This is a genomic window from Lentibacillus sp. JNUCC-1, assembly GCF_009741735.1.
Classification (GTDB): domain Bacteria; phylum Bacillota; class Bacilli; order Bacillales; family Amphibacillaceae; genus Lentibacillus_B.
Genome location: NZ_WHOH01000001.1, coordinates 692,058 through 749,728, shown reverse-complemented (window position 1 = coordinate 749,728; position 57,671 = coordinate 692,058). Strand labels below are relative to the sequence as shown.

At 45.0% G+C, this 57,671-nt stretch carries 50 protein-coding genes, 2 tRNA genes and 2 pseudogenes (1 of these 54 only partly in view); 44 read left to right on the top strand and 10 right to left on the bottom strand.

Features of this window, described 5'->3' with window-relative positions; genetic code table 11:
- The 4 genes from JNUCC1_RS03515 to JNUCC1_RS03500 all read right to left on the bottom strand — a co-directional run.
- Positions 1-311: the 5' portion of a DUF6241 domain-containing protein gene (locus JNUCC1_RS03515; RefSeq protein ID WP_156644117.1), read on the bottom strand. Its footprint begins 259 nt before the window's first position; the window shows 311 of its 570 coding nt (coding positions 1-311); it begins with the start codon at positions 309-311; the stop codon falls past the left edge of the window.
- A 329-nt stretch (positions 312-640) separates the two neighbouring features.
- Positions 641-2,095, bottom strand: a complete 1,455-nt coding sequence (locus tag JNUCC1_RS03510) for a nicotinate phosphoribosyltransferase (RefSeq protein ID WP_156644115.1) — start codon at positions 2,093-2,095, stop codon at positions 641-643.
- 212 nt (positions 2,096-2,307) lie between these two features.
- Positions 2,308-2,381 (bottom strand) — tRNA-Pro (locus tag JNUCC1_RS03505).
- A gap of 4 nt (positions 2,382-2,385) precedes the next feature.
- Positions 2,386-2,457: transfer RNA gene (locus JNUCC1_RS03500), tRNA-Gly, on the bottom strand.
- A 384-nt stretch (positions 2,458-2,841) separates the two neighbouring features.
- Here JNUCC1_RS03500 and JNUCC1_RS03495 point away from each other — a divergent pair.
- Positions 2,842-3,507 carry an SDR family oxidoreductase gene (locus JNUCC1_RS03495; protein ID WP_331713589.1) on the top strand — a complete coding sequence of 222 codons (666 nt, stop codon included), beginning with the start codon at positions 2,842-2,844 and terminating at the stop codon, positions 3,505-3,507.
- A gap of 249 nt (positions 3,508-3,756) precedes the next feature.
- Positions 3,757-5,136 (top strand): MDR family MFS transporter, encoded by a 1,380-nt coding sequence (locus JNUCC1_RS03490; RefSeq protein ID WP_197431618.1) that lies wholly within the window; start codon positions 3,757-3,759, stop codon positions 5,134-5,136.
- Between the two features lie 66 nt (positions 5,137-5,202).
- Here the strand turns inward: JNUCC1_RS03490 and JNUCC1_RS03485 are convergent, their stop codons facing one another.
- On the bottom strand, positions 5,203-6,687 hold the full coding sequence (locus JNUCC1_RS03485; protein ID WP_331713588.1) for an MDR family MFS transporter: 1,485 nt from the start codon (positions 6,685-6,687) through the stop codon (positions 5,203-5,205).
- Between the two features lie 220 nt (positions 6,688-6,907).
- Between JNUCC1_RS03485 and JNUCC1_RS03480 the strand changes: the two genes are divergently transcribed.
- From JNUCC1_RS03480 to JNUCC1_RS03450, 7 genes are all read left to right on the top strand, one after another.
- On the top strand, positions 6,908-7,372 hold the full coding sequence (locus tag JNUCC1_RS03480) for a MarR family winged helix-turn-helix transcriptional regulator (RefSeq protein ID WP_156644111.1): 465 nt from the start codon (positions 6,908-6,910) through the stop codon (positions 7,370-7,372).
- Positions 7,369-9,102 carry an ABC transporter ATP-binding protein gene (locus JNUCC1_RS03475; RefSeq protein WP_156644109.1) on the top strand — a complete coding sequence of 578 codons (1,734 nt, stop codon included), beginning with the start codon at positions 7,369-7,371 and terminating at the stop codon, positions 9,100-9,102. Before JNUCC1_RS03480 ends, JNUCC1_RS03475 begins: the two co-directional genes overlap by 4 nt.
- Positions 9,099-10,892 (top strand): ABC transporter ATP-binding protein, encoded by a 1,794-nt coding sequence (locus JNUCC1_RS03470; RefSeq protein ID WP_156644107.1) that lies wholly within the window; start codon positions 9,099-9,101, stop codon positions 10,890-10,892. Before JNUCC1_RS03475 ends, JNUCC1_RS03470 begins: the two co-directional genes overlap by 4 nt.
- Positions 10,893-11,340: 448 nt before the next feature.
- Positions 11,341-11,553: a hypothetical protein gene (locus JNUCC1_RS03465; RefSeq protein ID WP_156644105.1), complete on the top strand. Its 213-nt coding sequence runs from the start codon at positions 11,341-11,343 to the stop codon at positions 11,551-11,553.
- 248 nt (positions 11,554-11,801) lie between these two features.
- A complete protein-coding gene (locus tag JNUCC1_RS03460; protein WP_442915446.1) occupies positions 11,802-12,419 on the top strand; it encodes a DUF47 domain-containing protein in 618 nt (205 codons plus the stop codon).
- A gap of 18 nt (positions 12,420-12,437) precedes the next feature.
- Positions 12,438-13,442 (top strand): inorganic phosphate transporter, encoded by a 1,005-nt coding sequence (locus JNUCC1_RS03455; RefSeq protein ID WP_156644104.1) that lies wholly within the window; start codon positions 12,438-12,440, stop codon positions 13,440-13,442.
- Between the two features lie 579 nt (positions 13,443-14,021).
- Positions 14,022-14,306, top strand: coding sequence for a hypothetical protein (locus JNUCC1_RS03450; RefSeq protein WP_231746963.1), 285 nt, complete (start codon positions 14,022-14,024; stop codon positions 14,304-14,306).
- Between the two features lie 89 nt (positions 14,307-14,395).
- Here the strand turns inward: JNUCC1_RS03450 and JNUCC1_RS03445 are convergent, their stop codons facing one another.
- Positions 14,396-15,175 (bottom strand): CAP domain-containing protein, encoded by a 780-nt coding sequence (locus JNUCC1_RS03445; protein WP_156644102.1) that lies wholly within the window; start codon positions 15,173-15,175, stop codon positions 14,396-14,398.
- A gap of 338 nt (positions 15,176-15,513) precedes the next feature.
- On the opposite strand from JNUCC1_RS03445, the gene JNUCC1_RS03440 reads away from it, so the two are divergent.
- A complete protein-coding gene (locus JNUCC1_RS03440) occupies positions 15,514-16,653 on the top strand; it encodes a hypothetical protein (RefSeq protein ID WP_156644100.1) in 1,140 nt (379 codons plus the stop codon).
- Entirely contained in the window at positions 16,602-17,687 is a 1,086-nt protein-coding gene (locus JNUCC1_RS03435) for a hypothetical protein (protein WP_156644098.1), read from the top strand. Before JNUCC1_RS03440 ends, JNUCC1_RS03435 begins: the two co-directional genes overlap by 52 nt.
- 519 nt (positions 17,688-18,206) lie before the next feature.
- Here the strand turns inward: JNUCC1_RS03435 and JNUCC1_RS03430 are convergent.
- From JNUCC1_RS03430 to JNUCC1_RS03415, 4 genes are all read right to left on the bottom strand, one after another.
- Complete coding sequence (locus tag JNUCC1_RS03430; RefSeq protein WP_231746962.1) at positions 18,207-19,403, bottom strand: phosphoenolpyruvate hydrolase family protein; 1,197 nt, start codon at positions 19,401-19,403, stop codon at positions 18,207-18,209.
- Between the two features lie 73 nt (positions 19,404-19,476).
- Positions 19,477-20,301, bottom strand: a complete 825-nt coding sequence (locus JNUCC1_RS03425) for a phosphoenolpyruvate hydrolase family protein (protein ID WP_156644096.1) — start codon at positions 20,299-20,301, stop codon at positions 19,477-19,479.
- A gap of 2 nt (positions 20,302-20,303) precedes the next feature.
- Positions 20,304-21,530 (bottom strand): Tm-1-like ATP-binding domain-containing protein, encoded by a 1,227-nt coding sequence (locus JNUCC1_RS03420; protein ID WP_156644094.1) that lies wholly within the window; start codon positions 21,528-21,530, stop codon positions 20,304-20,306.
- Positions 21,531-21,661: 131 nt separating this feature from the next.
- Positions 21,662-22,966: a DUF2254 domain-containing protein gene (locus JNUCC1_RS03415; protein WP_156644092.1), complete on the bottom strand. Its 1,305-nt coding sequence runs from the start codon at positions 22,964-22,966 to the stop codon at positions 21,662-21,664.
- 202 nt (positions 22,967-23,168) lie between these two features.
- Here JNUCC1_RS03415 and galU point away from each other — a divergent pair.
- From galU to JNUCC1_RS03255, 33 genes and pseudogenes are all read left to right on the top strand, one after another.
- Positions 23,169-24,046 (top strand): annotated as a pseudogene (galU, locus tag JNUCC1_RS03410) (UTP--glucose-1-phosphate uridylyltransferase GalU).
- A gap of 24 nt (positions 24,047-24,070) precedes the next feature.
- Positions 24,071-25,132, top strand: a complete 1,062-nt coding sequence (gene rfbB / locus JNUCC1_RS03405) for a dTDP-glucose 4,6-dehydratase (protein ID WP_156644090.1) — start codon at positions 24,071-24,073, stop codon at positions 25,130-25,132.
- Positions 25,133-25,298: 166 nt separating this feature from the next.
- On the top strand, positions 25,299-26,687 hold the full coding sequence (locus JNUCC1_RS03400) for a polysaccharide biosynthesis tyrosine autokinase (protein ID WP_156644088.1): 1,389 nt from the start codon (positions 25,299-25,301) through the stop codon (positions 26,685-26,687).
- A gap of 592 nt (positions 26,688-27,279) precedes the next feature.
- On the top strand, positions 27,280-29,106 hold the full coding sequence (locus tag JNUCC1_RS03395; protein WP_331713587.1) for a polysaccharide biosynthesis protein: 1,827 nt from the start codon (positions 27,280-27,282) through the stop codon (positions 29,104-29,106).
- The gene (locus JNUCC1_RS03390) at positions 29,078-30,292 is read left to right on the top strand and encodes a glycosyltransferase family 4 protein (RefSeq protein WP_156644086.1); all 1,215 of its coding nucleotides are present in this window, start codon (positions 29,078-29,080) and stop codon (positions 30,290-30,292) included. The genes JNUCC1_RS03395 and JNUCC1_RS03390 overlap by 29 nt, the downstream gene beginning before the upstream one ends.
- A gap of 5 nt (positions 30,293-30,297) precedes the next feature.
- Entirely contained in the window at positions 30,298-31,443 is a 1,146-nt protein-coding gene (locus JNUCC1_RS03385) for a glycosyltransferase family 1 protein (protein WP_331713585.1), read from the top strand.
- Positions 31,409-32,293, top strand: a complete 885-nt coding sequence (locus tag JNUCC1_RS03380) for a glycosyltransferase family 2 protein (RefSeq protein WP_156644084.1) — start codon at positions 31,409-31,411, stop codon at positions 32,291-32,293. Before JNUCC1_RS03385 ends, JNUCC1_RS03380 begins: the two co-directional genes overlap by 35 nt.
- Before the next feature lie 30 nt (positions 32,294-32,323).
- Positions 32,324-33,397, top strand: coding sequence for an EpsG family protein (locus tag JNUCC1_RS03375; protein WP_156644082.1), 1,074 nt, complete (start codon positions 32,324-32,326; stop codon positions 33,395-33,397).
- A 409-nt stretch (positions 33,398-33,806) separates the two neighbouring features.
- Positions 33,807-35,090, top strand: coding sequence for an IS110 family transposase (locus JNUCC1_RS03370; protein WP_156643628.1), 1,284 nt, complete (start codon positions 33,807-33,809; stop codon positions 35,088-35,090).
- A 1,104-nt stretch (positions 35,091-36,194) separates the two neighbouring features.
- Positions 36,195-37,277, top strand: coding sequence for a UDP-glucose 4-epimerase GalE (gene galE / locus JNUCC1_RS03365; protein WP_331713584.1), 1,083 nt, complete (start codon positions 36,195-36,197; stop codon positions 37,275-37,277).
- 30 nt (positions 37,278-37,307) lie between these two features.
- A complete protein-coding gene (locus tag JNUCC1_RS03360; protein ID WP_156644080.1) occupies positions 37,308-37,904 on the top strand; it encodes a sugar transferase in 597 nt (198 codons plus the stop codon).
- 1 nt (position 37,905) lies between these two features.
- Positions 37,906-38,535 (top strand): acetyltransferase, encoded by a 630-nt coding sequence (locus JNUCC1_RS03355; RefSeq protein WP_156644079.1) that lies wholly within the window; start codon positions 37,906-37,908, stop codon positions 38,533-38,535.
- 63 nt (positions 38,536-38,598) lie between these two features.
- Positions 38,599-39,749, top strand: a pseudogene (locus JNUCC1_RS03350) (aminotransferase class I/II-fold pyridoxal phosphate-dependent enzyme).
- Positions 39,750-39,752: 3 nt separating this feature from the next.
- Positions 39,753-40,124, top strand: coding sequence for a helix-turn-helix domain-containing protein (locus tag JNUCC1_RS03345; protein WP_156644077.1), 372 nt, complete (start codon positions 39,753-39,755; stop codon positions 40,122-40,124).
- Positions 40,099-41,253: a glycosyltransferase family 1 protein gene (locus JNUCC1_RS03340; protein WP_156644075.1), complete on the top strand. Its 1,155-nt coding sequence runs from the start codon at positions 40,099-40,101 to the stop codon at positions 41,251-41,253. Before JNUCC1_RS03345 ends, JNUCC1_RS03340 begins: the two co-directional genes overlap by 26 nt.
- On the top strand, positions 41,225-42,460 hold the full coding sequence (locus JNUCC1_RS03335) for a glycosyltransferase (RefSeq protein WP_156644073.1): 1,236 nt from the start codon (positions 41,225-41,227) through the stop codon (positions 42,458-42,460). The genes JNUCC1_RS03340 and JNUCC1_RS03335 overlap by 29 nt, the downstream gene beginning before the upstream one ends.
- On the top strand, positions 42,417-43,106 hold the full coding sequence (locus tag JNUCC1_RS18155) for a glycosyltransferase family 2 protein (RefSeq protein ID WP_197431617.1): 690 nt from the start codon (positions 42,417-42,419) through the stop codon (positions 43,104-43,106). Before JNUCC1_RS03335 ends, JNUCC1_RS18155 begins: the two co-directional genes overlap by 44 nt.
- Positions 43,100-43,480, top strand: coding sequence for a hypothetical protein (locus JNUCC1_RS18150; protein ID WP_197431616.1), 381 nt, complete (start codon positions 43,100-43,102; stop codon positions 43,478-43,480). Before JNUCC1_RS18155 ends, JNUCC1_RS18150 begins: the two co-directional genes overlap by 7 nt.
- A complete protein-coding gene (locus JNUCC1_RS03325; protein ID WP_156644071.1) occupies positions 43,477-44,658 on the top strand; it encodes a CDP-glycerol glycerophosphotransferase family protein in 1,182 nt (393 codons plus the stop codon). The genes JNUCC1_RS18150 and JNUCC1_RS03325 overlap by 4 nt, the downstream gene beginning before the upstream one ends.
- Positions 44,645-45,061, top strand: coding sequence for an adenylyltransferase/cytidyltransferase family protein (locus JNUCC1_RS03320; RefSeq protein ID WP_156644069.1), 417 nt, complete (start codon positions 44,645-44,647; stop codon positions 45,059-45,061). The genes JNUCC1_RS03325 and JNUCC1_RS03320 overlap by 14 nt, the downstream gene beginning before the upstream one ends.
- 13 nt (positions 45,062-45,074) lie before the next feature.
- On the top strand, positions 45,075-45,989 hold the full coding sequence (locus tag JNUCC1_RS03315; RefSeq protein WP_156644067.1) for a glycosyltransferase family 2 protein: 915 nt from the start codon (positions 45,075-45,077) through the stop codon (positions 45,987-45,989).
- Between the two features lie 101 nt (positions 45,990-46,090).
- Entirely contained in the window at positions 46,091-47,287 is a 1,197-nt protein-coding gene (locus JNUCC1_RS03310; protein WP_156644065.1) for a glycosyltransferase, read from the top strand.
- Positions 47,284-47,523, top strand: coding sequence for a hypothetical protein (locus JNUCC1_RS03305; protein WP_156644063.1), 240 nt, complete (start codon positions 47,284-47,286; stop codon positions 47,521-47,523). The genes JNUCC1_RS03310 and JNUCC1_RS03305 overlap by 4 nt, the downstream gene beginning before the upstream one ends.
- Positions 47,524-47,564: 41 nt before the next feature.
- Complete coding sequence (locus JNUCC1_RS03300; RefSeq protein ID WP_156644061.1) at positions 47,565-48,467, top strand: glycosyltransferase; 903 nt, start codon at positions 47,565-47,567, stop codon at positions 48,465-48,467.
- A gap of 39 nt (positions 48,468-48,506) precedes the next feature.
- Positions 48,507-48,755: an acyltransferase family protein gene (locus JNUCC1_RS03295; RefSeq protein ID WP_197431615.1), complete on the top strand. Its 249-nt coding sequence runs from the start codon at positions 48,507-48,509 to the stop codon at positions 48,753-48,755.
- Positions 48,752-49,594, top strand: a complete 843-nt coding sequence (locus tag JNUCC1_RS03290) for an acyltransferase family protein (protein ID WP_156644059.1) — start codon at positions 48,752-48,754, stop codon at positions 49,592-49,594. Before JNUCC1_RS03295 ends, JNUCC1_RS03290 begins: the two co-directional genes overlap by 4 nt.
- The gene (locus tag JNUCC1_RS03285) at positions 49,591-50,793 is read left to right on the top strand and encodes a glycosyltransferase (protein ID WP_156644058.1); all 1,203 of its coding nucleotides are present in this window, start codon (positions 49,591-49,593) and stop codon (positions 50,791-50,793) included. The genes JNUCC1_RS03290 and JNUCC1_RS03285 overlap by 4 nt, the downstream gene beginning before the upstream one ends.
- An 18-nt stretch (positions 50,794-50,811) precedes the next feature.
- Positions 50,812-52,581 (top strand): ABC transporter ATP-binding protein, encoded by a 1,770-nt coding sequence (locus JNUCC1_RS03280; RefSeq protein WP_156644057.1) that lies wholly within the window; start codon positions 50,812-50,814, stop codon positions 52,579-52,581.
- Positions 52,582-52,704: 123 nt separating this feature from the next.
- Positions 52,705-53,682: a glycosyltransferase family 2 protein gene (locus JNUCC1_RS03275; RefSeq protein ID WP_197431614.1), complete on the top strand. Its 978-nt coding sequence runs from the start codon at positions 52,705-52,707 to the stop codon at positions 53,680-53,682.
- Positions 53,683-53,736: 54 nt separating this feature from the next.
- The gene (rfbA, locus tag JNUCC1_RS03270; protein WP_156644055.1) at positions 53,737-54,639 is read left to right on the top strand and encodes a glucose-1-phosphate thymidylyltransferase RfbA; all 903 of its coding nucleotides are present in this window, start codon (positions 53,737-53,739) and stop codon (positions 54,637-54,639) included.
- 21 nt (positions 54,640-54,660) lie between these two features.
- The gene (gene rfbC / locus JNUCC1_RS03265) at positions 54,661-55,245 is read left to right on the top strand and encodes a dTDP-4-dehydrorhamnose 3,5-epimerase (protein ID WP_156644053.1); all 585 of its coding nucleotides are present in this window, start codon (positions 54,661-54,663) and stop codon (positions 55,243-55,245) included.
- Entirely contained in the window at positions 55,242-56,396 is a 1,155-nt protein-coding gene (locus JNUCC1_RS03260) for an SAF domain-containing protein (protein WP_331713583.1), read from the top strand. The genes rfbC and JNUCC1_RS03260 overlap by 4 nt, the downstream gene beginning before the upstream one ends.
- A gap of 36 nt (positions 56,397-56,432) precedes the next feature.
- Positions 56,433-57,416 (top strand): metallophosphoesterase, encoded by a 984-nt coding sequence (locus JNUCC1_RS03255; RefSeq protein ID WP_156644051.1) that lies wholly within the window; start codon positions 56,433-56,435, stop codon positions 57,414-57,416.
- Positions 57,417-57,671: the final 255 nt, after the last annotated feature.

Genomic DNA, 57,671 nt, shown 5'->3' with positions numbered 1-57,671 from the left:
GCGCGGACTTTTTGATGTGACATGCCATGTATGTATTCTTGGAAGTCGCTATCACTAAGGTCTGCCGCATGCAGATTTTCGCCAAAAGGATTCAATCCCTCATTCGCGTAATCTTCCAGCTGGTCTTCAGTGACACTCCCTTGAATATCTTCCCGGTGATCGCCGGCTTCCTCCTTTTGTGCAGCCTTAGCTTCTTCAGAATCATTTGTGCCTTCTTTGCTGAAAAACATATCATCGAACAAAACGAATGCCAGTATACCACTGATCATAACAGTGGCGCCTAATAATCCAATAATGATTTTTTTATACATGTGTCAGCCTCCTGTGTTTCCATGTAAAGCTTCGTGTTTCAGTGGTGTATGTATAATTTCTAATGTCAGTATACAGAAGTATGTGCTAAATTGCGAATATACAGTTGTTGATCGGTTAAGGAAGAAGCGCAGTCGAAAGGCTGTTGAAAATCAAAAGTAGGCCAGGAAACACTCTGCTGACACTCCCCCATACATTCGACAAAATTCGGGAAGTGACAGGCACTCATGGGGGTGGGACTGAAGGGCTTATTTCATGCAAGTAAGAAGGAAGTCTTCGAACCATTCGAAGACTTCCTTTTTTGCGGGGCTGCCCCGACGCTGACTTGTTATTATTTCATTGAGTGTTTTTCAATCATTTGTTGTTTCATTTGCCACAGGTCATAGCTTAGGTCCACATAATATTTCTGCGGATTGAGCATACGCAGGGTTTCCTGCCACATGAAGGAGAACCGGCTTTCGTGAAAGCTGTGAATTTCATCGAGTGTCGGGAGTTGATAGACTTGTTCGCCATTCTCGAAAATAGGCTGGAGCAACTCGACGGCTTCGTAATTTTCAACCCGTTTGGATTTGTGCGGGAAGAGCGGGTCGAACATGAGGAGCGGCTCATCGTCAACGGTTTCATGTTCGAGGGCTACGTAATCGCCTTCCGTTTTGTTCGTTTTTCGGTTGATGATCCGGTAAACCTTTTTCAACCCCGGGGTAACGACTTTCTCTTGATCTTCGGAAAGTTTGATGACAGGGTCATATGCATTGTCGCCGTCGCCAGTCTTGCTTTCTTTGGCAACAAGCTTGTACACCCCGCCAAGTGAATGGTTGTCGCCACCTGTGATGAGTTTGGTACCGATGCCCCATGAGGTGATTTTTGCCCCTTGGAGTTTCAGGTGCATAATCACTTCCTCGTCCAAACTGCTGGAAGCCATGATTTGAACATGCTCCATGCCTGCTTCGTCCAGCATTTTCCGGCCTTCGATGGAGAGTCGGGCCAGGTCTCCGCTGTCGAGGCGAATGCCTTTTAATCTTTTTCCTTGTGACTCGAGCCATTTCCCGACTTTAATCGCGTTCGGAATGCCAGATCTGAGTGTGTCGTATGTGTCGACGAGCAGAATCGCCTGGTCAGGCAAGGCTTTGGCAAAATGCATGAATGCCTGTTCCTCGGAATCGTGATCCTGGATCCAGGAATGGGCATGGGTGCCTTTGGTCGGAATACCGAACAGCTTGCCGGCACGCATGTTGGACGTACCATGGAAGCCGGCGATATATGCTGCCCGTGCGCCCCAGATCGCGGCATCTGCTTCCTGTGCCCGGCGCGTTCCGAATTCCACCAAGGTGTCGTTTCCGGCAACTTGCTTGATACGGCTCGCTTTAGTTGCAATCAAACTCTGGTAGTTCATGATGTTAAGTATGGTGGTCTCGAGCAGCTGAGCTTCGAAAATACTTGCTTCGATGCGGAGGAGTGGTTCATTTGGAAACACAATTTCTCCCTCACGCATGGCATGAATGTTGCCGGTAAATTTGAAGGCACGCAATACATCAAGAAAAGCTTCTTCATAGTTTTCTTCCTGCTCTTTAAGATATGCAATATCTTTATCCGTGAAATGCAGGTTATTGACATAATGAACAATTTTTTCAAGACCGGCAAAAACGGAATAACCATTGTGAAAAGGGTTTTTGCGGATATACGCGTCAAACACCGCTCGCCGGTTGTGTGTGTTGTTTTTCCAATGCGCATACATCATGTTGATCTGGTACTTGTCCGTATGCAAAGTCAAATTATCATAATCCATAATGTTCCCTCCGTTGGGTGTGCTTACCGTCATTGTAAGTCAAAGAACAAAAGAATGGAAATGTAAAGGATAACAAAACCAAAGACAGGCACCTTTTCGCAGATAAGGTGCCTGTCACTTCCCGAATTTTGTCGAACGGCAGGGGAGGTTAGTGAACACAAAAAAGCATGAGGACATTACAGTCCTCATGCTTTCAAATGAAAGGAGATATATCGGGGAGACAGGATTTGAACCTGCGACCTCCACGTCCCGAACGTGGCGCTCTACCAAGCTAAGCTACTTCCCGCTGAAGCGGAAGACGGGATTCGAACCCGCGACCCTCACCTTGGGAAGGTGATGTTCTACCACTGAACTACTTCCGCATAAACAAAAGTGCCTGTCACTTCCCGGTTTTTGTCGAATAATATTTGCGACAGGTGAAATGTTACGCTTGATTGGGAGAGTTGTCAAGAGGGTAGGTTTGAGGAAGCGTGGGAGGAGGCTTGAATTTGACAAAAATGTGAATTAAATCACAAAAGCATCTGTTTGTACAGGGATTTGCCCCTCTGAATTAAAGGTTCTTTCTGTTGTTATGGTCTGGTAAAGCGTATAATTAAAGTTGAAAGTATTTGACCATTCAACTGATCTTTTCAAAAGAAAGGATGACTAAACATGGAACGATTAAAAGAAAAAGTAGCAATTATCACAGGTAGTGGGGCGGAATCGGGAAGAAAATCGCTGAGGCGTATGCTGGTGAAGGTGCTAAAGTGGTAATTGTCGATTTTAATGAGACAGCCCTGAAAGAAACGGTCGATGAGCTAAAAGCAGCAGGGTACGAGGCCCTCGGTGTAAAAGTGGATGTTTCCAATAATGACGATGTGGTGCGCATGGTCGATGAATCGGTCAAGGCATTTGGCAAAGTGGACATTCTCGTCAACAATGCCGGTGTCGGTGATAACATGCAGGCAGCAGCGAATGTGGAAGACGCCACGTGGAATCGCGTCATGAACATTAATTTGAACGGTGTCATGTACGGGCTCCGGGCAATCATTCCACACTTTCTGGAAAATGGCGGTGGCACCATTGTAAATATGGCGTCGATCACAGGTCTGACAGGCGGCCGCGGCGGACTTGCTTACACCGCAGTGAAGCATGCAGTTGTTGGCATGACGAAAAATGTGGCGTCTCAATATGGACCGCAAAACATTCGCAGCAACGCCATTGCACCGGGAAATATCGACACTGGATTTGCGGGTACAATGACGAATATTGATGAGTTCGGCATGAAGGCAGCGACACGTGCAACGAACCTGATTCCGCGGGCGGGCACAGTAGACGACATCGCGAATATTGCGTTGTTCCTGGCTTCCGATGAATCATCCTATATCAACGGTGTTGCGCTTGCGGCTGATGCGGGCTGGAGTGCTTACTAAGATTACTGCTACACCATATGAAAAGGGAAACGCGGCCAATGTGGCTGTGCTTCCCTTTTCAAATGCTGCGTGGGGTAAATACCAATTTGTAAAAAACATTTCGGTCGCAACTTACACCTGTTATTCAACGGATTGATCCCCTTTTTCATAAAAAATGAATTCGCATTTCCACACCTTCTTCCATTGATAAAACGCCTCATCAGTTGTAGCATATAAAATAGATTGTTGCACGAGAGAGGACGTGTGTTTTTGAATCGTTTATCACTTTTTCATAGACGTTTAATCGTGGCGACGGCTTTGTCCGCGTCATTTTTATCTGTGCTGACGCAGTTTTTGCTTATCACAGCTTTTCCGGAAATTATGAAGGAATTTGATGTCAACTCAACTGAGGTTCAGTGGCTGACGACAGCATATATGCTTACGATTGCGGTGTTGATTCCGGTGACCGCTTATTTAATTGACCGGTTTAAAACGCGGACTCTCATGATGAGCGCCATGTTTTTGTTTTTCATCGGTACACTTGTCGGTATGCTTGCGCCGTCGTTCCCTGTCTTGATAGCCGGCAGGGTGATCCAGGGTATGGGGTCAGGCATCATGATTCCGCTCATGCAGACGGTGCTGTTTTTGATGTACCCTAAGGAAAAAAGAGGCTTCGCGATGGGGCTCGCCGGCCTGGTTATTAACGTGGCACCTGCCATCGGGCCGCCGATCTCGGGCGTTTTAATTGAGTACTTCGAGTGGCGGGCGTTGTTTTACCTGACCCTTCCAGTGGCGGCTTTGATCATCGGTATGATTTATCTGTTCATGCGTAATATCACCGAACAGCGTGAAACGAACATCGATGTGATCTCCGTTATTCTGTCGACGGTCGCGTTTGGCGGGATGCTGTATGGGTTTAATAAAATACAGGATTCCGGCCTCGGCAATATGATCACAATTGTGAGTGTGATTGCTGGTGCCATTGCGCTTGTGCTGTTTGTCGTGCGCCAGCTGCGGTTGAAAATACCCGTTCTTGAGCTGCGCGTTTTTAAAGTGCCTGTCTTTTGGCTGGTCGTTATTATATCGATCGTGTCGTTCAGTTTGCTCATATCAACTGAGACCATCCTTCCGATGTACGTGCAGAACGCCCAGCAGTTTTCCGCTTATTACGGCGGGCTGATTGTTATGCCTGGTGCGTTGACGCTCGGCGTGATGTCTCTCTTTGCCGGTAATTTGTTTGACAAATATGGCGGCAAAATGATTACGATCATCGGTTTTGTATTGCTCACCGTGAGCACAATCGGGTTCCATTTTATACTGGGACTTGAAACCCCGTTTGTCATCACCATGGTGCTATTTATGGTTGCGATGGGTGGTGTCGGCCTGATCAATATGCCAATTATGACGGCAGGGATCAATGCCCTGCCTGATAAACTGATCCCGCATGGCACAGCAGTGATCAATACGGCACGGCAGTTTGGCGGCTCGCTCGGACTGACGTTCATCATTTCCTTTATCACACGAACAGCGTCCGACAGTGGGGCAGTACAGGCGACTGAATACCTTGCCGGTGTTAAAAACGCCTTCCTTGTCGCCTTCATATTCGCCCTCGTCGGCCTCGTCCTATCCCTACTAGTCAAAAAGGATTAAATATGAAGAGAAAAAACAGGCACCTTTCACAAGAAAGGTGCCTGTCACTTCCCGAACTTTGTCGAATCACGCGGGTGGCGGGTTTTGTCCGTGAATCTCACCCACAATGGCTTTTTCTTTTTCGGGTGGATGCAGGAACAGGGCAAGCACGAAGCCGATGAAGGCAAGGACGGTGCTGCCGATAAAGGCCCATTCGAACCCAGCGATTTGGGCCAGTTTTTCTGCCATTCCTGCTGACGCATCTTCTGCCACTGTATAATATTTCGCTCCCATGGCAGTGAGTGTCACGAGAATCGCGGTGCCGATAGAAGCTGAAATCTGCTGCAAGGTATTTGCAACGGCAGATCCGTGGGCATACCATTTTGGCGGCATCTGGTTAAGCGCCGATGTCATAACCGGCATTAACGTGAGTGACAGGCCAAACATGCGCACGGCATAGACGATTGTCAGAAATGTAAATGTCGTTTCAGGTGACAAATCGGTAAACAGAAACGTCGTCACGGTCACAATAGCTAGTCCCGGTAAAGCAAGCCACTTTGCCCCGTATTTATCAAACAGCCGTCCGGTAATCGGAGACATGATCCCGATTACAATCGCACCGGGCAAGAGCATCAGCCCTGATTTCAACGGAGAAAAGCCGAGGGCATCTTGCATAAACAGCGGCAGCAAGGTCTCTGCGCCGATAAGCGAGACGAGGACCATCATCGTAATGGTAATGGCCAGGGTAAACATCCTAAATTGAAATACCCTAAATTCCAGCATCGGTGTCTCAAGCTTCAACTGGCGCCAGATAAACAGACCTATTACAATGACACCTCCTCCGATCGCCCCAATCACAATTGGACTGCCCCAGCCGTTTTCTGAGGCAATACTGAAGCCATATAAAAATGCTCCAAAGCCGAACGTGGATAAAATGATCGACAAGATATCTATTTTCGGTCGCCGCAAATCGGTGACATTTTTAAGGAATAAAGCCGCAATGGTGATCGTAATCGCCACAATGGGTAGCATCGTCAGGAACAATGCATGCCAGTTAAAATGGACGAGCAGCCAGCCGGATAACGTCGGCCCAATTGCAGGTCCGAATGCGATGACAATTCCGATCAGTCCCATGGCTGTCCCGCGGCGTTCTACTGAGATAATCGCCAAAAGAACCGTCATCAGGAGCGGCAGCATAATGCCGGACCCTGCTGCTTGCACCACACGACCGAGCAGCAGCACCGGATACAGGGGTGCAAGCGCAGCAATCAGTGTCCCCACGCCAAACAACCCGATGGCTGTCATGAACAAACCGCGGGTGGTAAATCGGTCAATCAGAAACGCTGATATGGGAATCATAATCCCATTTGTCATTAAAAAGGCTGTCGTCATCCACTGCACTTCACCACGTGTGATAGAAAAATAATCCTGAATCGATGGCAATGCTGTTGCCAAAAGTGTTTCATTCATAATCCCCATGAATGCGCCTGTCAGTAAAGCCGCAATCATGAGGCCTTTTTGTTTTGCTGGTAAATCCCATGATACATTGGGTGATCCGCTTGTTTCGCTCACATTAATCTCCTTCCCGTTTCACAACACTACAATATGATTCGTACAGAATAACATCCTATTTCATGAATGTATAGTTAACCGAACCAAAACACTTCCTCTTGACTTTCCCCCTTCACAGGTTTAATATATTCTGATGGTTCAATTATGAACTGTTTTATTTTAGATTATCTAATTACGAATGATTAGACAAGCGAATTGATTATATAAAGCAGGTGAGACTATGAATAAAGATCATCAGGAAAGCAACCGGCCTTCTCAACTTATGCATTCGTTCTGGCAGCTGCAAAAGGCTATCATGGGGCAGGTGAAACAAACTGCGATGGACAACGCTCTCTCTGTCCCTCAATTTGCCATCATGATATTGATGCGCCATAAGAAAGAAATGCCACAGAAAAAGCTGCAGGCCCGGACACATTTTCCAAAAAGCACACTGAGCCATGCCATAGAAGGACTCGTCCAGGCTGAAATACTCACACGGACCCATGTAGAAGGCAACCGCCGTGAGATGGTTTTGTCTTTAAGCGCGCACGGACAAACGCTGCTTCAGGAGATGACGGCACAGGAAAATGGGGTTCATAATCGCTTCAAAAACGCCGTTGAGTCGTTTTCAGATGAAGAGTTCAGTGCATTGATCGATATGCATCAGCATATTATATCTTATTTTGATGGAGATGAAGAAACATGATCGCTATTTTAAAAAAACTAGCCCCTTATAAATGGATGGTAGCCTTTGTTGTGCTGCTCGTCTTTCTTCAGGCCATGTCCAATCTCCTGCTTCCGACACTTATGGGAAACATTGTGGATCACGGTGTTGTTGAAGGTGATATCGGCTACATCTGGAAAACCGGTGCAGCAATGCTTGGGGTCACGGCACTCGCTGTTGGTGTTGCCGTTTTGGCCAGTTATTATTCAGCAAGAGTCGCGATGGGACACGGCCGGGACATTCGCCGGGACGTGTTCAGTCATGTGCAGACCTTTGCTTCTCGTGAATTTGATGAAATTGGCACCGCGTCTCTCATCACACGCACAACCAACGACATCACACAAATCCAGCGCGTCATGATGATGCTGCTCCGTATGGTTATTATGGCACCGCTTATGATGGTTGGCGGGATCATCATGGCTGTATCAAAAGACCCCAAGCTATCCCTTGTGGTACTGGGCGTTATGCCATTTCTTGTCGCTGCGATTGTATTGATTTTGAAAAAAGGAATGCCGCTGTTTAAAGCTGTTCAGAAGCGCCTTGACCGGCTGAATCTCGTTATGCGGGAAAATTTAACCGGTGTACGCGTGATCCGGGCCTTTAATAAAGAAGCAGCGGAATCGGAACGCTTGAAAACAGCCAACTTTAATCTGACCGATGTAACGATCAAAGTGAATAAATTGATGGCATTTCTCATGCCCCTCATGATGCTGCTGATGAATCTGACTGTTGTGGCGATCATCTGGTTTGGCGGCTTGCGGATCGATGGCGGCAACATGGCGATCGGCGACCTGATGGCGTTTATCCAGTATGTCATGCAAATCATGTTCTCCCTTGTCATGGCGTCGATGATGTTTGTGATGCTCCCGCGTGCAGCTGTTTCGGCAAATCGTGTCAATGAAGTGCTTGAAACAGAACGGTCGATTACAGATAATAAGTCGGCCGCGGCACCAGCAGATGCCTCGCAAAAAGGGGCGCTGGCATTTGATCATGTCACGTTTTATTATCCAAACGCAGAAGAGCCAGCACTCAGCGATATCGATTTTACCTCAAAGCCTGGAGAAGTGACGGCCGTGATCGGTGGAACCGGGTCAGGCAAGTCGACACTGGTCAATCTCATTCCGCGTTTTTATGACGTCAGTGAGGGCGCCATTCGCGTCAATGGGGCTGACATCCGGGAAGTGCCTCAGGACGATGTCCGCTCGAGCATTGGCCTCGTGCCGCAGAAAGCTTTCTTATTCTCTGGCACAATAGCTGAAAATATCCGGTATGGAAAAAGTGACGCGACAATGGAAGAAGTACGTTGGGCTGCACAAGTCGCCCAGGCAGACGAATTTATTTCCGAGCTGGAAAAAGGATATGACACCCATATTGATCAAGGCGGAAGCAACCTTTCAGGCGGTCAAAAACAGCGTTTAGCAATTGCTCGCGCGCTCGTCCGCCGTCCCGATGTTTATCTGTTTGACGACAGCTTCTCTGCTCTGGATTATAAAACAGATGCGAAATTGCGCCAGGCATTGAAAGAGGAAGTCAGTGAGGCATCGATTCTGATCGTCGCCCAGCGCGTCAGTTCTGTTACAGATGCAGACCGGATTATTGTGCTTGACAACGGCGAGGTCAAAGGTGTCGGCACCCATGAAGAACTTCTGGAATCGAGCGACACCTATCGGGAAATCGTCAAATCGCAATATGGTGAGGAGGGAATCGCATGAGCAAACAAAAGAAGCAACAAGGTCAATCGATGAAAACACTGATGCGGCTCCTCCGTTATCTGGCACCGCGCCGCAACCGTTTGCTCGTGGTACTGGTCGCCGTTATTTTAAGTACATTGTTTGCCATTTTAGGTCCTAAAGTGATGGGTGACACGATTACAGTCGTTTTCGACGGTGCCTATTCACAGCTCACTGGAACAGGAACGGGCATTGATTTTGCCAAAGTGGGAAAAATGCTCCTCTTGCTCGGAGGACTCTATGTTTTCAGTAGTCTGTTCACGTTCCTGCAGCAGTATTTAATGGCAAGTGTTGCACAAAACACAGTTTATGATTTACGAGCGGAGATTTTTAGCAAGCTGAAAAAGCTGCCGCTCAAGTATTATGACAGCCACTCCCACGGGGATACGCTCAGCCGTGTGATCAACGACATTGACACCATCGGCAATACGCTGCAGCAAAGCATTACCCAGTTTATCCGTTCCATGGTCATGCTCCTCGGGATTACGATTATGATGCTGACCATCAGCCCGATTCTGACGCTGATAGCTGTCGTCAGTATTCCGTTATCGCTGTTTGTGATTAAACCATTTCTGGAGCGTTCCCAGCGCTACTTCACCAATCAGCAAAACACGCTTGGCAATCTGAATGGCCATATTGAAGAAATGTACACCGGCCATGAAGTTGTGAAGGCATTTGGTCAGGAAAAATATGCCCAGAAAGCGTTTGATGACGTCAACGAAGAGCTATACGAAGCCGGAAGCAAAGCCCAGTTCATCTCAGGCATTATCAATCCGATGATGACATTCATCGGCAACTTAAGCTATGTCGTGATCAGCATTGTCGGGGGTCTGCTGGTGATTCAGCGGGCGATTTCTATAGGTGATATCCAGGCGTTTATCACCTATACGAAACAATTTAACCAGCCGATTAACCAAACCGCCAACATCGCCAACATCATTCAGGCAACCATTGCTGCAGCCAGACGTGTTTTCAACTTGCTCGATGAGGAAGAAGAAGTCCCTGAAACATCTTCAGGAGATGTGGCTCCGACAGAAGGGGCGGTCACGTTTGATCATGTTGCGTTTGGCTATGATGACGAACTACTCATGAAAGACTTAAACATTGATGTCAAGCCAGGACAAACGGTGGCCATCGTTGGTCCAACCGGTGCAGGAAAAACGACAATGATTAACTTGCTCATGCGCTTTTATGAAGTGAATGGCGGCTCGATCAAGGTGGACGGCGACGATATTCAGTCCATGTCACGGCACGATCTGCGCGCTCAGTTCGGCATGGTGCTTCAGGATACATGGCTGTTTAACGGCACGATCCGCGATAACATCGCATATGGAAAAGAACATGCCTCAGAGGAAGAAGTGCTTGAAGCTACCAAAGCCGCCCGGGCCGACCAATTCATCCGGACACTGCCCGGTGGCTATGATACGGTGTTAAATGAAGATGCCTCCAACATTTCACAAGGGCAAAAACAGCTCTTGACCATTGCACGCGCCATATTGGCCGATCCGCCGATCATGATCCTTGATGAAGCGACTTCCAGCGTGGACACTCGGACAGAAGTCTTCATCCAAGAAGCCATGAACAAGATTATGGAAGGGCGGACCAGCTTTGTCATCGCCCACAGACTCTCCACGATTCAAGACGCAGACAAAATTCTCGTCATGAATCACGGGAATGTGATTGAACAAGGCACACATGACGAACTACTCCAACAAAACGGCTTCTACGCTGACTTGTATAACAGCCAGTTTGCAGAGGTTGAAGCAAGTTAGGTTGAGATTAGGAAAACCCCCGGTGCTGCCGGGGGTTTTTTGGTGGGGCCGTGTGGGGAAAAGTTGAATGTGCATATATGGGAATGAATGTGCATAACGAGAAACGAATGTGCATATATAGGATTGAATGTGCATAACGGGAAACGAATGTGCAAATATGAGATTGAATGTGCATAACGGGAAACGAGTGTGCATATATGGGATTGAATGTGCATAACAGGAAATGAGTGTGCAAATATCAGATTGAACACGCCTACCCATTTCACTAAGCCCGCATTAAGTCTGATTCACACATAATAATCTTCCCAGACGCTATTGGTAAAAGTAATACCACTTTAATTTGGCAGAATTTTAAAGAAACAACAGGAAGTTTTCACGGATTTGTGTTAAAATACATGTAGAGTGTACATCATAGATAACATTTATATATGTAAGGGTGGTGTATCGTGTGAAAAAAGTGGGGGCTATGTTGATGCGAGCGATGTTATTTGGATTGGCATCACTTGGGATGCGTCAATTGGTAAAAGCTTACCAGGGTGACGAAGAAACAGATGCCAAATCAAATGCTGCACCTACGATTGTATTTTTCATGGTGATATCGTTGATTCTAATCCTGGCTTTCAGTGTGCAAATTAGGGATTTTCTTGCTCAGTTATTTTAAACTAAAGGAAGCAAAAATGAAAAACGCTTGGATCAGGCATAACCTATCCAAGCGTTTTTTTACATGTTGAATGAAAGCGATTCACCTCACCCCGGTCCTTCGTTACCTGGAATTTTCCAACGACAGCCAAGCATTTTTACTTCGATCAGTTCTGGAAAGTTCTTTTGATGAAGCGTATAATATTTCAAGTAAGTCGGGTACATAATGAGTTTTAGGTTACTTTCAAAATGGGAGGTCTTGGCGTGGGTATTTTTAATCAAAAGCCGGACAAGATTATGACGTATTTGCTGGATTTTGGGAAGCATTTGGATGAAGCTGCAGATTATTTTCTGACGTTCAAGGTCAAGGATCCCAAGACCCTGCTGGAATTTGCAAACACCATGAAGCGGTATGAGTCGGAAGCGGATGACAAGGTGCATGATATTATCAGTGACTTGAATCAGGTGTTTATTACACCGATCGAGCGTGAGGATATTATGCAGTTGACAATGAATCTGGATGACGTACTTGACGGGATGGAAGAATTCTCTGCGCTGATGGATATTCACCAGGTGCTGTCTTCTGATGATTATATGGATGCCTTTACGGATTATATCCAGAAGTCTGCAAAGGAAATTGTGCTGTCGTTGGAACTGTTGGCTGATAGCAAATTGGAAGACATTGAACAGCATGCGATACAGATCAAGGAATATGAAAGCAAATGTGACGAGTTATACCGCTCGTCGATGAAGGATCTGTTCCAAAAAGAAACGAATGCGATTAAGGTGATTCAATATAAAGAGATCTACGAAACGCTGGAAGAGATCGCCGACCGTTTTCAAGATGTGGCCAGTGTCCTGCAAAGCATCATCATGAAAAACGCATAATAAGGGGTCTTGTATTGTATGGACAGTTTACTTTTGGTTGTTATTTGCATCGTTATATTTGCACTTATATTTGATTTCATCAACGGCTTTCATGATACAGCCAACGCCATCGCGACATCTGTGTCCACGAAGGCGCTGCCCCCTAGGCGGGCGATTATGCTTGCAGCGTCGATGAACTTTCTGGGGGCGCTGACGTTCACTGGTGTTGCTCAGACAATCACAAGCGGTATCGCCAATCCGTTCGATCTGGAAAATGGCACAACCGTGATTCTGGCTGCATTGATTGCCGCAATCATCTGGAATCTCGTGACATGGGTGTTCGGCATTCCGAGCAGTTCATCGCATGCGATTATTGGTGCGATTGCAGGAAGCGTAATAGCGTCAGACGGCTTCAATGCTGTGCAGTACAGCGGCTTTATATCGATTATCGAGGGGCTGTTAGCATCACCGCTTATTGCCTTTGTGGCCGGCTATATTATTTATACGATCATCAAAATAGTGTTTAAAAATCGAAACCTCGCCAAAACGAACAAGCAATTTCGTCGGGTGCAGATTCTCACAGCCGCCGTTCAATCATATGCTCATGGGACAAATGACGCCCAGAAATCGATGGGGATTATCACGATGGCATTGATTGTCGGTGGTATGCACACGACAACAGATGTCCCGTTCTGGGTGCAATTCAGCTGTGCCACGGCAATGGCGCTCGGGACTTCAGTCGGCGGCTGGCGGATTATCAAAACCGTTGGCGGCAAAATCATGAAAATTCGCCCTGTCAACGGTGTTGCTGCTGATGTGACCGGCGCCGCCACGATTCTCGGTGCCACGTTGATTCATTTGCCGGTGAGCACCACACATGTTATTTCTTCAGCCATTATGGGTGTAGGGGCTTCTCATCGTGTGAAAGGCGTCAACTGGGGCACCGCCCAGCGCATGATCGTCACCTGGGTCATCACCCTCCCAGTCACCGCCCTACTCGGAGCCATCATATTCACAGGACTACAACTGCTCCCTTTTTTGTAGAAGGGTTTTTTTTTGAAAAATTAATGCTTTCACAATCAGAATCTTTAACGAATAGTAGACACAAACTGCGAACTAGAAAAAACTTTATGACTGCTTCTGGCAACCGCTCGGGGAAAACACTCCGCGTCCAGTGGGCGCTGATGAGCCTCCTCGCGCTGCGCGCTCCGGGGTCTCATCTAGGCTTTTTCTCCCACAGGAGTCTCCGTGTTTTCCCCGAGCTAGGTATGAGAGGTTATTCTCTAACTCTTATGTGAGTAAAATCGTCCAAGCCACTATATTACATAAAGTGATTGGAGCGGAGGGAAGTCGACTCCTGCGGGAACAGCACGAGTCCGAAGACCCCACAGTGAGCGGTCTTTGCGAGCGAGGAGACTGAGGCCGTGCCCGCGGAAAGCGACTTCCCGCAGCGCAAATCACGGTGCTCGTTTAAACATATAGAGTGCTTAATGGCAGTCAAAAAACCGCCTATTTAGTTCGCAGTTTACTTACACTATGTCTCAATATATACCGACAATCAATATGAAAACAGCTATCTATAAATAATACTTAAGAAACTTTTCCAAGAAAGGATGGTTCGTCATGGGGAAGAAATACAATCCTGATTGGGCTGAGGCTAAAAAACGCTGTAAGCTGAATCTGGCTGATATTCAAATGGCGAAGGAATTGGGTATGAAGCCTAAGAGTTTGATTAAAAACATACCAGGGCCAAAGGAAAAATGGAAAGCCCCGGTCAAATATTGGGTAAGGGATTTATATGAGGAAAAATTCGGCAAGGTTATAGAGAATCCGGAATCCAAGCATAAGTCAAGGTCTAAGCCTAAGCAACCGGAGTTTGATATTCAGGACGAGGATTTGCCATTCTAGAGACCAAAATCAATAAACCATTTCGGATAAACTTTTTACTCGAAAAAAGAGACCAACCTCAAGGGCTGGTCTCTCTTCATTTCCAGAGCTTATTTACCAATAAACTGCTGTGTCCAGTAGTTGCCTTGTTCCACATAGCCGACACCGATATGGGTGAAGTTGCCATTCAGGATGTTGGCACGGTGACCGGCGCTGTTCATCCAAGCGTCCACAACTTCCTGAGGGGTGCGCTGGCCTTTGGCGATATTTTCGCCGGCAGTGCTGTAGTGGATGCCGTATGACTTCATCATATCAAATGGTGAGCCATATACTGGGCTGTTGTGGTCAAAGTACTGATTGGCACGCATGTCGCGAGACTTTTCGCGGGCTACACGGCTTAGCTCTTTGTCTGCTTTCAGCGGAGCGAGACCGTGGTTTGCACGTTCCTGATTGGTCAGATCAACGACTTGCTGCTCGTATTGGCTCAAGCCTTCGATGGCTGAATTTGAAGAAGGCTGTTCTTTTTGGACAGGTTTTTGTGCTGGTGTCTGTGATTCCTGTTTTGCTGGTGTTTGAGTTACGTTTTTGTTCTGATTAGCGGTTGGTTTTTTGTTTGTTTCGGTTTTTTTATTTGTATCAGGTTTTTCATTAGTATCTGGTTGTTTTTGTTCAGGCTTATATTGCTTGAAAAAACGATTTAAGAAATTATTGAAGTCCTGGTTGTTTTGGAAATTCCAGTTGCCATTGACAACGTAATGTGTTTGGTAAGTCTGGTTTGCCTGATTCTGGTGGTTGCCACTTTGAGCTGAAGCGTCTGCTGTATTTTGAAAAGCACCGCCGAACAATAATGTTGCTGACAGGGCTGTAACGATTGATACTTTTTTAAACATATTCTGCACCTCTTTTTAGTTTGGTTTTGTCTTGCAAAAACATCATACCACGTGTTTTTTGTAATATTACTGGCAAGCGCTGCCAATGAACACGCTTCTAACGTTAACCCTTATAACACTTTGAAAATAGACAGCCATTTATGGAAAATCATCGTTTATCTGGAAAAAACTTCGAGTAAATGCCACTTGACGACTGTGAAAAAGCAGCTCGTTTGTTACGGAGCAAAACGTTTTGTCATGATTTTGTTACATAACACCAATTGCTGTCATGGTCTGGCTATTAGCCAGGCTAGCTATTATAATATAGTAGAAAAGAACTTCGGGGAGAGGGACGCGCAATGAAACATAGACTGATCAATGTAATGCGTTGGATCGGCCGGCGTGTGGTGCTGACGCCGGAACGTGATCATGCAGTGGCAAAATGGCTGATCCTCGTATGCTGGCTGGGTACGACAGCAGCTGCGGTCACCGTGGCCATCGGAAGTCCAACAGGGGCTGGTATGCTGGCGCATGCTTCCGATATTGCAAAAGCAGTAGGTCTGAACGGCCTGGCTTTTTTAATCGTGAGTCTTGTTCTCGGTATCGTGCTATCTCTAATGTATGTGCCGCTGCCCAGGCTTGCGCTCGGCAGTCTCCTTTATATGATGGCGCTTAGTGTGGCTATTTTATATTACGTGAAAAGCGGGTTGCTATTTTCATATATTGCCGGGATTGGCTATGGTCTGGCTGTAGGACTCATAGGGCTTGCAGTAATTTTTTTGATTCGGAAAAAGGTTGGTCGCGTGATTTTGCTGGGAGCAGCGGGGCTTGTGGTTGTGGCTATTTTGGCCGGGAAGTTAGACGAGCAAGAGCTTTCCTTACAAGTTACTGGAGATGCGCCAGCGACTATTGATGTCTCGAACCCTGGGGAGTCCGGGCCGCATGACTTTACATTTTTCACATATGGGAGCGGGGATGATGTGCAACGGGCGGAATATGGTGCTGAAGTGGACGAGGTGACGCCAACTGTGGATGCGTCTGACTTTATTACCAAATGGCCCGAGAAGCGGGAAGCGTTCTGGGAATTCGGGCCTGAAAATTTGCCTCTGAACGGGCGGACCTGGCTGCCGGATGGGGACGGGCCGTTTCCAGTTGTGCTGATGGTACATGGCAATCATACGATGGAATATTTTTCAACCGATGGCTATGATTATCTTGGAGAGCAGCTGGCTTCTCGGGGATTCTTGGCGATTTCAGTGGATGAGGATTTTGTTAATTATTCCAATGTGTCAGGCAGCCCCAATGATAACTATCAACTTCGGGCATGGCTGTTATTGAAGCATCTTGCTCAGCTGCAGCGGATGAATCAATCTGAGACCAGTGCCTTATTTGGAAAAGCAGATTTTGACCAAGTCGCATTGATTGGGCATTCAAGAGGGGACAGGCGGTGGCAATGGCCGGGGATTACCCGACTTTCTTTGGCGATGATGAAGCCCTGATTGAAGAGATGAGCTCAGTCAACATCCGAGCGGTCACAGCTTTGGCTCCGACGGACAAGGAGATCGATGGCGAATATCCCCACTTACACAATGTTTCTTATTTAGTGCTGCAGGGGGCCAGGGACGCTGACATTACTGATTTTCGGGGTGACCGTCAGTTTTACCGGACGACATTTGGCCAGTATGAAGATGGCTTCAAGGCCGCGCTTTATATTGGCGATGCGAACCATGCCCAGTTTAATACCAGCTGGGGTCGTCTGGATCAAAGTCTGCCGCGCGGATTGTTTTTGAACCAGCAGGAAACAATGGTACCTGAAGCCCAGCGGCAAATTGCTAAAGTGTATGTATCCGCCTTTATGGAACGGATTTTTCATGGGGAAATGGTTTATGATAAGTTGTTTCAGGATTACCGGCATGGTCGTGACTGGCTTCCAGATACCGCGCTCATAAGTCAACACCAGCATGCTTACTACCGGCCCCTTGTGCAATTCGATCGCGGCAAGATGATAGATTTGAACGTTGAGGGGTTTGCAAACTGGGAAGTGACGACACCTGAGGATCGTAAAGAAAAAGCCCTCCCAGCAGACGCGCTTAAGCTCGAGTGGCGCGACAAAGCGGCATACACTATTGATCTATCGCAGAATGTCTTAGAGACAGCTGCTCATGAGCCAGCGAAGTACATCACGCTGACCATGGCCAACGTCGATGCAGCTGACGATGGGGGGCGTCTCCCGGATATTGACGTGGAACTGGAAACTGTAGACGGTCTCAGCGTACGGCGATCGCTCGATGAATTCGGGCCAATCCCGCCTGTTATAAAAACAGACTTTACTCATTTTGGGCTGTTCGACAGCATGTTTCGAGATGGCAAGTACTCTCCAGCTTGGGAACCTATATTTCAAACGATAGATCTGCCATTGGAAGCATTTACGCAAGCAGATCCGGCTTTTGATCCAACAGAGATTGCCAGTTTCACTCTGCATTTTCACGCGCCGTCTGGAAAAATCCTGCTTCAGGAAGTTGGCGTTTGGTAACATGAAAAAGGCGAGTGGGAGTCGTCTGGGTCAGAAATCACTGTGGTAGATTCAATCAGATAAAATAAGAATCAATAAAAAAAGGAAGCCATTCTCGCAGTGGCTTCCTTTTTTATTGTATAGCTTTTAAAGCATTCTAAAAACCTCTGAAAAGTTATTTGATATTGATTCAAACATCCCGACTAATAAAATAACAAATACGATTGCCGTAAAAACTGACGAGATCAGAACGGTTGATAAACTTAAAGAGTATGTCGGTGATTTGAAGGACATAGATTATGTGTTCATCTCAAATGACAAAACAGATGTTGAGTCATTTGAGATAAGGAAACGGTCATAGTGAAGACGCGGGAGATATTTATCATTGCAAACCACCTATTCTTTTATCTGTGTATGCAGTGAAAAGAGTAGAAACGCTGTACCTACTCAATAATTTCATAGATATTTATTTTAAAAAGCACCTTCATTTCAACGGAACTTAGAAGTTGGGATGAAGGTGTAAGATTTATGAGGGTTTTTCTAAGCGTCATTTTGTTGAGTGAAAAAAGCTCTAGGTGATTGTCCTTTTCGTTTTTTGAAAATCCTACTGAACTGAGCATAATCGGTATAGCCGACCATTTCTGCAATGTTTTTTAGAGGGAAGTTATTTTTTTTCATGATTTCGATAGCCCGGCTAAGTCTGTAGTCAATCAAATAATCTGTGAATGATATTCCCATTTTCTCTTTAAATAAAGTACTTAAATAAGAACGTGATAGATTCACCATAGAAGCAAAATCATTAAGTGACAAATTCTCATGGTAATGTGCGCTCACGTATTTAATGATGAAATCAATATAATCCTCTCGTGCGCCTATGTCATTTACAGTCTGTTGAATCACTTTTTTATACTGATGATCATTCATAGTTTTAAAAGAGCGGGTTACATTTTCAATGATTTCTTCAGCAGGTATTCGCTCAAAAGCAGAACCACCTATATATCCATCAATATCAGTGCCGTCATACATGAATTGGATGTCGACTGGCTTATTAAAGGGGCCGCCATAAACCATAGTGAGGATATCAGGGTTCAACTCTCTGCATGTATGACTGATGCGCACGGCTAGTCGTTTTGCAGATTGCAGCGATTTAAATTGATGACCTCCCAGTAAACCGCCTGTTGTTAAACCCAGATGTATACAAATAATATCGGCTCCTGCCTCTATCATTTTTATTCCTTGTTCTTGGCTAAAAACAAAAGCTATCGTGAAAAGGTCTTTTTCATGAGCGATTTTAATAGCATCTATCTCCCGTTGATAAGTAAATCCAGATTCCTCCAAAGCCTCCCGAAAGTGTCCATCTATTAATCCGATTGTAGGATAATTAATAATACCAGAGAAACCATGTGATTTTATTTTGTTTATTAAAGTATCTGGATATAAAGTGGGGTCTGTGGCGTTAAAACCAAAAAAAGTTGGGATCCTCATAGCGGGCAAAATCTCTTTTTTAGCAAAATCCATTACAACTTGATTGCTGTTTGAAATTGGCATGTACCCCGCAAGCGAACTAATCCCTTTTTGGCGAAAAAACCCTGAACTAAGAGCAAGAATGAAATCTGCTCCGCCTTTTTGTGCTGATTTAGCAGTTAATCCAGAACCTGCTGCAACGCCAATAAGAGGGAGGTTGTACTGAGAGGCTTGTTGTAATTGCGAAATAATATCCAGTCTGTTAAACATCATGATTCCCCCCTTCAATTGGATTATATCGTATATGATAAAGAGATGCCTCAAAAAACGAGACATCTCAACAACGCTACTTTTTAATACTTTTAAAAGCCTGTGATTGTTCTTTTATACCTTTTTCAGCAGCGAAACGTTCAATGCTTGAAGCTCCAAAAAATCCTACAATACCATCAACTTTATTAATGATGTACGCAGCATCATCAGGCTCTGCAATTGGTCCGCCGTGACAAATCACCATAATATCTGGGTTGATAGATTTACCTGCATCTACAATACCTTGTATCTTGTTGACACAATCATCAAGGGTCAGTGCTGTTTTTGCGCCAATGGTTCCTTTGGTCGTGAGACCCATGTGAGCAACTAATATATCTGCTCCTGCTTTTGTCATTTTTACAGCTTGCTCTTCATCAAAAACATATGGGGTTGTCAACATATCCAAGTCATGAGCTTTTTTAATCATATCAACTTCCAGATCGTATCCCATACCGGTTTCTTCAAGGTTTTGCCTAAATGCACCATCGATTAGGCCTACTGTTGGAAAGTTTTGTACACCACTGAAACCCTGATCTTTTAATTGGGCTAAGAATACGTCCATCACTCTAAAAGGATCAGTACCATTAACTCCCGCGAGTACGGGGGTATTTTGTACAACGGGAAGGACCTCGCTTCCCATCTCTACTACAATTTGATTGGCATCTCCATAGGAAAGCAACCCTGCCAATGATCCACGGCCTGCCATACGGTAACGTCCTGAATTATAAATGATTAGCATGTCAGCTCCGCCTGCTTCACTGCTTTTGGCTGTAATGCCAGTCCCTGCTCCCACGCCGAGCAAGGTGTTTCCCTTCTCAATTTCAGCCTTAAAACGGTTAAGAATATCTTTTTTTTCTATCATGCTTATTTCGCTCCTTTATTTCGTTCTATAAGTGTTACAAGTTCTTCCGCTGCTGCTTCGGCGAACGCTTTGTCATTGATGTCGGTAGCCATCTCGTGCATGGTTACTTTATCTTGGTCGATATTTTGTTTAAGGGCACTGATCAGAGCAGCATCATTTTCTGGGCTGTGAAAAGCTTGGCCTTTTTTACTTAGACCAGAAAAGCCTTGTAAAGGGATGAAAAAAGAGGTGTTTCCTCTCGCTTGGTTAAGCTTTTCTGCAAGTATTCTTCCCAACTCAGCGTTTTCTTCTTGAGTTGTTCGCATTAATGTGACAGTTGGGTTATGTTTATAAAAATTTCTCTTAGAAAATTGTTCAGGTACAGATTCGTATGGTCCGAAGTTTATCATATCCATAGCTCCGGGAGAAATTACTTGAGGCACTCCGTGAGTTCCTGCAGCCTCTAAGCGGTGGGGCCCTGCTGTTAAAACGCCACCAACCAACTCATCTGCGAGTTCTGTAGTAGTCATGTCAAGAACACCATCAAAAAATCCCTCTTCAATTAGGCTCTCCATTGTTTGTCCACCCACGCCTGTTGCATGAAAAACAAGTACTTCATATCCTTTTTCTTCAAGATAAGCTTTTGCATGGTTAATGCAAGGCGTGGTTAAACCGAACATTGTTGCTGCTATGAGAGGTTTTCTGTCTTCCGGTGTTTTACTTTCATGAGAGAGCATGCCTGTAATAGCAAAAACAGCATTTGAAAATACTTTAGTGGATATGACGTTGAGACCGGCCACGTCGACAATAGAAGGAACCATAACAATGTCACTCGTACCTACATAAGGTTCAGTGTTGCCAGAGGCTACAGTCGAGACCATAACTTTAGGGACCCCAACAGGCAGCGCCCGCATGCCAGGGGTTACCATAGAAGTTCCACCCGTTCCGCCAAGTGATAAAATGCCATCAAATTTGCCTGCCTCATATAATTCAGGCAGTATCTTTTCCATTCCTTGAGACAGCACTTCTGTTGCACGAGCTCGATCTTTATTCTCTGCAAGATCTGTAATATTTGCTCCGACAGCTGATGCGATATCACTGTTAGAGACATCAATAGGGATAGATGGTTCAAATACTCCAGTATGAATAATAAGAGTATTGAATCCCAATGATTCAATTAGTTCTTTCACAAATAAAAACTCTTTGCCTTTCGAATCCATAGTTCCAGCTAAAGCGATCGTTTTAACCATAAAATACCCCTCTCCTAAGAATTAAAAGCTTGATTATATGATAACGCTTACTGAACGCGAAGTTAATGATGTTTTGTTAGGCGTTCTTGTGTTTAGAAGTGATCGTTACCACAACACCGCCCAGACCCATTTCAAGCACAACACTCTTTTAACTTGATATAGATCTCATTCAAATGTTCCCGGTCCAAGTTGGATAGGTGGTTCCAATCCACAACATCCAGGATGTAAAAGTGGAAGGACCAGATTTTATCTTTTATAACGGGGTCACTGGAACGTGCAATTTTGTAAAGGACCTCTAAAATGCCATAAATGACGGAAATATCATTTTGTCCATAATGGCGTATTTGATAAAAACTTTTGTACAAGTATTCTTCAAAACTCTTTGTTTTGTGGATCACGCGCAGATTGTTCTGGTCATCTGCTAAATATGGTGTTTCTTTTTGCGAATCCCCGAGTTCAATTAATAACCCACCGATCCTGTTGATGCAATTGACGGCGGTATGCGGGTCATTTGTTGAAGGAGAGATGGCCCGAAGCGCAATTTCGCCGATTTTTTGAATGGTGAACTCGACGTCTTGAACGTCTGTGCGCTCTTTGCCCACAATTAAAAAAGATCGAAGTTGCTCAACTGCTTCTGTCTGTTCTGTGGCATACACATTCATAATTGGCAAATCATGTGTTATGAAACTTCCGACCTGGACATGAAGATCAACTGCAACATCATGTTTCTTGGCACATTCGATCATTCCGCTCCAATTAATGCTTTGGATATAGCCCGAACGCTTGGCAGTGAGAACAGATTTTGCTTGATTGCGATATTGATTGATTTCATCTTTGTTCCAGGAACTGTATTCATAATAAGTTTGCTTTTCTTTTGTCATTTCCTTAATGGCTTTCGTGCCTTTTTCCTCAATCATGCCGACCAAACGATTCACCTGCAGCCAACGTGCCGTATGGTGAATGAAATAGACAAAAGCACCTAAGTTGAGGATCGCAATGACCACCATAGAGGCTGGGCCGAGCAGGGGCTTGCCATAATCGATCAGAAGCAGTAGGAGCAGTGCGAAAAGAAAACCAGAACAATAAATGCCCAGTACATGCTGAGTGACCCGGCTTTTCATGAAGTCCTGCAAGACTCTCGGTGAGAATTGGGACGCATATGTTGTCAAAACAACCATGATGACTGAAAAGCTAATCGTTGTCATTGTAAGAATAGCCGTCACAAGTGTTGCATATAATTTTTTTGCCGTATCTTTTCCCGTGATAATCTGCTTTGGGATGTTATCCTTAAAACTCGATACCAACCATGCATCCAGTATATTCGTTAAGAAAACGAGCATGATTGCGGAAAGGCCATAAACCGCGGGCAGAAACCAAAAACTTTCTCTAACATTTATCCATACTTTTGAGTTCTTCACCAAAACAACACCTTTCAATAAAAAAACCTCCCTTAATCATACCCTTATCATATAATCTCAATCTGGAAATCATTTGAAGCATGTCAAAGGACCAACGCTTATCAGAAAAATTTAAATTATGTTCTTGTATTTCTTGCTCGTTTGATTTATGATGAGAATACGTTCTTTAAAGAGAACGAGAATGATAGATGGTGAAGCACACTTCGAAAGGATGGTAAGGATGAAAAAAGTAAAGAAGGCGATTATACCAGCTGCAGGGCTGGGGACGCGCTTCCTGCCGGCGACAAAAGCGATGCCGAAAGAAATGCTTCCGATTGTCGACAAACCAACGATTCAGTATATCGTGGAAGAAGCGATTGAGTCAGGCATCGAGGACATTATTATCGTTACAGGCAAACATAAGCGTGCGATCGAGGATCACTTTGACAGCAATTTTGAACTGGAAAACAATCTTATCAAAAAAGAAAAATTTGAGCTGCTTGAAAAGGTGAATCAAACTTCAAAGGTGGATATCCACTATATCCGGCAAAAAGATCCCCAGGGCCTTGGGCACGCGGTATGGTGTGCGCGGAAGTTTATTGGCAATGAACCTTTTGCAGTCCTGTTGGGTGATGACATTGTTGAAGCAGATCCCCCAGTCTAAAACAGCTGATCGAGCAATATGATTTGACAGGGCGGTCAATTACAGGTGTCCAGCAAGTGCCCGACAATGAAACAGACCGTTACGGAATCGTGAGCCCAAGCGCATCTGAAGGCCGCCTTTATAAAGTGGACCATTTTGTGGAAAAGCCTGAGCAAGGCACGGCACCATCAAATCTGGCTATCCTTGGCCGCTACATCCTGACCCCGGATATCTTCAAATACTTGGATAAACATCACATCGGGGCCGGCGGTGAAATTCAGCTCACAGATGCCCTGCAAATGCTGAATGAAGAACAGGATGTTTACGCCTATGACTTTTCTGGTACCCGGTATGATGTCGGTGAGAAGTTCGGTTTTGTAAAAACAACGCTGGCGTTTGCCTTAAAAGATGAAACAATCGGTGCGGATGTTGCTGAATTGATCGAAGAATTAGCATTAAAAACACCAGTAAAATAAATGAATCATAGGGGGAGGCGTCCAATGAATATACTCGTAACCGGAGGCGCCGGTTTTATCGGTGCAAACTTTGTGAAATACATGCTCGGTCATTATGATTACACCATCGTAAATCTCGATCTGCTTACCTATGCCGGCCATCTTAGCAATCTGAAAGACGTTGAAAGCGATCAGCGCCATCACTTTATTCAGGGGGATATTACTGATCAAGCCCTCGTGGAAGACATATTACTGAAGTATGATATTGATGCCGTCATTAATTTTGCAGCGGAATCCCATGTGGACCGGAGTATAGAAAATCCGAACATTTTTCTTAAAACAAATGTACTCGGGACGCAAATATTGCTGGAGGCTGCCAGACGTCATTGGAAAACGGCCCATGGGGACACTTACAGCCAGTCTTATCAACAAGGTAAAAAGTTTATTCAAATTTCCACGGATGAAGTATACGGAACACTTGGCAAGGACGGTTACTTTACAGAAAAAACATGTCTGGCACCAAACAGTCCTTATTCAGCATCCAAGGCATCGGCCGATATGCTGGTCAGATCTTATTTCAAGACATACGGTCTGCCTGTCAATATTACGCGCTGCTCGAACAACTATGGCCCTTTACAACACCCGGAAAAGTTAATTCCGCTCATGATTCATAACGCGCTCCGCGATCAGGAACTGCCTGTTTATGGGGACGGGAAACAGGTGAGAGACTGGCTTTATGTCGACGATCATTGCCGGGCTATTGATGCGGTTTTGCATAAAGGGGTTGTTGGGGAAGTCTATAATATTGGCGGTCATAATGAAAAAGAAAACATTTATATCGTCAAGCAGATTCTTGCACATCTCATTAAAGATCAAAAATTGATCAAACATGTTGAAGACCGGTTGGGACATGATTTCAGATATGCCATTGACCACACAAAAATTACCAGAGAACTGAACTGGAGACCAGGCTACACTTTTGAAGAAGGCCTGCGCAAAACCATTGACTGGTATTTAACCAATGATGATTGGTTAAGACGCGTTCTTTCTGGCCATAATGATAACGCCGAAAAAGAGCTTTTTGTAAAAGAAATTCAGGAAAAATGAAATAATATGTATTTTCCTCTTGACGCGTTCGTTATAATGAACTAAACTAATGAAAATCCCCAACACAAATAGATAGTTCATTTTTTTTTACACCTGTTCGTTCGTTATAATGAATTTTTATCTCTCTAGGCACGTAAAATAAAAGATCTCAAAAAAAGGTGATCATATGAACGCATTTAAGCAAGACCACGATTCTAAAGGGCTCACTGAGAAAGACATTGATTTGAAAGCCCATTTTAATGTTTTTAAAAAACGGTATTGGATCATCATCGTGATGCTGCTGCTTGGCTTGGCCGGGGGTTACTATCTAGCGGAAAAGAACAGTACACCCTCTTACGAAACGTCAACACGTATTGTAGTCGATTCCGACGGAGAATTTATGAAAACCCTGATGGTCATGATCACAGACCCTATTATTATGGAAAAAGTTAAAGATGATTTGAATCTCTCAAAGTCTTCTGCGGGCATTGCCAATCAAATTAAAGTTGAACGACTGGAAGATTCACAGGTGATTTTAATTTCGGTGACAGACCAGGATCCAGCTGTAGCAGTACAGATTGCCAATACGACCGCACGTGTTTTTAAAAATGAAATTGTTGATCTCCTTGAATTCGAAGGTGTTCAGCTGTTGTCAAAAGCCGCATTAAATGATGAACCCATTAACCAAAATCAAACGAAATTGCTGATTTTGACCTTGCTGGGTGGGTTGATGGCAGGAATCGGGTTAGCCTATCTGCTGGAATCACTTGATGGTTCAGTTAAAAATGAACAGGAAGTGGAGGATATACTGGGCGTCCCGATCCTTGGTACTGTTTCAAATATGAAGAAAAAGAAGTTGACGAAAGATAAACATGAACAGGATACACAGGAAACGTCAGAAGACAGGGGGATTTCATTGATATTGAGCCGGAAAACAAAAGAAGCGCCATTAAAGCGGGCGAATCTAATCACATACTCTAACAGCACATCGGTTATTTCAGATCAATTCCGTACCATTCGGGCGAGCATCCAGTTTGTGACTGCCTGGAAAAAGAAACACGTCTTCCTGGTTACATCTCCTGGGAAAGGGGAGGGGAAATCGACCATGATTGCGAATCTAGCGGTTTCCATGACCCAGCAAAATGAAAAGATCTTATTAATCGATGCCAATATGCGCAAGCCGATGATTCACCGCATTTTCAACTTGCCGAATGAAGAGGGGTTAACAAATGTTTTATCAAATAGCGCATCATTTCTAAGTGCCCTTAATCAAACGGGTATTGGGAATTTGGATATATTAACGAGTGGATCTGAGGCGGCTAACCCGCCGGAATTGCTTGGGAGTGCGAGCATGAATGCGTTGTTGAAGGAGGTTGTCCGGCATTATGATGCGATTTTGATTGATTCACCAGGATTGCTGGAGTCCACCGAAACGCGGGTGCTGGCCAATCAATGTGACGGTGTTGTGCTTGTCCTAAACCAGGGCAAAACCGCACAGAACAAAACAGCCGAAGCCGGCAAAGTTCTACACCTAGCCCACGCCCACCTCATGGGCGTCATCATGAATAATCGGTAGGGACAGTGTTCTAACTACTTATGGTGTGGAGAATAGCTAGCAGCCACAACGAGAGCACCGTGATTTGCGCTCCGGGAAGTCGCTTTCCGCGGCACGGCCTCAGCCTCCTCGAGGAAAACCACCTCTGCGGGGTCTTCGGACTCGTGCTGTTCCCGCAGGAGTCGACTTCCCTCCGCTCCAATCACTCTATGTAATTCAGTGGCTTGGACGGTTCTACTCTCATAAGAGGGGAAGGAAGGCTAAAACCGCGACGTCAATCGCTACTTCTTCATGACCCACGTCCTGTGGGCCCGAGGCTCAGCAGCGCCCGCGGAAAGCGGAGTGTTTCCCCAGCGATCGCCAGAAGGAGTCATAAACAGTTAATAGCCTGTTTTTATAAGGGAAAAGTGTGTTTTATTGTTCTTTAATAAGAACAAATTCGTTCTCGGTAATGTCTACTATACCGATATCATTGGAGGCACTCGGCCATGCTGTGGGTTGGAATAGACCTTAGATGCGCGTCATCGAGGGTGTGGTGTGAGGATGGGTTAGATGCCCACTACATATTTTTTATGTCTGATTATCCAAATCACTATGGAAGGGGGTATGTGTTGTGTCTTACAAGAAACGGCTCAGTTTGTTCATTGTCATTGATTCTATTATTGTACTTAGTGCGATTGTGGCCAGTCATTATCTTGTGCTGGCGTCTTTCAACGTTTTTACCATATCGGTTATAGCTTTTGCCGCCATCATTTTAATCAGTCATTATTTGTTTTCATTTTACTTCAAATTCTATAAAAAGGTCTGGGAGTACGCCAGTATTGGAGAACTGTGGACCATATTGAAAGTTGCTACGTTGGCAATTATATCGGCTTTAATGGTTGATGCTATCTGGTTCGAGCCTATGTCGCACAGATTGATGGTAGCTACCGGCCTCATGTATATGGTTTTTCTAGGGGGCTCCAGGTTTCTATGGCGGATCTTTAGGGATCGGATCATTCCACAAACATCAGATGGAAAGCGCACACTGATTGTTGGTGCTGGATCAGCTGGAACAATGGTTGCACGACAGCTGCTAAGAGAGCAGAGTCAAGGGTTGAGTCCAGTTGCTTTTATTGACGATGATTTCGGGAAACAGCAATTAGATATTTTGAGTCTTCCAGTAGCAGGTGGCGTTAAAGACATTCCCAATGTGGTGGAGAATTTTGAAATCGATCATATTATTATTGCGATTCCCTCTCTTGACCGCCGAGATTTAAATACCATTTTCAAAGAATGTGCCAAAACAGAGGCACAAACCAAAATTCTGCCCGCTATAGAAGACTTGATTACCGGTAAAGTGGCCTTCAGTCAGTTTCGTGACGTGCGGGTGGAGGACTTGCTTGGCCGTGATCCAGTGGAAATGGATATGACATCAATAGCAAAGCATATTACCGGAAAAGTGGTGCTGATCACTGGTGGCGGCGGTTCGATTGGGTCAGAGATTGCCAGACAAATTACGATGTTTCGTCCGGAGCAACTGATTCTGCTGGGACATGGTGAGAATAGCATCTATCAGATTGAAATGGAATTAAAGCATACATGCAAACATACTGAGATAGAGTTTGTGACAGAAATCGCGGAAATTCAGGATGCCCGTAAAATGGAAGAGGTTATGTCCAGGCACCAACCCGATGTGGTGTATCATGCAGCGGCCCACAAGCACGTGCCTTTAATGGAGCGAAGTCCGGATGAAGCGGTGAAGAATAATATGATTGGTACGATGAATGTTGCCAAAGCCGCTGCCCGTGAGCAGGTGAAAACCTTTGTAATGGTCTCCACCGATAAAGCCGTAAATCCGACCAGTGTGATGGGAGCCTCCAAACGGCTTGCGGAAATGATCATCCAGGATATGGGGAGGGGCAGCCGGACCAAATTTGTAGCGGTTCGTTTTGGCAATGTGCTGGGAAGCCGAGGGAGTGTGATTCCTTTATTTAAACGGCAAATTGAAAATGGCGGACCTATTACGATTACACACCCTGACATGGTGCGCTATTTCATGACCATCCCAGAAGCGTCGAGATTGGTTATCCAGGCCGGGGCATTGGCAAAAGGCGGTGAGATTTTTGTGCTGGATATGGGAAAGCCGGTTAAGATATTAGACTTGGCGACTAACCTGATCAAGCTTTCCGGATTCACGTTGAACGACATCAGCATTGAGTTCACCGGGATCAGGCCGGGCGAAAAATTATTTGAAGAATTATTAAATGACGGTGAAAGTCATGAGGAACAAATCCATCCGAAAATTTATATCGGAAAAACAACCAGCCTTTATATGGAAGAAATCGAACATATTATTCATCATTACCACATATACAGCCGCAACGAATTACGAGACGAACTGCTGCAACTTGCCAATCAGACGATACCAAATGAAGCACAGCAAGCGATGCCAATGTAAGGCTAAAAGGGAGGTGGTGCCTGTGACAAAAACAATTCTTTACTGTGCGACAGTTGATTATCATTTCAAAGCGTTTCATTTACCGGAAATGCAATGGTTCAAACAGCAAGGGTGGGATGTGCATGTCGCAGCAGCAGGTGATATGGAATTGCCGTTTACAGACAAGAAATTCACAATCGACATTCACCGTTCACCGTTTCATGTCCGTAATATCAAAGGATACAAACAGCTGCGGACCATCATCGACCACCATGACTATGATTTTATTCATGCACACACACCGCTGGGAGGCGTGCTGGCCCGGCTGACCGCGAGAAGCGCCCGGAAAAAAGGGACGAAAGTCATTTATACAGCACACGGTTTTCACTTTTGCAAAGGGGTTCCGTTCAGAAACTGGCTGCTGTATTACCCGATTGAAAAAGGTCTTTCCCACTACACTGACAGCCTGCTTACCATTAATAAAGAAGATTACAATCTCGCACTCAGGCGCGGTTTCAAAGCTAAAGAAGTCCATCGCGTCAGTGGTGTAGGCGTCGACACCAGTCGATTTAAGCCATTGCCAAAACATATTAAAGCAACGGAAAAAAAGTCATTGGGATTTGATGCCGATGACTTTTTATTATTTAATGCATCTGAATTTAACCGTAATAAAAATCAGCAATTTTTGCTATCAGTGGTGGCATTGCTTAAAAGGGATATCCCGAATATAAGACTGATTCTGGCAGGAGAAGGCACAATGCTTGAAGACTGCAAAGCACACGCACACCATCTTGGGATTGCCGACAGAGTTACGTTTCTCGGTTTTCGGAAAGATATAGAAGACCTCTTGCCAGTATGTGATGTCGCAGTCGCATCAAGTTTCCGAGAAGGCCTGCCTGTTAACATTATGGAAGCAATGGCGGCCGGCCTGCCTGTGGTGGCAACAACGAATCGGGGGCATAACGAGCTGGTCCGGAATCATCGGGAGGGCTATTTGCTGGGGCCCCATGAACCGGAACTGTTCGCGGAGAAGGTAAAGCATTTATGGGCACATAAGAATCTTAGAGAACACCTCGGGCAGCAGGGGAGACGGACGATTGAAGAAGCTTATAGCATCGATACCGTAATGCTTGAAAAACAACTGATCTATCAACGGTTAATGGGAACAGCTCAACCAACGTCATATCAATCTGTCATTGGGAGGTGAGCGATGTGAGCGAACCATTAAGGATCCTGCATGTTGTCGTCAATATGAACAGAGGCGGTGCAGAAACATTGATCATGAATCTGTATCGGCATATGGACCGACGAAAAGTGCAATTTGATTTCCTGACGTGCAAAGAAGGGGTGTATGACGAAGAGATTAAATCCTTGGGCGGTGTGGTGCACCGGATGCCGTATGTAACAGAGGCAGGGCACCGAGGGTATATGCGCAGTTTGAAACAATTTTTTGTGGCACACCACTATCAGGTGGTGCATGCCCACATGGACAGAATGAGCGGATTGGTCATCCGTGAGGCGAAGAAAGCAGCTGTTCCGATCCGCATCGTCCACAGTCATAACACCGCAAGTGAAGGCGGGTTCTTGTCCAAAGGCTATAAATATTATGCAGGCCGTTCTATCAAGACGGACCACACCCATCTGTACGCATGTTCACAGGCTGCTGCAGACTGGCTGTTTCAGAAAGATGCGAGTCAGGCCCATATTTTAAAAAACGGCATAGATATTGATACCTTTCTATTTAATGAATCCAGTCGGCGTCAAATTCGAACGGCATTAAACATCCCTGATAATGCTTTTGTTTTAGGGCATGTTGGCCGGTTTAACAAACAGAAAAACCATGATGGGCTGATTGAGATCTTCGCGGAAGTTCATCAACAGCTGCCGCATGCCATTCTGTTATTGGCAGGAGACGGGGTCCTGAAGAAGAAAATTCAGAGCCGGGTGAATGCGTTGGGTTTAAATAACCATGTCCGGTTTCTTGGGGTGCGGGAGAATATACCTGAGTTGCTGCATGCGTTCGATCTGTTTGTGTTTCCGTCATTGCATGAAGGCCTACCGGTAACGTTGATTGAGGCCCAAGCAGCAGGATTGCCGTGTTTGATTTCTGACACCATTACAAGTGAAGTGGATTTGAACCTGCACCTGGTCCATTACTTACCGCTGTCAGATCACGCGGCCTGGTCGGACGCGATTCAGCTGTTGAGTTACAGAACACAGGCACGATTGATATCGGGGGAAGCATTGAAACAACATGGTTATGACATCAAACAAACGGCCGCCGATTTACAGGATGCTTATTTATCATATGGGAGTGAAGATCATGAAGCAGCTCACAATATTCACGCCTACGTATAACCGGGCCCACACACTGCCCGCCTGTTATGCCAGTCTTAAAAGGCAGAGAAATCAAGACTTTAAGTGGCTGATCATCGATGACGGCTCAACTGATGGAACACAAGCGCTGGTCGAAGCGTGGCAGCAAGAACAGCTGATTCACATTGATTATGTCCGGCAGTCTAATCAAGGGATGCATGGCGCCCATAACACGGCGTACGACAGAATCAATACCGAGCTGAATGTATGTTTGGATTCAGATGACTTTATGCCGCCAGATGCGGTGGAAAAGATCCTTTCTTTTTGGAATCAACATGGCAGTGATCAGTACAGCGGTCTCGTCGGGCTGAACACCAATACAAAAGGGGATCTGATCGGCACCAAATGGCCGGCTCATTTGAAGGCATCCTCATTGTTTGATTTATATTACAAACATGGGGTAACAGGCGATAAAAAATTGGTTTATCGTACAGAACTGACACGGCAATATCCATATCCGCTTTTTGAAAATGAACGCTATGTCGGGCTTGCCTACAAGTATTATCAGCTGGATCGGGATTATGAACTTCTGCTCATGGATGAGACTTTATGCTGTGTGGAATATCTGGCAGACGGTTCCTCAAGGAATATGCTCTTCCAGTACCGGAAGAACCCACAAGGCTTTTCTTTTTACCGGAAAGCCTTAATGAAGCTGCCATTTGCGACACGTGCATTCCAATTCCGTCAAGCCATCCATTATGTTTCAAGCAGCTTTATGAGTCGCAATCGAGCCTTCATACAAGAAACACCGCGGAAAGCTTTAACGATCATGGCCTTACCGCTTGGAACAGTCTTATTTTGGTATATCAAAATGAAAACAAGGGTCACTTAAAATGAAACCCTTATGGGAAGTGTGGCAAGGATGACGTTACTCTGGATCAATCTGGGTCTTGTATTTCTCCTGGCACTCGTGTCCAGATATTTCTCTACGCCGGTTGTAGCGGGAGGATACACGATCACAGTCAAACCGAATAAATTGCTCGTGTTTGGCTCGATGGCTGCTTTGGTCGCTGTTTCCGGACTGCGTGCCAATATAGGCGACACATATTTTTACAAACATATTTATGAAAGCACTGACTTTTCGTGGGCGTATATTTTTGATGAGAAGGATATCGGCTTTGGGATTTTGCAAAAAGGCTTGAAAACTTTGTCCGATGATCCGCAAATTCTGATCCTGACGACCGCGCTGCTGACAAATGTTCTGATTGTTATTGTCTTATATCATTACTCTCGCAAGATTGAACTGAGTTTATTTGTTTATATTACAGGCGGCTTGTTTCTGATTTCCATGAATGGAATGAGACAAATGCTGGCCGCGGCCATTGCATTTACGGCGATCAAATTTCTAATGGAAGGAAAGTTTCTAAAGTATGCACTGGTCGTTGTGGCGGCGTCGTTCTTTCATCAGAGCGCCTTGATTTTACTGCCGATTTATTTTTTGGTTCGGGTCAGAGCCTGGTCCAAAGCGACATTGGTGCTGATGGTTGTGTCGGTTGTAATTGCGATTGGGTTTGATTATTTTTCAGCGCTGTTGTTTTCGGCGCTTGGGGATAGTCAATATGGTCACTATCGTAATTTTGATGAGGGGGGTGCCAATATCATTCGGGTGGCTGTTAATGCTGCTCCGTTATTTATTGCTTATTTGGGCCGGGATAAGTTGAGAAGGGTGTTTCCGAAAAGTGATTATGTGGTCAATATGGTGTTGATTGGTTTTATTTTTATGGTGATTGCGACACAAAATTGGATATTTGCGAGGTTTGCGCTGTATTTTAATTTGTATCAATTGATTTTAATTGCTTGGATTATAAAAGTGTTCCGCGAGCGGGATCAGGCATTCATGTACTACGTGATCCTAGCGTGTTACTTGGGCTATTACTTCTATGAAAATGTCATCACCCTCAACATCCAATACCGCAGCGACTTTTTTATGTGGTGAAAAAATAGAGGAATAGCTTTAATACCTGCTTCTGGCAACCGCTCGGGGAAAACACTCCGCGTCCAGTGGGCGCTGCTGAGCCTCCTCGGTCTATCGACCTCCGGGGTCTCACCGAGGCTTTTCCTCCCACAGGAGTCTCCGTGTTTTCCGCGAGCTAGATATAAGAGGTTATCTTCTAACTCTTATGTGAGTAGAACCGTCCAAGGCACTGAATTAAATAAAGTGATTGGAGCGGAGGGAAGTCGACTCCTGCGGGAACAGCACGAGTCCGAAGACCCCACAGTGCTACATTAAGGAGCATTCCTGTAATGAAGAAATTTGAGGTTTGAACAGAAAAGAGCCCTCTTGGTATAGTACAGGGTGTCATGATCATGACCCCGAATTAAATAAATACCAAGGAGGACTCGCAATGAATTATAACCAAAATCACAAAATCGCGCAAATCACAGAATCCACATTGATCGTGGGGATTGACATCGCAAAAGACAAACACGTAGCTCGCGCACAAGATTATCGAGGTATTGAATTTGGCAAACGATTGATCTTTGAAAATCGAATACACGGTTATCAAAAGCTGCTTGATTGGGTAGCTAGGCTTCAAGAGAAAAACCAAAAGACACATGTCATGTTTGGCGTTGAACCGACTGGCCACTTTTGGAAGAGTCTAGCCTACTACCTGAACGCCAAAGGTTATGACTTTGTGTTAGTTAACCCGATGCATGTTAAAAAAAGCAAAGAGCTGGACGACAATTCGCCCACAAAAAATGATACGAAAGACGCACGTGTTATTGCACAGATGGTTAAGGATGGTCGATACTCTGTACCGAACCTTCTTGACGGTGTTTATGCCGAGTTAAGGGAAGGGATTAAATTACGAGATCAACTCACCAAACAGCTGATGATTGTCGAAGGACGCATCCAAAACGCCATACAACGGTATTTTCCGGAGTTTGATGATGTGTTTAATGACTGGAATGGTAAGACAGCTATTTGTACACTGCGTGAATTCCCATTTCCATCTGATATTCAGGATATGACCCCTGAAGACGTGCTTTCAACGTGGAAAACAGTCGTTAAAAGTGGTGTGGGCATCAAACGTGCCAATCAGCTTGTCCAAGCTGCCCAGAAAAGCATTGGTGTTCAGATAGGTTTGCGCTTTGCCAGGCAGGAATTACAGACTCTGCTTGATCAATATGAATTGTACAACCAACAACTTGTGTCATTGGATAAAGAGATCGAAACACTTATAACAGATCTACCTGGAGCTAAAGAAATGATGGCTATTAAAGGCATTGGTCCCACGACAGTGGCCACGTTTTTCGCCGAGGTCGGAGACCTCTCCAACTACAGTCATCCCCAGCAAATTGTAAGTATGGCTGGTCTATCCTTAAAAGAACACAGCTCGGGTAAATTCAAAGGGCAAACACGAATAGACAAGCGTGGACGCAAGCGATTGAGAAGAGCGATCTATTTAGCTGTGCGCCCACTGGTAGCACATAATTCGACGTTCAAGACATTGCATCATTATTACACCACGCGTCCCGATCGTCCTTTGAAAAAGCAACAATCTCTGATCGCTTTGTGCGGTAAGTTGATACGTGTCTTATTCGCCATTGGCACGAAGCAGTGTGAATTTGATGGAAGTAAACTACTACAAGGACTACCTGAATTACAAACAAGTCAGGTGGCATGAATATTGATGTTAACTACTCCACGTAGATAAGTGGTTCTGAATGAGCGATTAATAAACCTTTTTAATTCATTTGGGATGTTTCAACAAATGCATCTGATGGCCTTAGGATTGAACAAACACCAATAGTGCAGAGTCGGAGCTTATTTAACCCATTCGGGCAATAGACCCAGCTAAGGAGCATTTCCGACCTCCACCTTGTGGATACGCAGGACGAAGGAATGTATGGATAATAATCCCGTGATACATGGGAGGGTGAGCGACCATAAGTTGTGTGGAGATTTTCAGCACGGTTATCACGTCTCTTGTCACCAAATGTTCACAATTTGGGCGTTAGGATGGCATAGACTACGTCCGAAATTTCCGAAATCAACACCTGATACTCAACCCGCATTCAATATGTCAATGAAGTGTTTGAGTAATTCTAAGAAAGTAAGAGCATTTTGGAGATATTTTAATTATATAGAGGGAGGGTCGACTAAAACCGCCCTTTGCGGGCAACGTCGACATACCCCTTGCCGGGGCAAGGAGGCTGAGGCCGTGCCCGCGGCTAGAAGACACTGTGAAAGTGGGTTTCTTGAACAGATGTCGCACTTGAGCTGTGATAAAGTTAAAGCGACTTCCCGCAGCGCAAATCACGATACGTATCTTACGCACATTGACGTGCCTTGTCTTTAAGTAGCCAGGAACATAAGTAGAAATCCTCATTGGCTCATAGGATAAATATCGACTTAGGGAAAGCTTGAATGACTGCCTCGCGCCACCGAGCTCCGGGAAAACACTGCGCTTTCCATGGGCGCTGGTGAGCCTCCTCGGTCTGACGACCTCCGGGGTCTCACCGAGGCTTTTGCTTCCATAGGAGTCTCCGTGTTTTCCCGGAGCTCGGTGAAAGTATGTGTCTAATTTTTATCATGAGCACGTTAGGCTGTTTAAATCATAAGCAACACAAACTTTATGGGGAGATTTATAGCGGAGTTCTGCGGGCACAGCACGAGTCCGAAGATCTCGCAGCGCAAATCACGATGCTCATGCATCATATCGGAATTCATGTTTTCTATTAAAAACTAACTATACAAACGTGTTTGAATTTTAGAAGGGGGTGTTGTGGTGGCTGTGCTTGTGACTGGGGGTGCGGGGTATATTGGGAGTCATGCTTGTGTGGAGTTGTTGTTGAGTGGGCGGGATGTTGTTGTGTTGGATAATTTTTCGAACAGCAGCCCGGTCGCATTGAAACGTATTAAGGATCTAACCGGCAAGTCGTTCAGAGTGTATAACGTTGATTTACTCGATAAGGCTGGGTTGGAACATGTCTTTTCAGAAAATGATATTGAAGCGGTGCTGCATTTCGCCGGTCTGAAAGCGGTTGGTGAATCGGTCTCTGTTCCACTAAAATATTACCGCAACAATGTGATCGGAACCGTTTATTTATGTGAAGTCATGCAGCAGTATGGAGTGAAACGCATGGTCTTCAGCTCTTCCGCAACGGTTTACGGGGTGGCCGAAAACGTGCCAATTACAGAAGATAGTCGGCTGACGGCCATAAACCCATACGGCAGAACAAAACTCATGATTGAAGAGCTTTTGCATGATATCTATCAGGCTGATGACGAATGGCGGATCGCGGTATTGCGTTATTTCAACCCGGTGGGCGCCCATTCAAGCGGGAAAATTGGTGAGGACCCCAAAGGCACACCAAATAATCTAATGCCTTATATTGCTCAGGTGGCAGCAGGCAAACGCCCGCAATTATCGGTATTTGGAGCCAATTATCCGACGAAAGATGGAACGGGAATCAGGGATTATATTCATGTGGTTGATCTGGCGCTTGCACATTTAAAAGCACTTGAATATATTCAGGCTCATGCCGGCATTGAGGCGTTTAATATCGGCACAGGGGTCGGCTACAGTGTGCTGGAGATGATTAATGCTTTTGAGCAGGCTTCGGGAAAAACCATTCCGTATATCGTATCAGAACGGCGGAATGGAGACGTAGCCCTCTGTTACGCGAATCCCGATAAAGCCCGAAGCCGCTTAAAGTGGCAGGCGAAGCGCGACATTCATGCGATGTGTGAAGATACGTGGCGCTGGCAATCCAACAATCCAAATGGTTATCAATCTGTGTCTGATTCACGTCAGGCACCGATCGAAAAAGAAAGCCCGCTGGTTAAAACAGCGGCTTTTTTATTGTAAAAAAGATGCACGCATAAGGAGGTTCAGCACATGAAACGTTTGATGGATTTGGCTATTGCCACGGGCTTGCTTATCATTACAGCTCCTTTAATCGCCGTGATTGCCATCATCATCAAAGTCAGCATGGGATCGCCTGTATTGTTTAAGCAGCAGCGGCCAGGGTTGAACGGCCGACCTTTTTTCTTGTATAAATTCCGGACAATGACGATGGCCGCCAAAGATGGTGAGATGCTTTCAGATGCACAAAGACTGACGGCTGTTGGGAAAGTCCTGCGCAAATACAGTTTGGATGAATTGCCCCAGCTGTTCAATGTGATCCGGAACGATATGAGCCTGGTCGGACCGCGCCCGTTGTTAATGGAATACTTGCCGCTGTATACGAAGAGGCAATCTGCGCGCCATGCAGTGAAACCCGGCATCACAGGGTGGGCTCAAGTAAATGGCCGCAATGCCATCACATGGGAGGAAAAGTTTGATCTCGACCTATGGTATGTCCATCACCGAAATGTTCTGTTGGATTGCAAAATTTTATATCTGACCATTGCCAAAGTGCTAAAAAAAGAAGGCATTCATCAAGACAACCAGGCTACAATGCTTAAATTCAGCGGTACAAAAGAGGTTCGATGATATGCGTCTCGTGATATTAGGCGATGGCGGTCATAGCAGAGTCATTCAGGACATGATCATATCGAGCGGTATGGGGGTTATTACAGCGATACTGGATGATCGGTATCCAACAGGTTTTAAGGATGGGGGAATCGTTTTTGCACCGATTTCTTTTGTCCATCATTTACTGAAACGCAACACAAGGGTCGTGGTGGCGATCGGAGACAATGCCATTAGACAGAAGATCGTTCAACAACTGGATCTTCCGCCAAAAGTCTTTGCCCCCATTGTGCATCATACCGCAGTCGTCAGCAGTTCTGCTGACATCGGAAATGGGACAGTGGTTATGCCTTACGCGGTCATCAATGCCCGTGCACAAGTTGGTGCGCAGTGCATTGTCAACACCCGCGCGACTATTGAACATGATAATGAGATTGGCGACTACACACATGTGTCGCCGAGTGCTACGCTCGCTGGCAGTGTGTCTTCTGGAGAAGGCGTGCATGTTGGGACCTCCGCGATAGTGATCCCTGGGAAGCATTTAGGAAGCTGGTCAGTGATTGGTGCGGGTTCAACTGTCATTGAACATATTCCTGCATTCAGTAAGGCAGTGGGATCGCCGACACGTATTATTGAACGAATAGCCAAATAAAACTTATAAAGTAAGGTGGTGTGATGATTGTCAAAGTCTAAAATTTTATTGTCTCCGCCGCATATGGAAGGCCATGAACGTCATTATATCGAGGAAGCTTTTCAAACCAACTGGATTGCACCGGTGGGACCGCATGTGGATATGTTTGAAAAAGAAGCGGCAGCCTACCTCGGTGTAGAAGAAGCTGTAGCGCTTAGTTCCGGAACAGCCGCGATTGACGTGGCACTGACGCTATTAAACGTCAAACAAGGAGATACAGTGTTTTGTTCGACTTTAACGTTTGTCGCAAGCGCGAATCCGATTTTGTATCATCAAGCCAAACCGGTGTTCATTGATTCAGAGCCGGAAACGTGGAACATGTCCCTCAGGCATTGGAACGGGCTTTACAAGACGCGGCCAGACAGGGCAAACTGCCTAAAGCCGTCATTATTGTCCACTTATACGGGCAGAGCGCGAAAATGGAAGAATTAATGCACTTGTGTCAACAATACGATGTACCTGTAATCGAGGATGCGGCTGAATCACTTGGCACGATGTACAAAGGGAAGGCAAGCGGCACGATCGGTAAATTCGGGATCTACTCGTTTAACGGGAATAAAATCATTACGACGTCAGGTGGAGGGATGCTGGTATCAAATGACAAAGCAGCTATGAAACAGGCCCGTTTCCTTGCGACTCAGGCCCGGGACCCCGCTGCACATTATCAACATAGTCAAATGGGGTATAATTACCGGCTAAGTAACCTGCTGGCTGGTGTGGGCAGAGCCCAGTTACAAGTGCTGGATAAACGCGTCAATGCAAGGCGGGCTGTCTTTGATCTGTATGAACAACAGCTGGCCTTTCTGCCAGGGATCAGGTTTATGAAAGAACTGAAAGACACCAAAACCAATCGCTGGCTGACTGTTTTCACGATCGACCCTAGCGAAACACACGTAACAGTTGACCATTTGCTGCACGCCCTGCAACTGGAAAACATCGAAGCTCGAAAAGTATGGAAACCGCTCCATATGCAGCCACTCTTTACCGAAGCAATGTATTATCCGCATCACGATCAGGAACACGTGGCAGAGCAACTTTTTTCGAATGGGATCTGCCTGCCATCCGGGTCAGCAATGCGTGTTAAAGATCAGCTGCGGGTCATCACCTGCATTACAAAATGTTTCGACACTATTATGGGAGGTCACTATTTCATTCCTGGAAAACAAGAGGTATAAAATATGAAGAAAAATAATATTAGTCTTATCCGGAAACAGAAGGGGTATACGCTGTCTGAACTGGCAAAAAGGGCTGGTGTTTCAAAGTCTTATTTAAGTACGATTGAGCGCAACATTAACCAAAACCCTTCTTTTCACATTATCCAAAAAATCGCAGTTGCTTTAAATGTAGATGTAAATACGCTATTTGGAAATCAAAGACACAATCAACTGACTTTAGACCAGGAGTGGTTACGTCTCATGGAACAAATCAAATACAGCGGACTTGAAGAGAAACGGATGAAGGAACTAAAAAAAGTGATCCAACAGGCTGAATCGAAACCTCAAAATGATCGCGGGGAAATCACACATGAATCATCAAATTGTAAGTCATAAACCGCTGAAAGTGCTGCATGTTGTCGGGGCCATGAACAGAGCCGGAACCGAGACCATGCTGATGAATCTGTACCGGCACATGGATCCAGAACACGTCACATTTGACTTCATTTCTTATAGCCATGAAACCGCGGATTATGACGGGGAAATTATGCGGTTGGGGGGGCGCATCATCAGGCTTGAAAAAACAAATTCATTAAAAAGCCTCTATCAGACAATGAAACAATACGGGCCATATGATGCTGTTCATGCCCACACCCTGTTTCACTGCGGTTTGGCCCTTTTTGCCGCGAAACTGGCAGGCATCCCTATTCGGATTGCACATGCGCATACAACTGAGGATGATCAAGAATCTGCTGCTCGTAAGCTGTATCACACAACAATGCGGCGTATGATCCGGCTATGGGCGACAGATCGCCTTGCTTGCAGCAATGGCGCGGCACAGTACTTGTTTGGCGACCAGCAGGCACACACGTATTTTCCTAATGTGATTGATTACGAGGGCTTTCTGGAGTCTCCGGTGCTGAATGTGAAACGATTTAAACGTGAAGCCCAATTGGAGAAACGTCTTGTAGTTGGCCATGTTGGCAGGTTTATTGAAGCGAAAAATCATGCGTTTATGCTCCCGGTCTTGAACCAGCTGCGCAAACGGGATCCACACGTTAATTTACTGTTGGTCGGGGATGGTGATCTACGAGACGCCATCGAGGAAAAAGCTGAAAAAGCTGGTCTTCTGGATAACGTGCGATTCACGGGGGTTCGCGGTGATATTGCCACACTGCTGCATAGTATGGATGTCTTTGTTTTTCCGTCTGTTTATGAAGGTTTGGGTCTTGTGTTGCTGGAAGCTCAAGCATGTGGCCTCCCATGTGTGGTTTCAGACGCCATCCAGCCTGAAGCCGATCTTGGTCTTGGGCTTGTAACCAGATTATCATTACAGGATTCCCCAGAAGTTTGGGCTGATCATGTACTGGAAGCAGCTATCCGTCCTAAACCGAATCCTGAGACGATCAAACATGCTTTCAGACAACAAGGATTTGCCATTGCATCAGGTATTTCAGCTTTAAAGAAGATCTATCATTCAAATGAAGGTGAGACAGATGACCAAGTTATTGATCACATCCTTTGATCTGGAAATCGGCGGAGTGGAGCGCAGCCTGATTAATATGCTGAAGCACTTTGATTATGAGCATCATCAGGTGGATGTCATGCTTTATAGCCATACCGGCGACTTGATGTCCTTGTTGCCTGATGGTGTTGAACTTCTGGCAGAATCGCCAGCTTACAGAACGTTCCGGATGCCGATTAAACAGATTTTCATGTCCGGCCATATCCGTCTTGGTCTGACAAGGTTGATGGCAAAGGGGAAAGTGCTCTTCACCCGTTCTGCCGAGAAAGGCTATAAACAACTGCAATACATGTGGCGATATGCGCTTCCTTTTTTGCCCAGCCACGACAAGTCCTATGATGTCGCGATCAGTTATTTGTGGCCCCATTATTTCGTAGCTGAAAAGGTGCAGGCAGATGTTAAGATCGCTTGGATTCACACAGATTTTTCGACTGTGGATACAGATGTAGCTGCAGATATGGCTATGTGGCAGCGATACGATCATATTATTGCCGTTTCCGAAGCCTGCAGAAGTGCGTTTGTTTCAAAATATCCGTCGCTCGAGAACCGTGTCCAAGTCATTGAAAATATTACATCACCCACACTTGTCAGGCAGCTGGCCAATGAACAGCCAGATACACCCATCTTCACGGACGACCGGTTTAAGCTGGTCACTGTTGCCAGATTGTCCCACGCGAAAGGGATTGATCGAGCGATTCAGGCATTCAAGCAGCTCCAACAAAGTGGTTATCATAACCTTGCCTGGTATGTGGTCGGCTATGGAGGCGATGAAGAGCAGCTCAAAACGATGATTCGTGACAACAGGCTGGATGACGCCTTTATTTTATTGGGCAAACAAGTTAATCCGTATCCCTACATGAAAGCGGCTGATTTATATGTGCAGCCGTCTCGGTATGAAGGGAAAGCTGTGACTGTCGGTGAGGCACAGATTCTTGGCAAGCCCGTATTAATTACGAACTATCCCACCGCTTCCAGTCAAATTGAAGATGGTGTTGACGGTGTCATCTGTGAGCAATCTGTTGCAGGTATCGTACATGGCATTCAAAGGCTGTACGACGACCATACGCTCCGAAAACGGATTGCAGCACAAGCTAACCAACGTGACTACACAAACGGCCATGAACTCGAGAAACTATACGCCATGATGAAAAGGAGGGTAACAGATGCGGACAGACGGACTGGTGAGTATCGTCGTGCCGGTTTATAAAGTCGAAGCCTATCTGCGCCGGTGCTTAGACAGCATTCTTGGTCAGACATACCGGAATATCGAAGTGATTGTTGTTAACGATGGCTCCCCGGACAAAAGCGGCCAGATTGCGGATATTTATCAGGCAGCGGAGCCGCGTGTTCACGTCATTCACAAGGAAAACGGCGGGTTATCCGACGCACGCAACCATGGCGTCAAACACGTGTCAGGGGAATATACAATGTTTGTTGATAGTGATGACTGGCTGGAGAAAACGGCGGTTGAAACAATGATCCATCATAGTGTGACCTACCAGGCCGATGTTGTGCAATCGGCTTTTTATTATGCCTATGATGACCGTCTTCTCGTTGACGACAGACATCATGCACACACCGACCCGCCGCTGCTGCTGAAAAATCGGGCTTTAATGTATGAGCTTGTCATCAATGAACGGGTGAAGAATTTTGCCTGGGGGAAGCTGTACAAAACCGAGCTGATTCATGATATTCCATTTAAAAAAGGGGTGTTGTTCGAGGATGTATTCTGGGCCCATCAAGTCATGCACAGAGTCAGGCGTTTCCTGATCGTTCATCAGCCACTCTGCTTCTATTACCAGCGGGATGACAGCATTGTGGCGGCATATACCCGAAACATCTTGATTTGTTAAAAGGATTGCAGGAGCGACATGCTTTTGTAGAACAGCATTATCCAGAGCTGTTGTGGGCGTCTTACCGTCATATTCTGGAGACCAGTCTCATCCATTATAATCTGTTAATGCTTAACAAAAAGGCTGATCCGGATGGCAGGCATCGAAAAGCCATAGAACAGGACATCGAGCATAACCACCGGAACTTTAAAAGGGCCGCTGAGCCTGATCGGCTATTAAGCAGACAGCTGTCCTTATTTTTACTGCATCCTTACTGTAATGCGGGGCTGTTGGGCTTGCGTAAAATGATGCGGAAAGCCAGGATCCTGAAACGGCCTGAAGGATTGAAGATTGTACACGAACAACAGGCCAGAAGGGAGTATGCAGTGAAATGACCATTATAGACACTGTGAAACATTTTGTTTGCAGAAGTATGATCTTGATCTTTAATTGCTTCCCGGTCAAACATCATAAAATTTTCTTATTCAGTTATTATGGCAGCCAATACGGCTGCAACCCCAAGTCTATTACAGAGTACTTGTTATCCCAGTATCCCAAAGACAGATTCGATCTTGTCTGGGCGTTTAATGACCCGACATCCAAAACACTGCCCTCGGGCATCCGAACCGTGAAGACAATGACACTCAGATATTTTTATGAACTGTGCACAGCAAAAGTCATCATAACCAATTTCCGTACCACAGACCTCTTTGTGAAACGAAAACAACAATACTATATTCAAACATGGCACAGTTCGCTCCGGTTAAAGCAAATTGAAAAAGATGCAGAAGCATCACTGCCCCAACGTTATATCACAATGGCTCAAAAAGATTCGCGAAAGTGTGATTTGCTTTTATCCGGATGTCAGCGCAGCACCGAAATTTTCAAACGTGCCTTTTGGTATACCGGGGAAATATTTGAACATGGCACTCCACGCAACGATATGCTTGTGCAGGGTGACCCGAGCAAACAAGCGTTTATCAGAGATCGACTGAACGTTACAGGAAAGAACGTGGTGTTATATGCTCCCACATTCAGAAAGGATGGCAATATGGATGTCTATGACTTGGATTACGACCGACTGGCCAAGCGTTTGACTGATAAGTACGGGGGAGAATGGACCATTTTAATCAAGTTGCATCCCCACCTAATGTCACAGTCGGATCAAATAATTCAAGGTGACCATGTTCGAGATGTAACCGCATATGACGATATTCAGGAGTTATTAATGGTAGCGGATGTTTTAATTTCGGATTATTCATCACTGATATTCGATTTCTCCATAACAAAACGCCCGTGCTTTTTGTATGTGCCGGATCTCATGGACTACAGACAAAAAGAACGGGCCCTTTATTTTGACATTGAGGCACTGCCATTTCCGAGTGCCCAGAGTAATCAAGACCTCATGGAAACTATCATGAGCTTCGATGAGGAGAACTACCACCGGCAAATGGGGGCATTTCTGGCAGAAGTTGGGTCGTACGAAGACGGCAGAGCGGCTGAACATTTGGCGCATCGTCTGGAAGCCATTTGTGTTTCCGAGAAAAGGAGTGAGGTATATGAAGCATTATAAAATAGGTTATACAACAGGTGTTTTCGATTTGTTTCATGTCGGACACTTGAACATATTGAAAAGAGCGAAAGCCCAGTGTGATTATTTGATTGTCGGTGTCAGCACGGATGAACTGGTTGCGACTTATAAGCATAAAGATCCGGTCATTCCATTTGAAGAGCGTTGTGAAATCGTCGAAGGGATTAAATATGTGGATCACGTTGTTGCACAGGAGCATCGTGATAAGTTTGCAGCCTGGGAGACGTTGAAGTTCGATGTCATGTTTGTAGGTGATGATTGGAAAGGTGATCCCCTTTTTAATCAACTGGAACGGCAATTTGAACCTGTGGGTGTCGAAATTGTATATTTTCCTTATACACGCGGTGTTTCATCGTCACTTGTTAAACGCAAAGTGAAGTTATAGGGAGGGGATGACATTGGATCCGGTAATCAGCATTATTGTTCCTGTTCACAACCAAGAGCGGTTTATTGGAAAATGTCTCGATAGCATTCTCTCCCAGTCGTTTACGCATTTTGAAGTCATCGTGATTAATGACGGCTCCACTGATCGAAGCGGGATTATTTGTGACGCCTATGCGAAACAAGATCAGCGGGTGACTGTGCTGCATACAACATACAGCGGTGTCAGTTCGTCACGCAACAAAGGGGTACAGGCGGCTCGCGGGGCTTACATTGGGTTTGTAGATGGAGATGATTATGTTGAAGGAAGAATGTACGAATGGCTGTACCGAACCTGTCAGGAAACGAATAGCGATATTGGCATTTGTAAACTGGGCAGGGAAATCGATGGCCGTTTGGTCAATCACAGTAGCCCTGAAGAATTGTATATCCAGGAATTGGGTCATCAGGAAGCATTGCGGCATTTGTTCAAGGGTTACTTATATCGATTTTCCTTGTGTAATAAGTTATTTAAGCGCTCTTGTTTTGCAGGTGTTATGTTCCCAGAAGGCCGAATTCACGAAGATTTAGCAATAACTTACCACTTATTTGCCAACGCCAATCAAGCTGTCTATGTCCATTACACCGGGTATGTGTATGTGAAGCAGGACAACAGTATTCTGACCGCCCATTATTATGAAAAAAGACTCGACGCGTTTACCGCCTGGAATGAAATCATCCCTTTTATGCATACTCATTATCCACAATTGGCTGTCGAAGTGAATACCTGCTTTGCCTACCAATGTGTGGATCATGCCTATTACATTGTGAATCAGGTCCAGGTAAAAAAACGCCAAAAACAGTATTTAGCGGTGATTCAAACGTGCATCAGACAGCATGACCACCTCATTCGTAAAAAAGCCGCCTATCATTTACCTATCGATCCATCATGACGCTTCTGCGTGTGAATGTTGATTTATTTATACTGTCTAGTCAAATGAAGAAAAAAGTCTCGTAAGTGTGCTGCAGTACAATGAAAGGAGTTGATCCTTAAATGAAAAAACGCTTGTTATTTGTCATTGATTCCTTGGATGTGGCAGGAGCGGAAAAGAGTCTTGTCACATTACTCAACCTACTAGACTTTACCCGATATGACGTTGACCTACAATTGTTCGCTCACGGGCATATGCTCGAAAAACTGGTGCCAAAAGAGGTGCGCGTATTAAAGCCTTTCATATATACAGAATTTGCTGCCTTAAATCTGAGAGAAGCTTTCATTCAGGCTGTATCAAAATCGCAGTTCAAGATGCTGTCGTCACGACTTAAGTATTCGTTTCAGATCAGGAAAGGTAAGACAGGGAATAAGCAAAAAGCACGCTTGTTTTGGCAGCATGCTTCAACAGTAATAGAACCGAATCCTAGGGCCTATGACGTTGCTATCGCTTATGCCCAGGGGGTGCCCACTTTTTATGTGGCTGAGAAGGTAAAGGCTAAACGGAAATTGGCTTGGGTGAATGTCAGTTACCGGCTGGAAATGAAAGAGAAGACGTTCCAGACCCGATATTATAACAAATTTGATGGCATTGTTGCGGTCTCAGAATCGGCTGAAACAGTTTTTCTTGAGACGTTCCCTGAATACCGTGACAAAGTTTCGATTCAATATGATATTAATAACCCTGAGTTTATTGCAGCTATGGCTGAAGCTGATGAAGGCTATCAGGACGGATTTGATGGGATTAGGCTTTTAACGATTGGACGGTTGTCTCATCAGAAAGGCTATGACGTCGCACTGGAGACCTGCAGACAACTGAAGCAGAGTGGGCTGCATTTTAAATGGTATGTTCTTGGAAAAGGGCCGCTGCAAAGAGAGATGGAAACCGCCATTAAAGACATGGGGCTAACCGAACATTTTATATTACTAGGGGTCAATGCCAATCCTTACCCATATATAAAGCAGGCTGATGTCTATGTGCAGACTTCGAGATTTGAAGGGTTTGGCCTGGCGATTGCAGAAGCACGGATGCTCAATGTGCCTGTTGTCACATCAGAATTTGATGCTGTTTACAACCAAATGGTCAATGGTGAAAATGGGCTTGTCGTTGAGCGGACGCCAGAAGCTGTGACAAAGGCGATTCAACAAATGATTGACGATCATGCATTACGCTCGTATATCACCACCTATTTAACACAGGAGAAAAAGGGCAATGTGGAGGCGATTCATGGTTTCTATGAATTGATTGAGTCATCATGAAACAGCGCATGATGTTTATGGTGATTAATATGAATCTTGGCGGCACGGAAAAAGCCTTGCTTAATATGATCGATGCCCTTCCAGCAGATCAGTTTGATATCACGGTACTGCTCTTGGAGCGGCGCGGCAGTTTGCTCGATGCGATTCCAGACCATGTGCACGTTGCTGAGCTGGAGCAGTACCAGGCTATTAAACATCTGATTCATCAATCCCGCGTCAGTCCGTACGTCAATTAGCTCGTGCAGGCAAGCTTGTAAAAGCATGCCGTCTAGCAGGCGTGTATGGTCTGGCGAAACTTAGAAAAGACAGGCGTTTATTCTATCACTATATCTTAAAAGACCTTCCAGTTAATTATACGGAATATGATCTCGCTGTCGCTTATGCGGGCCCGATGGACCTCATAAGCTATTATATTGTCCATAAAGTGAAAGCCCAGAAAAAAGTTCAGTGGATTCACTTTGACATTGATCACATCGGCTTCGACTCTTATTTTGCCCAAAAACTATATGGGCAGTTTCAGCAAATTTTCACCGTTTCAGAGGAAGGGAGGCATAAGCTCTTGCAACGCGTGCCTGCATTGGAAGAGCGAACAGACGTCTTTCCCAATCTTTTATCCCCAACCTTGATCATGGCACAAGCTGCAGAGGGAGAGGGATTTCAAGATCATTTTACAGGCATGCGTCTTTTAACTGTTGGCAGGCTGTCACATGAAAAAGGTCAAGATCTGGCTATAGAAGCTTTGTCTTTTCTTGTGCGAAACGGCTTTGATGTCAGATGGTACTTTGTCGGAACTGGTTCAGAGGCAGATAAATATAAGCAGCTGGCAGCGGAAAAAGGGGTCAGTGATTACGCGGTTTTTTTGGGTGAGCAGCTGAATCCCTATCCATATATGAAAGAATGTGATGTGTATGTGCAGCCTTCGAGACATGAAGGTTATTGCATAACACTTGCAGAAGCTAAGCTGTTTCACAAACCGATTGTGACGACTGACTTTACTGGAGCACGAGAACAAACCAAAGCCCAGCAGACGGGGATTATAGTAGAGGTTGACGCCTGGCAAATCTATCAAGCGGTGAGAAACCTACTGAATACTGCTGCTTTACGGCACAACTTGAGTGATAACTTAACGGGTGAACAGCAAAGTTGGTCAGTGGAAAAACTTTATAGTGGTGTCAGATGACGAGGGGATTTTTGGCAGCTACAACGAGGTGATATGCCAATGAAAAAACAGTCGTTAATTCATGAGATCTTCTGGCTTCGGAGCCTGGCCTGTCTTGCCGTTACATTCGGTCACGCGATTCATAATGGACATATGATCTATGAAGCGGAAACGGTTTTCCATCCACCAGTCTATATTTTTAGTATGGCTGTTCTCTTTGGGGTGCCTGTTTTTGTGTTTATTTCCGAATTTTTACTGGCCAATAAATACCACACAAGCGTTCCAAAAGGATTTATGAAAAAAGGATGAAGATCTTAATCCTCCCCTATTTGTTTATGAGTGTTGTTTATGCCCTGTTAAATGCTGAAACATGGACAGTTAAAGAAGTCCTTTTTCAAATTGCCGGCAGCATCTTTCTAGGTAAATCAGCTGTTTATTTTATACTGATCATCTTCCAGTTTTATTTGCTGCATATATTTTGTGCACGTTATTTAAGTCAATGGTCTGGTAAAGTGGTGATTCCAGTTGCCTTCGTGATTAACGCAGGGTATCTGGCTTTTTTTAATTTTACCGATGCTCCGTCCCATGCTGTGGGAGACTATTTTTGGAATGTCGGTTATTGGATGCCATTTGTAGGTTGGCTGTTTTATTTTGTTTTAGGTTTTTACGGGGGGAAGAATTATGAGGCGATCGTTGCGATGCTGCGCAGTAAATGGATTTTGATCATTCCAGGTATTGCCCTTGCAGGGATGCTCCTAATGAACAAGTATTTTATGATCAGTCCAGATTCCAAACGGGTGGATATGCTTCTCTATGCATGTTCGGTTATCTTTTCGATAATGTTTATCGGGATTCGTTTTCAGCGGGTGCCTAGATTCATAATGCTAATCAGTAACTATTCATTCAGCATCTTTTTATTAAATATGTTTTTCTTTGTGCTGATAAGTTATGTCGAACCGCCGGTGTTTTTGAATATCGCAACTTATTCCATCTCTGCATTTATCATTACGCTCGTTCTGTGTATTGGTACCACCTATGTATTCAATCAGTTTAGGTTCGGTAAGTATTTTGTGGGAGCAGTGATGCCATTTAAAGTGGCACATACTGAAAGGTACGATGAAGTAACGCTTAGGAGAGGGTTGAAATGAAGAAAGTATTATTTATGCTGAGCAGAATGAATGCAGGAGGTGTGGAAAAGTCTTTTCTGTCGTTGTTGACACAATTTCCAAAAGACCGTTATGACATCACGCTTGTGCTACTGGAAAAACGAGGTGTCTTTTTGCAGCTTGTGCCGAATTGGGTCAAAATTGAGGAGGCTGCATGGTTTGATGATATAAAACCGGTCATCATGCAGCCTCCTCAACAAACGATCAAGCATTATATGAAGTCTGGACAATTCTTGAGGATGATGTCTTTTACGTATGGTTATTTTCTTGCAAAGAAACGGAACGACCGCTCTCTCTATTACCAACAGGTGTTTAAGAAGGTGCCGGAGTACAAGAATTCCTTTGATCTCGCGGTGGCCTATCAAGGACCGACAGAGGTAATTGATTATTATGTAGCCCATAAGGTCAGGGCGACGGCAAAGGTGTCATGGATACACTTTGATGTATCTAGACATGTGATCAATGACCGGTTATTTGCAGGCCTTTACGATCAATTTCACCGAATTCACGTTGTGTCAGAACATGCCAAACATCAGCTTGTGGAACGGTTTCCGCATATCAAAGGTAAAACGAACGTCTTTCACAATGTTATTTCCAGTGAGACGATTCAAGACTTAGCGGAAAAGACGGTTGTCTTTGATGACAGCTACCCTGGAGTTAAGATTGTTACGGTAGGCCGGCTATCCTTTGAAAAGGGGCAGGACCTCGCTATTAAGGCTTTAGCGGAATTACGTCGAATTGGGTATGAAGCACGCTGGTATTGCATTGGAGACGGGCAACAAAGAAAGACGTATGAACAGTTAATTGAAGCGTTTGGATTAGAAGATGATTTTATTCTGCTGGGCAGCATTATGAATCCATACCCGTTTATCAAACATGCGGATGTGTATGTACAGCCATCCCGCCATGAGGGTTATTGTTTAACGTTGGCTGAGGCCAGATGTTTAAACAAACCGATTGTAGCAACCAACTTTAATGGTGTTCGTGATCAAATCTCCCATGGTAATAACGGTTGGATTGCAGAAAACACTTCGGAAAGTTTGGTCGCAGGCATCCAAGCAGTGCTGGGGGATGCTAATATGACAGCTGAGTTTATTCGCCGTTTATCTGAAGAACTCCCAGATCATACGGAGGAGATACAGGAGCGACTATATGATATGGAACAGATGGTTAATGTTTAAGCTGGAGGATGTGAAAATATGAAAGCAACTGTAATGAAGCTATTGAAGTTTTTTAATAAAGGTGAACGCAAGAAATTATTAGTTTTGTTCGGAATGATGATTGTAGCTGCATTCTTTGAAACCATAGGAATTGGCTTGATCGTGCCGTTTGTCGACATTGTGACAGACCCCGGCATCATTCAGCAACAAGCAGTTTTATCCTATTTATATGACCTGTTCAATTTCACCTCGACATCGGGATTTATGATCTTTGCTGTCGGTGCTCTGTTAGGCGTGTTCGTATTGAAAAATCTATATCTGATGTTTTTCAACTATGCGCAACTCCGGGTCATTTTGAATCAGCAGGTTAAATTGTCAAGACGCTTGTTTCGAGCGTATTTGATCAAACCGTATACATTCCATTTACAGCGGAATTCTGCCGATTTGCTGCGGAACGTAAATGGGGAGGTTCCTAAAATATTTCAAGGGATCATCATGGCAGGTTTTCAGCTGGCGACGGAAATGCTGGTTATCATTTGTATTTTAACTTTACTGTTAGTCACCGCTCCTATGGCAACATTGACAGCTTCAGTTTTATTGAGCGGAAGCGTGATTGTGTTTTTCACCATTTTGCGCAAGAAAATCAGCACACTTGGGGAAGAACAGCAAGAGGTTAGCGGGAAGATGATTAAATGGGTCAATCAAGGGCTGGGTGCCAGCAAAGAAGTGAAGGTATCTGGAAAAGAGCACTTTTTTATTAAGTCCTACACAGGGCAAAGTCAGATCAAGGCCAACAACAGCCGGTATATGAAAATGTTGGAGCTTGTGCCAAGACTATTCATTGAGACGCTGCTTGTATCAATTGTTCTGATTACCATGCTGATCATCCTTTTTCAGGACACCAGTACAACTCGTCTCGTTTCAACCATGGCACTTTTCGCGATGGCGGCTTTTCGCCTGATGCCTTCAATTACAAGGGTCGTCGCACTCATTACCACGATTCGATACAGTCAGCCTGCGCTATCTGTCGTGTACGATGATTTATTCGTGGGTGAAGAAGACTTTGACAGTGTGACATCAAGAAGAGTGACGGTGAATAAAGGGCAAAAGTCATTTCACCATGCCATCACACTCAACGATGTGTCGTTCCGCTATCCAGACCAGGTTGAATATGCCGTTCAAAATGTGTCACTCAGCATACCAATTGGCCAGTCTGTCGCTTTTATAGGTGAGTCTGGGGCAGGCAAGACCACAATCGTTGATATCATTTTAGGGCTGTTTCGTCCTGAGAGAGGGTCAGTGAAAGTCGATGGCGTCAATGTGCACGAACAAAAGGCATTATGGCAGCAAAAAATTGGCTACATCCCGCAATTTATTTTCTTATCAGACGACACGATCCGAGGTAATGTGGCTTTTGGAATTGAAGGCGACCGAATCGATGACAAGGAAGTATGGCGTGCGCTTGAGCAAGCTCAGTTAAAAACATTTGTTGAAGGTCTTCCGGAACAATTGGATACTTCAGTTGGGGAGAGTGGGGTAAGACTTTCAGGGGGACAGAGGCAAAGGATTGGCATAGCCCGTGCCTTGTATCATAACCCGGAAATACTGTTTATGGATGAAGCGACTTCAGCTCTTGATAACGGGACAGAAAAAGAAATTATGAAAGCCATCGATGGGCTGAAAGGAGAAAAGACCTTGATCATCATCGCACACCGGTTAAGCACCATTGAGAATTGTGATGTGGTCTTTGAACTGAGTCAAGGCAAACTGAAAGCGATCAAAAGTGAAGTGACGAGATCGATTATCTGATATATGTATCAGATAATCAACAACTTAGAGCGGATAACATCTGACCCTGAATACGAAAAAGAATAAATAACCAATACACAGCAGAAAGCCGTGCAAAGGTAATTATATTGGGAGGTGTGCAGTGTGTCGCCAAAAGTCAGTATCATTGTTCCAGTCTACAATTTAGAAGCTCTATTGCCAAAATGTGTGGATTCAATTTTGGCTCAGACATTTACCGATTTTGAGTTGATTCTGGTAAATGACGGTTCACCGGATGAGAGCGGGGCTATGTGTGAAGCGTATGCCAAAATGGACTCAAGGGTGAAGGTGATTCATAAACAAAATGGCGGAACGGCGTCTTCGAGGAACGTCGGTCTAAGCGTTGCCACCGGGGATTATATAGGGTTTGTTGATAATGACGATTATGTTCATGTGACGATGTTTGAAACCCTTTATCGTCAAGCTGTTCTTTATGATTCGGATATTATCGTTTGTGACTTTTTAAAAGTGGATGAAGGTGATAATGCCCCTGCAGCGGAAGAACAGATCATTTCCAGTGTTCAGCATTTTAACAGCAGAGAGGCATTAAACCAATTTTACACACAAAACAATGTGACATTCGTTGTCCCGTGGAACAAATTGTATAAACGGCATTTGTTTGACGGCGTGTCATACGAGGTTGGCAATTCATATGACGATGAAACAGTCGCACATCTGCTGTATTTTAAAAGCAGAAAAACAACTTATATTCATGTGCCGTTATATTATTATGTTCAGAGACAAGGAAGCATGGTAAATTCCCGGTATCACCTTAAACGCTTTGGTGCCGTATATGCACTAAAAGGCAGAGCTGTTTTCTTTAGGGAAAAGCAGGAATATGAGCTGCACGAAAAAGCACTCAAAGTTTATATGGAGAAGTTTTTTTGGCATTATTTTACGGCGAAGAAAAGCCTTGTCAACATCGATGACGAATTGAAGCAATTGAAGCGAACTTTTAATGAAAACATCTTACACCTTCTGAAAATAAAAGGAGTGAGCTGGAAGCAAAAGGGCATGTGGATGTTGTTCGTTCTGAACCCGTCATTATTTGAGTGGATTAAGGACCGCAAGCGCGCATCGTAATGGAGCATCTCTAAAAGAGGTGTATTTTTTTATGCTAAAAATGGAGGGATTTTCATGAAAGGCATTATATTAGCAGGCGGAAGCGGAACTCGGCTTTACCCTTTGACAAAATCCATATCCAAACAGTTGCTTCCGATTTATGATAAACCGATGATTTTTTATCCGATTTCAGTGCTGATGCTGGCAGGCATTAAAGAGATTTTAATCATTTCAACTCCGGAAGATACGCCGCGTTTTGAACAATTGTTAGGAAACGGGGCAGAGCTTGGAATTCAGTTGTCGTACGCGGTTCAGGCGCATCCGAATGGATTGGCTGAGGCGTTTATTGTCGGGGAAGACTTTATCGGTCAGGATCCAGTTGCATTGATCCTGGGTGACAACATTTTTCATGGTCATGAATTTACGGCCCATCTTGAACGGGTGGCAGCGAGAGCGGAAGGAGCAACGATTTTCGGGTATGGGGTGAATGATCCGGAACGCTTCGGAGTTGTCGAGTTTGATGGTGAAGGAAACGTCTTGTCGATTGTGGAAAAGCCTGTCATGCCGAAGTCTGATTATGCCATCACAGGGCTGTATTTCTTTGATAATCAGGTGGTGGAGATGGCTAAAGCTGTGACGCCTTCACAGAGAGGGGAGCTTGAGATCACTGATATTCTGAATGCTTATTTGCAAAAAGGCCAGTTGCAGGTTGAGCTTCTTGGCCGTGGATTTGCCTGGCTTGATACTGGGACACATGAATCTTTGCTTGAAGCTTCGCAGTTTATCGAGATTGTTGAAAAACGGCAGCGAATGAAGGTGGCATGTCTGGAGGAAATTGCCTTTAACAAAGGGTATATATCCCTCAGTCAGTTAACGGAACTGGCGGAACCCTTAAAGAAAAGCGAGTATGGGCAATACCTGCTGCGGCTGGTTCAGTCGAATAAAACAAAAGAATTAGAGGTCCAGATCAATCATTAATGAGAATGGGATGTGATGCACATGAAGGTCATCAATACAAAACTGGACGGTGTGAAAATTATTGAACCGAGGGTCTTTTTGGATGACCGCGGTTTTTTTATGGAAAGTTTCAACCGGAAATCATTCAAAGATTACGGAGTGGATATTGATTTTAAACAAGATAACCATTCACTTTCCAAAGACAAAGGCGTCATACGGGGGTTACACTACCAGATGGCCCCGGCAGCACAAACCAAATTGGTTCGGGTGATCACCGGGGCTATCTATGACGTGGCTGTGGATATACGCCAGGGTTCTCCCACGTTTGGCCAATGGGTGTGTGCGACATTGAGTGACCAGAACCACCATATGTTGCTCATCCCAAAGGGTTTTGCACACGGGTTCTGCACGTTGGTACCTAACACACATGTGCAGTATAAGGTCGATGCCTATTATGCGCCTGAGTATGATCGGGGTGTGCGCTGGGATGACCCGGAAGTGGGGATCGACTGGCCGACAAACAAACCGATTTTGTCTGATAAAGACGCCAAACAGCCTTTGTTGAATGAGGCCGATAATGACTTTCAATTTGAGGAGACATCTTATACCGGGGAGGTTATCAAGTGAGCGATTTGAAACGAATTGGCATTGTAGGGACTGGTTTGATTGGGAAAGGCATTGCCGTGGAAGTTGACAGACAGGCGAACATGATATTGGAAAGTGTGCTGACACGCCGTGACTTGGGGACCATGGAGGATCATCCTTTTCCTGACAGGCTGACCAATTCTGTTGAGGCTTTTATTGAAGCATGCGATTTGATTGTGGAATGCAGCGGTGATGTGATTTACGGGACGGAAGTGATTGCCCGCGCTGTAGAGGCCGCGATCCCTGTTGTGACAATGAACGCGGAACTGCAAGTGACAACGGGTTCCTATTTTGCCAAGAAAGGTTTCATTACTGAAGCAGAGGGTGATCAGCCTGGGTGTCTCGCTGCATTGCACGAAAATATGATTGATATGGGTTTTGAACCACTGGTCTATGGCAACATCAAAGGCTTTATGAAATTGGATCCGACCCGTGAAGATATGACCTATTGGTCTAATCGAAATGGGGTTCGTCTGGATATGACGACATCTTTTACAGACGGGACAAAAGTGCAAATTGAGCAAGCCTTGGTGGCCAATGGGCTTCAAGCCGGAATTGCGGTGGACGGTTTGTTGGCCCCTTATGCAGAAGATTTAAATGAAGCTGGTGCGTTATTGGCGGAAGAGGCGGATCGGTTAGGGCATCCTATTTCCGACTTCGTATTAGCTCCAAAAGGTCCTCCAGGGGTGTTTATTACTGGAAAACATGATGAGCGTCAGCAGAAAACATTACGTTATCTCAAGATGGGAGAAGGGCCTTATTATACGGTTCTGCAAAACCACCACCTCTGTCACCTTGAAGTGGTTAAAACGATTAAACGTGTGATCAATGGGGGCGGCGTGTTGCTTAACAATGGTCTGAAGCCGCAAGTCGGAGTGGGCGCTGTGGCCAAGCATACGCTGTATCCGGGCGAGCGTATAGATAAGGGTGTGGGCAGTTTTCAAGTCAGGGGCAAGGCCGTGAAACTAGCAGATTATCATGATCATGTTCCGATCGGACTCTTGGTTGATGCAGTTATGAAGCGACAAGTGGATCCAGGGGAAATGGTGACCTTCGCGGATGTCGAGCTACCGGAGAGTCTGGCATTATCGGCATGGCTCGAAACGATTGAAATGGTTCATATGCCGATTTAATGGGGGCTCACAGGAGAAGTGAGAAGGGAGGCAGCCATGAGAAAACTTGTGGGTCGTTTTATAAAAGTTATTTTGATCGTGTGTGCTGCCTTCATCATATACGTGTTTTGGGACAACAATCGTGTCAAGCTGGTCGAAGAAGATATTGTACTTGAGCAACTGCCGAGTCAATTTGATGGTTTTACAATCCTACAACTGACAGATTTACATGAGAAGAATTTTGGCAGAGGTCAGAAACGGCTCCTTAAGGCGATTAATTCGATCGACTATGACGTGATTGTTATGACAGGGGATATGATGAATACCCCTGACAGCACACATGTTGAGCCGTTTTATACATTACTTGAAGGGATCGATGATAAGGAACATGCCTATTTTGTGCGGGGAAATGATGATCCGCCGAGCTATGAACTTGAACCCGAATTTGGGAAGAGTCCCTTTATAAAAGGGGTGGAGAAGCGGGGTGTGACGTTCCTGGAGTCAGTGATGTCGATCGAAAAGGATGATGCGCACATCCACTTTGTTAATTTTGAGTTGGCCATCATAAAAGGGCCGGAACATATCGGCAAAATCAACGGTACGGACCAGCTGGATTATGTGGAGGATGCGCGTTATAAAGCATACCAGGGGGCGCGTTGGGAAGAATTTGATATGAATGTTTTTTCAGAGGATGTTGTGATTGCCCTAAATCACTACCCTGTGGTGGATGAGCGGGTAGATTATATACAAGGAGATGCGAAAACAGAATGGCGGGACATAGATCTCATTCTGGCCGGTCATTATCATGGCGGACAGTATCGTCTGCCATTTGTCGGCGCTTTATTTGTGCCAGAACCGTGGTATGAACCAAACCAATTATTTCCACCTCAGGATCGTGTGAAAGGCTTGTGGGAATATAATGGGACACAACAATATGTGAGTGCGGGCCTTGGCAGCAGTGACGCCATCCAGTTACTGAAATTCCGTTTGTTCAACCCCCCCGAAATCAATTTACTGAAGCTTAAAAGCGATGGTAAGTGAGTGAAAGCAGGATAAATTGCTAGCCAGGCTCCCAGGGACTTAAGTGCCGGGAGCCTGGTCCTTTTTTTGTTGCTTAGGAAATTATAAAATATTCGAGTGTTAATAAACATAGCCTAGGAGCCCTAGACAAAAGTATTTTTTAAAAAGCTAAAGATGGCGTTATTTAACTTTTTTATTGACATAAAATAAATCAAGAAAAAAATAGGTATGACAAATAAACATCACGATTTTAAACTTTCTGCTATTGCGACTAAA

What these genes read in the sequence shown, in the direction of transcription:
- JNUCC1_RS03510 (WP_156644115.1), bottom strand. Translation starts at nt 2,095, where the DNA reads ATGGATTATGATAATTTGACTTTGCATACGGACAAGTACCAGATCAAC.
- JNUCC1_RS03480 (WP_156644111.1), top strand. Translation starts at nt 6,908, where the DNA reads ATGAATAAAGATCATCAGGAAAGCAACCGGCCTTCTCAACTTATGCAT.
- JNUCC1_RS03475 (WP_156644109.1), top strand. Translation starts at nt 7,369, where the DNA reads ATGATCGCTATTTTAAAAAAACTAGCCCCTTATAAATGGATGGTAGCC.
- JNUCC1_RS03470 (WP_156644107.1), top strand. Translation starts at nt 9,099, where the DNA reads ATGAGCAAACAAAAGAAGCAACAAGGTCAATCGATGAAAACACTGATG.
- JNUCC1_RS03455 (WP_156644104.1), top strand. Translation starts at nt 12,438, where the DNA reads ATGGACAGTTTACTTTTGGTTGTTATTTGCATCGTTATATTTGCACTT.
- JNUCC1_RS03450 (WP_231746963.1), top strand. Translation starts at nt 14,022, where the DNA reads ATGGGGAAGAAATACAATCCTGATTGGGCTGAGGCTAAAAAACGCTGT.
- JNUCC1_RS03445 (WP_156644102.1), bottom strand. Translation starts at nt 15,175, where the DNA reads ATGTTTAAAAAAGTATCAATCGTTACAGCCCTGTCAGCAACATTATTG.
- JNUCC1_RS03440 (WP_156644100.1), top strand. Translation starts at nt 15,514, where the DNA reads ATGAAACATAGACTGATCAATGTAATGCGTTGGATCGGCCGGCGTGTG.
- JNUCC1_RS03430 (WP_231746962.1), bottom strand. Translation starts at nt 19,403, where the DNA reads ATGATGTTTAACAGACTGGATATTATTTCGCAATTACAACAAGCCTCT.
- JNUCC1_RS03425 (WP_156644096.1), bottom strand. Translation starts at nt 20,301, where the DNA reads ATGATAGAAAAAAAAGATATTCTTAACCGTTTTAAGGCTGAAATTGAG.
- JNUCC1_RS03420 (WP_156644094.1), bottom strand. Translation starts at nt 21,530, where the DNA reads ATGGTTAAAACGATCGCTTTAGCTGGAACTATGGATTCGAAAGGCAAA.
- rfbB (WP_156644090.1), top strand. Translation starts at nt 24,071, where the DNA reads ATGAATATACTCGTAACCGGAGGCGCCGGTTTTATCGGTGCAAACTTT.
- JNUCC1_RS03400 (WP_156644088.1), top strand. Translation starts at nt 25,299, where the DNA reads ATGAACGCATTTAAGCAAGACCACGATTCTAAAGGGCTCACTGAGAAA.
- JNUCC1_RS03390 (WP_156644086.1), top strand. Translation starts at nt 29,078, where the DNA reads ATGAAGCACAGCAAGCGATGCCAATGTAAGGCTAAAAGGGAGGTGGTG.
- JNUCC1_RS03380 (WP_156644084.1), top strand. Translation starts at nt 31,409, where the DNA reads ATGAAGCAGCTCACAATATTCACGCCTACGTATAACCGGGCCCACACA.
- JNUCC1_RS03375 (WP_156644082.1), top strand. Translation starts at nt 32,324, where the DNA reads ATGACGTTACTCTGGATCAATCTGGGTCTTGTATTTCTCCTGGCACTC.
- JNUCC1_RS03370 (WP_156643628.1), top strand. Translation starts at nt 33,807, where the DNA reads ATGAATTATAACCAAAATCACAAAATCGCGCAAATCACAGAATCCACA.
- JNUCC1_RS03360 (WP_156644080.1), top strand. Translation starts at nt 37,308, where the DNA reads ATGAAACGTTTGATGGATTTGGCTATTGCCACGGGCTTGCTTATCATT.
- JNUCC1_RS03355 (WP_156644079.1), top strand. Translation starts at nt 37,906, where the DNA reads ATGCGTCTCGTGATATTAGGCGATGGCGGTCATAGCAGAGTCATTCAG.
- JNUCC1_RS03345 (WP_156644077.1), top strand. Translation starts at nt 39,753, where the DNA reads ATGAAGAAAAATAATATTAGTCTTATCCGGAAACAGAAGGGGTATACG.
- JNUCC1_RS03340 (WP_156644075.1), top strand. Translation starts at nt 40,099, where the DNA reads ATGAATCATCAAATTGTAAGTCATAAACCGCTGAAAGTGCTGCATGTT.
- JNUCC1_RS03335 (WP_156644073.1), top strand. Translation starts at nt 41,225, where the DNA reads ATGACCAAGTTATTGATCACATCCTTTGATCTGGAAATCGGCGGAGTG.
- JNUCC1_RS18155 (WP_197431617.1), top strand. Translation starts at nt 42,417, where the DNA reads ATGCGGACAGACGGACTGGTGAGTATCGTCGTGCCGGTTTATAAAGTC.
- JNUCC1_RS03325 (WP_156644071.1), top strand. Translation starts at nt 43,477, where the DNA reads ATGACCATTATAGACACTGTGAAACATTTTGTTTGCAGAAGTATGATC.
- JNUCC1_RS03320 (WP_156644069.1), top strand. Translation starts at nt 44,645, where the DNA reads ATGAAGCATTATAAAATAGGTTATACAACAGGTGTTTTCGATTTGTTT.
- JNUCC1_RS03310 (WP_156644065.1), top strand. Translation starts at nt 46,091, where the DNA reads ATGAAAAAACGCTTGTTATTTGTCATTGATTCCTTGGATGTGGCAGGA.
- JNUCC1_RS03305 (WP_156644063.1), top strand. Translation starts at nt 47,284, where the DNA reads ATGAAACAGCGCATGATGTTTATGGTGATTAATATGAATCTTGGCGGC.
- JNUCC1_RS03295 (WP_197431615.1), top strand. Translation starts at nt 48,507, where the DNA reads ATGAAAAAACAGTCGTTAATTCATGAGATCTTCTGGCTTCGGAGCCTG.
- JNUCC1_RS03290 (WP_156644059.1), top strand. Translation starts at nt 48,752, where the DNA reads ATGAAGATCTTAATCCTCCCCTATTTGTTTATGAGTGTTGTTTATGCC.
- JNUCC1_RS03285 (WP_156644058.1), top strand. Translation starts at nt 49,591, where the DNA reads ATGAAGAAAGTATTATTTATGCTGAGCAGAATGAATGCAGGAGGTGTG.
- JNUCC1_RS03280 (WP_156644057.1), top strand. Translation starts at nt 50,812, where the DNA reads ATGAAAGCAACTGTAATGAAGCTATTGAAGTTTTTTAATAAAGGTGAA.
- rfbA (WP_156644055.1), top strand. Translation starts at nt 53,737, where the DNA reads ATGAAAGGCATTATATTAGCAGGCGGAAGCGGAACTCGGCTTTACCCT.
- rfbC (WP_156644053.1), top strand. Translation starts at nt 54,661, where the DNA reads ATGAAGGTCATCAATACAAAACTGGACGGTGTGAAAATTATTGAACCG.
- JNUCC1_RS03255 (WP_156644051.1), top strand. Translation starts at nt 56,433, where the DNA reads ATGAGAAAACTTGTGGGTCGTTTTATAAAAGTTATTTTGATCGTGTGT.